51 protein-coding genes (2 of these 51 cut by a window edge) are annotated in these 57,671 nt (G+C 42.2%); 28 read left to right on the top strand and 23 right to left on the bottom strand.

The features are described from left to right. From lon to B9T19_RS01265, 5 genes are all read left to right on the top strand, one after another. Positions 1–1,434 carry the 3' portion of an endopeptidase La gene (lon, locus tag B9T19_RS01245; protein WP_094566798.1) on the top strand. 1,017 nt of this gene lie to the left of the window's left edge, so the window shows 1,434 of its 2,451 coding nt (coding positions 1,018–2,451); its start codon lies beyond the left edge, outside the window; the stop codon is at positions 1,432–1,434. A gap of 130 nt (positions 1,435–1,564) precedes the next feature. Next, complete coding sequence (locus B9T19_RS01250) at positions 1,565–1,843, top strand: HU family DNA-binding protein (RefSeq protein ID WP_094566799.1); 279 nt, start codon at positions 1,565–1,567, stop codon at positions 1,841–1,843. Positions 1,844–2,192: 349 nt separating this feature from the next. Beyond that, positions 2,193–2,768, top strand: coding sequence for a YecA family protein (locus B9T19_RS01255; protein WP_094566800.1), 576 nt, complete (start codon positions 2,193–2,195; stop codon positions 2,766–2,768). Between the two features lie 24 nt (positions 2,769–2,792). Continuing rightward, complete coding sequence (locus tag B9T19_RS01260; RefSeq protein WP_094566801.1) at positions 2,793–3,548, top strand: TatD family hydrolase; 756 nt, start codon at positions 2,793–2,795, stop codon at positions 3,546–3,548. Position 3,549: 1 nt separating this feature from the next. Next, positions 3,550–4,605 (top strand): nitronate monooxygenase family protein, encoded by a 1,056-nt coding sequence (locus B9T19_RS01265; protein WP_158214321.1) that lies wholly within the window; start codon positions 3,550–3,552, stop codon positions 4,603–4,605. An 88-nt stretch (positions 4,606–4,693) separates the two neighbouring features. Here the strand turns inward: B9T19_RS01265 and nth are convergent, their stop codons facing one another. Then, a complete protein-coding gene (gene nth / locus B9T19_RS01270) occupies positions 4,694–5,329 on the bottom strand; it encodes an endonuclease III (RefSeq protein WP_094567347.1) in 636 nt (211 codons plus the stop codon). A gap of 74 nt (positions 5,330–5,403) precedes the next feature. Beyond that, a complete protein-coding gene (locus B9T19_RS01275) occupies positions 5,404–6,051 on the bottom strand; it encodes an RnfABCDGE type electron transport complex subunit B (RefSeq protein WP_094566803.1) in 648 nt (215 codons plus the stop codon). Positions 6,052–6,522: 471 nt separating this feature from the next. On the opposite strand from B9T19_RS01275, the gene B9T19_RS01280 reads away from it, so the two are divergent. Together B9T19_RS01280 and B9T19_RS01290 are read left to right on the top strand one after the other, a co-directional pair. Beyond that, on the top strand, positions 6,523–7,605 hold the full coding sequence (locus B9T19_RS01280) for an AI-2E family transporter (RefSeq protein WP_094566804.1): 1,083 nt from the start codon (positions 6,523–6,525) through the stop codon (positions 7,603–7,605). A gap of 587 nt (positions 7,606–8,192) precedes the next feature. Further along, positions 8,193–9,251, top strand: a complete 1,059-nt coding sequence (locus tag B9T19_RS01290; protein WP_094566806.1) for a hypothetical protein — start codon at positions 8,193–8,195, stop codon at positions 9,249–9,251. 142 nt (positions 9,252–9,393) lie between these two features. On the opposite strand, the gene B9T19_RS01295 is transcribed toward B9T19_RS01290, so the two are convergent. The 12 genes from B9T19_RS01295 to B9T19_RS01350 form a co-directional block, all read right to left on the bottom strand. After that, the gene (locus B9T19_RS01295) at positions 9,394–9,960 is read right to left on the bottom strand and encodes a hypothetical protein (RefSeq protein WP_094566807.1); all 567 of its coding nucleotides are present in this window, start codon (positions 9,958–9,960) and stop codon (positions 9,394–9,396) included. Positions 9,961–10,289: 329 nt separating this feature from the next. Continuing rightward, a complete protein-coding gene (locus B9T19_RS01300; protein ID WP_094566808.1) occupies positions 10,290–10,715 on the bottom strand; it encodes a helix-hairpin-helix domain-containing protein in 426 nt (141 codons plus the stop codon). Positions 10,716–10,807: 92 nt separating this feature from the next. Beyond that, positions 10,808–11,590 (bottom strand): ScpA family protein, encoded by a 783-nt coding sequence (locus tag B9T19_RS01305; protein WP_229821577.1) that lies wholly within the window; start codon positions 11,588–11,590, stop codon positions 10,808–10,810. Positions 11,591–11,721: 131 nt separating this feature from the next. Then, positions 11,722–12,729 carry a tryptophan--tRNA ligase gene (gene trpS, locus B9T19_RS01310; RefSeq protein WP_094566810.1) on the bottom strand — a complete coding sequence of 336 codons (1,008 nt, stop codon included), beginning with the start codon at positions 12,727–12,729 and terminating at the stop codon, positions 11,722–11,724. A gap of 231 nt (positions 12,730–12,960) precedes the next feature. Further along, positions 12,961–13,818, bottom strand: a complete 858-nt coding sequence (truA, locus tag B9T19_RS01315; protein WP_233146758.1) for a tRNA pseudouridine(38-40) synthase TruA — start codon at positions 13,816–13,818, stop codon at positions 12,961–12,963. Positions 13,819–13,846: 28 nt separating this feature from the next. Further along, positions 13,847–14,683, bottom strand: a complete 837-nt coding sequence (locus B9T19_RS01320) for a MurR/RpiR family transcriptional regulator (protein WP_094566811.1) — start codon at positions 14,681–14,683, stop codon at positions 13,847–13,849. Between the two features lie 10 nt (positions 14,684–14,693). After that, positions 14,694–15,707: a glucokinase gene (locus B9T19_RS01325; RefSeq protein WP_094566812.1), complete on the bottom strand. Its 1,014-nt coding sequence runs from the start codon at positions 15,705–15,707 to the stop codon at positions 14,694–14,696. Beyond that, positions 15,694–16,317 carry a ribosome biogenesis GTP-binding protein YihA/YsxC gene (yihA, locus tag B9T19_RS01330; protein ID WP_233146759.1) on the bottom strand — a complete coding sequence of 208 codons (624 nt, stop codon included), beginning with the start codon at positions 16,315–16,317 and terminating at the stop codon, positions 15,694–15,696. Before yihA ends, B9T19_RS01325 begins: the two co-directional genes overlap by 14 nt. A gap of 487 nt (positions 16,318–16,804) precedes the next feature. Continuing rightward, positions 16,805–17,620, bottom strand: coding sequence for a symmetrical bis(5'-nucleosyl)-tetraphosphatase (locus B9T19_RS01335; protein WP_094566813.1), 816 nt, complete (start codon positions 17,618–17,620; stop codon positions 16,805–16,807). 97 nt (positions 17,621–17,717) lie between these two features. Then, positions 17,718–19,568 carry a lipopolysaccharide assembly protein LapB gene (locus B9T19_RS01340; protein WP_094566814.1) on the bottom strand — a complete coding sequence of 617 codons (1,851 nt, stop codon included), beginning with the start codon at positions 19,566–19,568 and terminating at the stop codon, positions 17,718–17,720. A 126-nt stretch (positions 19,569–19,694) separates the two neighbouring features. Further along, positions 19,695–20,855, bottom strand: coding sequence for an A/G-specific adenine glycosylase (gene mutY / locus B9T19_RS01345; RefSeq protein ID WP_094566815.1), 1,161 nt, complete (start codon positions 20,853–20,855; stop codon positions 19,695–19,697). A gap of 210 nt (positions 20,856–21,065) precedes the next feature. After that, positions 21,066–22,304: a uracil-xanthine permease family protein gene (locus B9T19_RS01350; RefSeq protein WP_094566816.1), complete on the bottom strand. Its 1,239-nt coding sequence runs from the start codon at positions 22,302–22,304 to the stop codon at positions 21,066–21,068. Between the two features lie 618 nt (positions 22,305–22,922). Here B9T19_RS01350 and purU point away from each other — a divergent pair. Further along, complete coding sequence (gene purU, locus B9T19_RS01355; RefSeq protein ID WP_094566817.1) at positions 22,923–23,771, top strand: formyltetrahydrofolate deformylase; 849 nt, start codon at positions 22,923–22,925, stop codon at positions 23,769–23,771. A gap of 54 nt (positions 23,772–23,825) precedes the next feature. On the opposite strand, the gene B9T19_RS01360 is transcribed toward purU, so the two are convergent. The 7 genes from B9T19_RS01360 to lepA form a co-directional block, all read right to left on the bottom strand. Then, positions 23,826–24,452, bottom strand: coding sequence for an aminotransferase class IV (locus B9T19_RS01360; protein WP_233146760.1), 627 nt, complete (start codon positions 24,450–24,452; stop codon positions 23,826–23,828). After that, entirely contained in the window at positions 24,406–25,566 is a 1,161-nt protein-coding gene (locus tag B9T19_RS01365) for an aminodeoxychorismate synthase component I (protein WP_094566819.1), read from the bottom strand. Before B9T19_RS01365 ends, B9T19_RS01360 begins: the two co-directional genes overlap by 47 nt. 78 nt (positions 25,567–25,644) lie before the next feature. After that, positions 25,645–26,604, bottom strand: coding sequence for a DMT family transporter (locus tag B9T19_RS01370; protein ID WP_094566820.1), 960 nt, complete (start codon positions 26,602–26,604; stop codon positions 25,645–25,647). A 130-nt stretch (positions 26,605–26,734) separates the two neighbouring features. After that, a complete protein-coding gene (gene era / locus B9T19_RS01375; protein ID WP_094566821.1) occupies positions 26,735–27,625 on the bottom strand; it encodes a GTPase Era in 891 nt (296 codons plus the stop codon). Between the two features lies 1 nt (position 27,626). Then, positions 27,627–28,295, bottom strand: a complete 669-nt coding sequence (rnc, locus tag B9T19_RS01380; protein ID WP_094566822.1) for a ribonuclease III — start codon at positions 28,293–28,295, stop codon at positions 27,627–27,629. Between the two features lies 1 nt (position 28,296). Beyond that, positions 28,297–29,124 carry a signal peptidase I gene (gene lepB, locus B9T19_RS01385; RefSeq protein WP_094566823.1) on the bottom strand — a complete coding sequence of 276 codons (828 nt, stop codon included), beginning with the start codon at positions 29,122–29,124 and terminating at the stop codon, positions 28,297–28,299. A gap of 7 nt (positions 29,125–29,131) precedes the next feature. After that, positions 29,132–30,925: a translation elongation factor 4 gene (gene lepA / locus B9T19_RS01390; protein WP_094566824.1), complete on the bottom strand. Its 1,794-nt coding sequence runs from the start codon at positions 30,923–30,925 to the stop codon at positions 29,132–29,134. 742 nt (positions 30,926–31,667) lie between these two features. Here lepA and B9T19_RS01395 point away from each other — a divergent pair. The 10 genes from B9T19_RS01395 to B9T19_RS01440 all read left to right on the top strand — a co-directional run bounded on the left by B9T19_RS01395 (position 31,668) and on the right by B9T19_RS01440 (position 45,047). After that, entirely contained in the window at positions 31,668–34,556 is a 2,889-nt protein-coding gene (locus B9T19_RS01395) for an insulinase family protein (protein ID WP_094566825.1), read from the top strand. Between the two features lie 325 nt (positions 34,557–34,881). Beyond that, positions 34,882–35,979, top strand: coding sequence for a M42 family metallopeptidase (locus B9T19_RS01400; protein WP_094566826.1), 1,098 nt, complete (start codon positions 34,882–34,884; stop codon positions 35,977–35,979). A gap of 105 nt (positions 35,980–36,084) precedes the next feature. Then, on the top strand, positions 36,085–37,434 hold the full coding sequence (locus B9T19_RS01405; protein ID WP_094566827.1) for a purine/pyrimidine permease: 1,350 nt from the start codon (positions 36,085–36,087) through the stop codon (positions 37,432–37,434). A gap of 307 nt (positions 37,435–37,741) precedes the next feature. Then, positions 37,742–38,659: an ACP S-malonyltransferase gene (locus B9T19_RS01410; protein ID WP_094566828.1), complete on the top strand. Its 918-nt coding sequence runs from the start codon at positions 37,742–37,744 to the stop codon at positions 38,657–38,659. Continuing rightward, positions 38,656–40,296 (top strand): malonate decarboxylase subunit alpha, encoded by a 1,641-nt coding sequence (mdcA, locus tag B9T19_RS01415; protein WP_094566829.1) that lies wholly within the window; start codon positions 38,656–38,658, stop codon positions 40,294–40,296. The genes B9T19_RS01410 and mdcA overlap by 4 nt, the downstream gene beginning before the upstream one ends. A gap of 267 nt (positions 40,297–40,563) precedes the next feature. Continuing rightward, positions 40,564–41,403, top strand: a complete 840-nt coding sequence (locus tag B9T19_RS01420) for a triphosphoribosyl-dephospho-CoA synthase (RefSeq protein WP_158214322.1) — start codon at positions 40,564–40,566, stop codon at positions 41,401–41,403. Then, positions 41,384–41,686, top strand: coding sequence for a malonate decarboxylase subunit delta (locus tag B9T19_RS01425; protein WP_094566831.1), 303 nt, complete (start codon positions 41,384–41,386; stop codon positions 41,684–41,686). Before B9T19_RS01420 ends, B9T19_RS01425 begins: the two co-directional genes overlap by 20 nt. Continuing rightward, a complete protein-coding gene (mdcD, locus tag B9T19_RS01430) occupies positions 41,676–43,358 on the top strand; it encodes a biotin-independent malonate decarboxylase subunit beta (RefSeq protein WP_094566832.1) in 1,683 nt (560 codons plus the stop codon). The genes B9T19_RS01425 and mdcD overlap by 11 nt, the downstream gene beginning before the upstream one ends. Positions 43,359–43,360: 2 nt before the next feature. Then, entirely contained in the window at positions 43,361–43,993 is a 633-nt protein-coding gene (locus tag B9T19_RS01435) for a malonate decarboxylase holo-ACP synthase (RefSeq protein ID WP_158214323.1), read from the top strand. Between the two features lie 364 nt (positions 43,994–44,357). Further along, on the top strand, positions 44,358–45,047 hold the full coding sequence (locus B9T19_RS01440; RefSeq protein WP_094566834.1) for a GntR family transcriptional regulator: 690 nt from the start codon (positions 44,358–44,360) through the stop codon (positions 45,045–45,047). Positions 45,048–45,260: 213 nt separating this feature from the next. On the opposite strand, the gene epsC is transcribed toward B9T19_RS01440, so the two are convergent. Further along, positions 45,261–46,118, bottom strand: a complete 858-nt coding sequence (gene epsC / locus B9T19_RS10885) for a serine O-acetyltransferase EpsC (RefSeq protein WP_094566835.1) — start codon at positions 46,116–46,118, stop codon at positions 45,261–45,263. A 6-nt stretch (positions 46,119–46,124) separates the two neighbouring features. Continuing rightward, a complete protein-coding gene (locus B9T19_RS01450; protein ID WP_094566836.1) occupies positions 46,125–46,934 on the bottom strand; it encodes an RNA methyltransferase in 810 nt (269 codons plus the stop codon). 419 nt (positions 46,935–47,353) lie between these two features. Between B9T19_RS01450 and B9T19_RS01455 the strand changes: the two genes are divergently transcribed. The 10 genes from B9T19_RS01455 to lpxD form a co-directional block, all read left to right on the top strand. Then, entirely contained in the window at positions 47,354–47,680 is a 327-nt protein-coding gene (locus B9T19_RS01455; RefSeq protein WP_094566837.1) for an accessory factor UbiK family protein, read from the top strand. Positions 47,681–47,932: 252 nt separating this feature from the next. Next, the gene (gene pyrH, locus B9T19_RS01460; RefSeq protein ID WP_094566838.1) at positions 47,933–48,664 is read left to right on the top strand and encodes a UMP kinase; all 732 of its coding nucleotides are present in this window, start codon (positions 47,933–47,935) and stop codon (positions 48,662–48,664) included. Positions 48,665–48,804: 140 nt separating this feature from the next. Then, on the top strand, positions 48,805–49,362 hold the full coding sequence (gene frr / locus B9T19_RS01465; RefSeq protein WP_094566839.1) for a ribosome recycling factor: 558 nt from the start codon (positions 48,805–48,807) through the stop codon (positions 49,360–49,362). 14 nt (positions 49,363–49,376) lie between these two features. Beyond that, on the top strand, positions 49,377–50,087 hold the full coding sequence (gene uppS, locus B9T19_RS01470) for a polyprenyl diphosphate synthase (RefSeq protein WP_198959025.1): 711 nt from the start codon (positions 49,377–49,379) through the stop codon (positions 50,085–50,087). 3 nt (positions 50,088–50,090) lie between these two features. Then, positions 50,091–50,972, top strand: coding sequence for a phosphatidate cytidylyltransferase (locus tag B9T19_RS01475; protein WP_094566840.1), 882 nt, complete (start codon positions 50,091–50,093; stop codon positions 50,970–50,972). Beyond that, positions 50,969–52,141 (top strand): 1-deoxy-D-xylulose-5-phosphate reductoisomerase, encoded by a 1,173-nt coding sequence (gene dxr / locus B9T19_RS01480; RefSeq protein ID WP_094566841.1) that lies wholly within the window; start codon positions 50,969–50,971, stop codon positions 52,139–52,141. The genes B9T19_RS01475 and dxr overlap by 4 nt, the downstream gene beginning before the upstream one ends. 39 nt (positions 52,142–52,180) lie before the next feature. Further along, positions 52,181–53,548 carry an RIP metalloprotease RseP gene (rseP, locus tag B9T19_RS01485; protein ID WP_158214324.1) on the top strand — a complete coding sequence of 456 codons (1,368 nt, stop codon included), beginning with the start codon at positions 52,181–52,183 and terminating at the stop codon, positions 53,546–53,548. Between the two features lie 92 nt (positions 53,549–53,640). Further along, positions 53,641–56,184: an outer membrane protein assembly factor BamA gene (bamA, locus tag B9T19_RS01490; RefSeq protein ID WP_094566843.1), complete on the top strand. Its 2,544-nt coding sequence runs from the start codon at positions 53,641–53,643 to the stop codon at positions 56,182–56,184. A gap of 17 nt (positions 56,185–56,201) precedes the next feature. Beyond that, positions 56,202–56,750, top strand: coding sequence for an OmpH family outer membrane protein (locus B9T19_RS01495; RefSeq protein WP_094566844.1), 549 nt, complete (start codon positions 56,202–56,204; stop codon positions 56,748–56,750). Further along, positions 56,751–57,671 carry the 5' portion of a UDP-3-O-(3-hydroxymyristoyl)glucosamine N-acyltransferase gene (gene lpxD / locus B9T19_RS01500; protein ID WP_094566845.1) on the top strand. 138 nt of this gene lie beyond the right edge of the window, so only the first 921 of its 1,059 coding nucleotides appear in the window; it begins with the start codon at positions 56,751–56,753; the stop codon falls past the right edge of the window.

The raw sequence follows: 57,671 nt of genomic DNA on the forward strand, positions 1-57,671 counted from the left end.
GTGAAAGATCATATTCTTGAGCACTTAGCAGTGATTAGTCATACCAAGTCGAAGAAGGGTGATATTCTCTGCTTTATTGGACCTCCTGGTGTGGGTAAGACCTCACTTGCTCGCTCAATTGCTGAAGCAACAGGGCGAGAGTTTGTGCGGATGAGTTTAGGGGGCGTAAGTGATGAGTCTGAAATTAGAGGACATCGCCGTACCTATATCGGCGCAATGCCGGGTAAGCTTGTACAACTTTTAGCAAAAGCGAAGACCAAAAATCCGCTTATTCTTCTCGATGAGTTAGATAAGACCGGACATAGCCATAAAGGTGATCCGGCAGCAGCACTTCTAGAGGTCTTAGATCCAGAACAAAATAGCACCTTTAATGATCATTATCTCGATGTTGATATCGATCTTTCGGAAGTGATGTTTATTGCAACCGCCAATAGTTATGATATTCCAGGGCCTCTACGTGATCGAATGGATATCATTGAACTTTCAAGTTATACCGAGCTTGAGAAGCTCACAATTGCGAAAGAGCACCTTATTCCAGATGCCTATAAGGAGAATGGATTAACGCGGGAAGAGATTAAGTTTACCGATGATGGGCTTCTTTTCCTTATCAATCACTACACAAAAGAGGCAGGGGTTCGAAATTTAACCCGTGAAATCAATACAATCTTCCGTAAATTTATTAAAGAGAGAATGCTCGATAAAGAGCGTGATCGTAAAGGGGAGATCGTTGATAAGGCGCGTATCAAATATTATCTTGGCGCTATCAAGTATCGTCATGGTATTAAAGAGGATGAGCATGAGGTTGGCTATGTCAATGGGTTAGCTTGGACACAAGTTGGTGGTGATCTTCTGGGGATTGAGGTACAGTTAGTGCCCGGTAAAGGGGAACTTATCGCAACAGGTAGTCTTGGTGATGTGATGAAAGAGTCAGTGAGAACCGCATTAACCGTGATTCGAGCTCGTAGTAGTTACTATGGTCTACCCGATGATTTTTATAAAAAATGGGATATTCATGTTCATGCTCCGGAGGGAGCGATTCCTAAAGATGGACCAAGTGCCGGTGCTGCAATTACGCTTGCCATTCTTTCTGCACTTTTAGGTGTACCGATTCGTTCCGATATTGCGATGACAGGGGAAATCACCCTCAGAGGTCATGTGTTAATTATTGGGGGATTAAAAGAAAAATTGATAGCGGCCGAGCGTGCGGGTATACGTACCGTCTTGATTCCAGAGGAGAATGTGAAGGATTTAGAGGAGGTTCCTCAATATATTCTTGATGCATTAGAGATTATTCCTGTAAAAACCTTCGATGAAGTGGTAGATTGTGCATTAACACAATCACTTACAAGACGAGATGAGTGGAAACGCTTTGATAGTTTTACAACGCTTCCTGAAGAGGTCGATGAGATCAAAAAAAGAGCGAAAACACATTGAATCACTTGACTTGCATCGATTGCGGACGTATAAATCTATACAGAATTAGCAAAGTTTGTTAATTTGAATAGACATAAGCACACTATGATCGTGCAAATTACATGTTTTTTTAATAGTAGGATATAATTTTATGAACAAAACTGAATTGATTGCTGCAGTAGCAGAAAAAACGGAAATGACGAAAGTAGCTTCTGCGAAAGCGGTTGAAGCAGTGATGGAAACCATTACTGAAGCGCTTGCAAATGGTGATAGTGTAACTTTAATTGGTTTCGGTACATTTACAGTACGTGATCGTGCTGCACGTGTTGGTCGTGACCCACGTAACCCTGAAAAAACAATTCAGATCAAAGCGTCACGCGTACCTGCGTTTAGAGCTGGTAAAGGTCTTCGCGAGTCAGTTAATAAGTAAGTATTCCTTATTTAACAGAGCATATTAAAAGGCTTTAGTACATTATGTGCTAAAGCCTTTTTGTATCTACTTTTTGTATCTATCTTAATCAGGCTATTCAATCGCGTTATAATAAGCGCTTTAATAGGCGCATCAGTAGGCGTTTTAATAACTATTTTAACTATTTTAGTGAATGTTGATGGAAACAGAAATTCTATATAGGGAAGAGAATAGCTATCTCGTAGAGAAGAAGGCTATAGAAGTAGATAGTAGATAGTAGAGACGTAGAGATGTAGGGTATTTCCCTCATCGTAACGGTAAAATAGTAGAGAAACAGCAGAAACAGCAGAAAAAAGAAAGGAAGCGATCGATGTCAGAAACACAAATCCCTCAAAGTGTGACCTACCAATTATTGCAAGAGCAATTTCCAGGTCTTAATCTTTCTGAAGCGCAGGGGCTCTTAATAGCCCTTCTATGTGGGCAGTCTCATGATTATTTTCATAATTGGCTAGTGGAGATTGAGCATATTCGTTTTGATGAAGCGGAGTTGAATCAAGAGATCTTAAAAATTCTCTATGAAAAGACGCTTGCAGAGTTAAATTCAGAAGATTTTAATCTCTCTCTTCTCTTACCGGAAGAGCCTTTAGAGCAACGTATTGAAGGATTTATCAAATGGTGCCATGGTTTTAGCTATGGCTTTGGCCTCTCTAATGAGCTCTATGAGGCGCTCGATGAAGATGGTCGTGATTGTATCCGTTATATTATTGAGTTCTCAGGATTAGAACGGGAACAGGTGGTCGATGAGTTGGCTGATGAGGAAGATTATCTCGCGCTAGAGGAGTTGATCGAATTTGTCAGAGTAGGTGCTTTGATGCTCTACTATCACCTTAAAGGCAGAGATAGAGAGGAAGTTGTTGCAGAAGAGGGAACACCTCAGGTTCACTAGGCTAACTTTGATAGGTAGAAGAAAATGATCGATACCCATATTCATCTCAATGATATAACGCCGAAAGAGGCGCTCGCTGAACATCTGCAACGAGCCCAGGATTTGGGTGTTCGGGGATGGATTATGCCGGCAACGACCATTGATTCATTTATCCCTATCGTGGAGATCTCTCAGCGTTATTCTCACTGTTATCCTGCTTTGGGGCTCCATCCGTGGTTTTTGCCGGAGCAGCTCGATTTCGCTATTTTATCGTTAAGGGAGGCGATCGAGCATTATTCACCTATCGCTATAGGGGAGTGCGGACTCGATTTCTCTCGTGAGGATCATCTAAAGCAGATAGCTCTCTTTGAAGCGCAGGTTGCACTTTCTGTAGAGTATCAACTCCCCTTAATTATCCACTCCTATAAAGCGGTAGATTCAGTATTGCAAATTTTGCGTCGCTATCCGCAGGCTCGAGGGGTGTTTCACGGTATCAACTGTAGTCTGCAGCAGTTAGAGCAGATCTTAGCACTCGGCTTCTATTTAGGATTTGGAGGGGCGGTCACCTATCCGCGCGCTAAAAGGTTGCAACGTTTATTACAAGCGACACCTATCGATCATCTTCTACTTGAGACAGATGCACCCTTTCAACCAGGAGCTTATCGGGAAAAGGGGGAGGCGCATCTGCCGGAAGATTTGGTGAAAATTGCCCACGCTATTGCACAACAAAGATCGCTTGAGAGGGGAGAACTTGCTAAGATAACAACACAGAATGCGATTCATTTATTTAATTGGAGATAAAATGACGATCAATAAACCTGCACGCTTATCTCAACAACTATCGATTGAGTATCCTATTATCCAGGTGCCACTCTACCATGGTGGATCAACAGAGCTTGTTGCTGAAGTCTCAAATAGTGGTGGTCTAGGCATGATTGCTGGTGGTTTTTTAACCCCCGAAGCCCTGCAACATGAGATCTCCTCTATTAAAGAGTTAACCGATCGCCCATTTGGTGTTAACTTAATGATCTCAAAGAGTCGTGATATTCCAGAATCGCTCTATGCGGATGCGATTTCACGGATGAAAGGGTTTGCAAGCGCAGAGCTTTTAGAGATGGAGAATCTCAATACTGATGCATGGGAACTCTCACCTTTAGATGATCTTTTAGAGGTTATTTTAGATGAGGAGGTGCCGGTCGTCAGTTTCACTTTTGGTATTCCCTCTAAAGAGACGATTGCACTCTTAAAAGAGGCTGGCGTTAAAATTATTGGTCATTCAACTCATATGGTTGAAGCGCTTTTATGGGAAGAGAGTGGTGTTGATGTCCATCTCTTACAAGGATCTGAATCGGGGGGAATGCGTCACACTTTTATTGGTGATGTCCGCACTCATGCTTTTAGTGCACAGGCATTAACAACTCAAGGGGCGCGTCTATTGGAAAAGCCTTTTGCGGTATCAGGCGGGATCTATAATAAATCACTCTTTGCTGCGGCAATTATTCAAGGGGCGGATGGTGTTGGGATTGGAACCGCATTTATGTTGACGCCAGAATCGGGATTAAGTGAGCAAGAAGCGGATCTTCTTCTCAAGAGTAATGAGTATGATTCTGTCTTAACAGAGCATTGGACGGGGGTATTAGGGCGCTGTTATAGCAATTTAGGAACGCAGCAGTTACGAAAAGTCCGTGGCAGAACACTCCCTTTCCCGGAGCAGCTCTTTTTGGTTCATGCAGCAACGATCGATGAGTTAGAGATAGGGGATCATCCTGTGGACTTTCAGCCTATTTGGGCGAGCGTTAATGCTCCTTTTTGTGAAAGAGTCTCTGTAAAGAGATTGATGGAGTCATTGGTGAGTTGATTGCTCTATCGTATTTAATCGAATTTAAGAAGGGCGAGAGGAATGATCTCGCCCTTATCTTTTTCTATTTCTATTTCTATTTTTGTTTCTACTCATCGGTCTTCTCTAAATATTGGCACTGGTGATAGACCAGACAAGATGCACAGCGAGGTTTGCGTGCAATACAGGTATAGCGCCCATGAAGAATAAGCCAGTGGTGGGCATCGAGAAGAAACTCTTTAGGAATCCTTTTGAGCAGTTTATCCTCCACCTCTCGAACATTTTTACCCGGTGCTAATCCTGTGCGATTTGAGAGGCGAAAGATATGGGTATCAACAGCCATTGTAGGCTGACGAAAGGCGGTATTGAGGATGACATTTGCTGTTTTTCGACCAACGCCGGGAAGCGCTTCTAAAGCGGCTCGCTCATTAGGAACCTCTCCTTGATATTTCGTTGCTAAAATACCACAAGTTTTATGTAAATTAGCTGCCTTAGAATTATAGAGACCTAACGTTCGAATATACTCCTTAATCTTCTCTTCACCTAAGTCATACATTGCTTGAGGCGTATTAGCTGCAGCAAAGAGCCCTTTTGTCGCTTTATTAACGCCCACATCGGTTGATTGAGCAGAGAGAAGCACAGCCACTAAAAGCTCAAAGGTGGAATGGTAGATCAATTCTGTCTTCGGTTCAGGGTTTTCATTTCGTAATATTGTGAAAAACTGGGTGATCTCTTCCCGATTCATGAGGCGCTGATACTCTTTATTCTTACTCATCATTACTCTCTTTTTCTGTTTCAATTCAATTTTTCAGTCGCTATTTAGCGCTCTTCATAACTCTTCTTTGCCAGAGCGATTAGATCGAGCATTTTTGCCTTAGGTGCCGGGTCAGCAAGCTCTTTTTCTTGAGGAGGCTGTGTATCTGTAATATTGGTTCGTGCTGCTTCTCGTGCTTTTTTTGCGCGATACCTTTGACGTGACTTTTCAGCACGCTGTTTTTCCCAAGCGGAGAGTCCTATCGGAGAAGCTGCTAACTGCGGGTCTAGAGGCTCAATCACGATACAGTTGAGGGGGCAGGGGGGAATACAGAGCTCACATCCAGTACACTCTTCGGTGATAATAGTATGCATCAAGCGACGTGCGCCGACAATTGCATCAACGGGACAAGCTAAAATGCACTTCATGCAGCCGATACAGTAGGGCTCTTCTATACGAACAACTTGAGGGGGCTTATAGTGACCTAACGACTCATTTAAGGGGAGTATTGGGCGTGTTAGGAGCTCACTCAATGCAGCAATAACCCGATCGCCTCCGGGAGGGCAGCGATTAATAGGTGCATCATCACGGACAATAGCCTCTGCATAGGCAAAGCAACCTTGGTATTGGCACTGTTCACATTGTGTTTGTGGTAAAAGGGCATCTACCGCATCGATTAAAAGATCTTGATTCTGTTGCGTTCTCTGTTGCATTCTATCTAGTCTATCTGTTGATCTATTGATTGTTAAGGGTGGGTAAGTCGTATGATTGATCAATCGCTGGATGAGGCGATTGGCGTCTCGGCTCACTATTTTTATCGTGAAATGCTCATGGCATACTCATGGCATACTCATGACATACCTATGAAATATTCCATAAAAGCTCGAAGTTCATAATCATAGGAGATTGGTGTAACTTTCGCAATTCTCTTCCATTTTTAATCGGTGATTTGTAAGATGCTTTGTCATTTACTTAAGTGTTATTAAGGCATACTTGAGCAGTTGATGCTCTTAATGATTTGTATTCTATTTTTTCTCTCTATCTCTTAAATAGGTCGGCTTTTAGGGTAAAGTTGCGTAGAATAGAGAGCATCATTGGGGAGTTGATGGTTATTATTAATATCCCGATAATAGATCTTACCTAGTATATTTTAGAAATATTGATAGAAATCGATAGGAGTCTGCATGCAATTTGACCGGGTTAATCGTCTTATATTTTTTTGGATCGGAGTAATAATAACACTCTACCTCATTCATCGTTTAGCCGCTGTTTTAATCCCTTTCTTAATTGCGTTTGGTTTAGCCTATTTAGGTAATCCTTTAGTGGAAAAGATTCAATCGAAAAGGATTCCAAGAGTTTTAGCGGTCACAATTGTCTTTGCCGGGTTATTACTTCTATTGGTGCTACTTTTAACCGTCGTCATTCCACAGCTTCTCAATCAGATTTTAGTATTTGTTGATAAAGTTCCCACCTATTATCTCTGGGTGCAGGATAATATCTTTCCCCGTTTAGAGAAACTACTCTCTCTAGAGAGTCTTAAAGAGAATCAATATGAAGCGCGACAAGCATTGACAAAATCACTCAATTATCTTGGAGAGCTTACCTCAAAAATAGCCCCTTCTATTAGTGCGATCATTATGGGAATCATCGGCTTTTTAGTAAGCCTCTTCCTTATTCCAATGATCACTTTCTATGTTATGCGAGATTGGACCACTATCACTGAAAGATTTGAGACACTGATCCCAAGAACAATCTTTCCTCAAGCGATGCGTTTTTTCCATGAGGCTAACTATATGTTGAGTGGTTTTTTACGCGGCCAACTCACCGTAATGTTCTGTTTGGCATGTATTTATGGGATTGGATTGAGTATCGTCGGGGTGGAATATAGCTTGGTGATTGGGATGATTGCTGGCTTAATCAGCTTTATTCCCTACTTTGGAGCAACCTCAGGTGTCATTATGGGGTTAACGGTTGCTTGGTTTCAATATGGTACTTTGACCCATCTCTTCTTTGTTGGGATCGTCTTTGCAATCGGTCAATTGATGGAGAGTTTTGTTTTAACGCCGATCTTAATTGGGGATAAATTAGGTATGCATCCTATAGCGGTTGTTTTCGCTTTAATGGCGGGAGGAACGCTCTTTGGTTTTACCGGGGTATTATTAGCATTACCCGCTTGTGCCGTTTTAATGGTTGCACTCCGTTTTCTCTATCATCGTTATCTTCAGAGCGAATTTTATAATGGTAAAAAAGAGGAACCGAAGGCGTAATGATATCCTTCATACACTCCATATATTTTTCATATATACCATATATGTACCACATATGTACCACATATATACTCTATATATTTTTGATCTATTTTTATATAATTTGAGTATTTATTTTACAATAAATAGATTTAGTATGTAACGTGTTATATGTTGATTCTATCATCAGAGAGCGCCCTATTTTTGAGGCGCTCTTATTATGGGCGATCCGGGATGATATTATCATCGAAGTGATGATGATAACTCTGTTATCGAGATTGATGCGATTGATAGAAGAAGAGATTGAGAAACAATCCGAAAATATCGATCCGCTAAAAATGTTAGTTGAAAATATTAGTTTAAATGCAAATTAAAAAGCACAAACTTAAAAGTAATTTAAGTAATTTAAGTAATTTAAGTAATTTAGGTGATTCAAAATAATTTGAAAATCTTAAATCGGCTAAATGGGTTAACTTTTTGATTTGAAAGATAAAAATCGCTCCCTTAATTCAAACAATTCCTTATTTCAATAATATTTTCTAAATAAAAAATAGTTAGGAAAAGAGAAGATAGGAGAGCGAAATAGAACCATTACATGAGGAGGGGTTATGTTTCAAGTACTGCGTATTGCGAGTGCATTCGTAGGAATTATTGTCGGGGCAGGGTTTGCCTCGGGACAAGAGATTCTACAATATTTTACAAGTTTCGGTTATATGGGGATTGTCGGAGCATTTGTTGCGACGGTTCTCTTTGCCTATATGGGAATGATGTTGACCCGTATCGGGAGCATTATGAAGGTTCATTCCCATAGTGAAGCGATCTACACCTTAAGTGGACGGGTTTTGGGCTCGGTCGTTGATGCTATTTTGGTCTTAACACTCTTTGGTGTCGGCGTTGTGATGGTTGCAGGCGCGGGAAGTTTAGGAACACAGTTTTTAGGACTCTCTCCTTTTATCGGTAGCTTAGTGATGACGGTATTAATTGTAGCAACGGTACTGATGCCGATTCATCGTGTTATCTCGCTCATCGGTAGTATCACTCCTTTCTTGATTGTGGCATTAGTGGTGATCTGTACCTATAGCCTCTTCACTTATAGCCAAGATCTAGCTGTTTTAGAACCTATCGCTACAAGTATTGAGACCTCATTACCAAACTGGTTTGTTTCTGCCGTTAACTATGTCTCATTTAATATTGCGGTAGGTGCTGGAATGGCGCTCGTTATGGGCGGAAGTGAGCCGAATGTTAAGATTGCAACATGGGGCGGTTTTTTAGGCGGAATTGGCGTCGGGCTCTTAATTCTCTTAGCCCATTTAGCTATCTTCCTTAAAGTGGATATTGTAGGCGATTATCCTTTACCACTATTGAAAATCATTCAAGATATCTCGCCCGTCTTAGGGGGCTTTATGGCGATTGTTCTTTTTGGGATGATCTACAACACCGGTGTTGCGATGTACTACGCATTTGTAGCGCGCTTTACAATAATGCAGACGAAAAAGTCCTATATCTTCGCTATTATAACGGGCGCTGTTGGCTATGTTGCAAGCTTCGTTGGTTTTACCGATCTGATCGCTTACTTCTATCCTTTGATCGGTTATTTAGGACTCTTCTTAATTGCGATCTTAATCTATGCGCCTTTCAAATTACGGAAGATGGCAGAGAAGCAGTAGTAGTTTGCTAGCGTTGCTATTGCAGGATTTTTGAGTGCTTTGAGGATCTTTAAAAATCTCTTAAAGTTGTTGAAAATAGCAAACAATATTCAATAATCAATAATTAACAATCAATTGAAATGAAAAATTTAGGGTAGTCTGCTTAGCAGCTACCCTTTTCATTGGTGAGGCGAAAATAGCCATAGACATTGATAATGAAGGAGGGGAGATTTTGGTGATTTCGGGCTTTATTTTGGTAACAGATATTGATTCTTCCATTCGGCAATGAGCGAGCCATACCGTAACCATATTCTCTGCGGGCATTGATATTGAGCCCACCACCAATATTCACCGTTGTAGTAATCATCAGTTGTTGCTGACTCTTCTTTGCAAGAGGGTAGTAGTGCAAAATAGTCTCTTCTGTCGGGATGAATTGTTGTTGATCATCGTAGAAGAGGAGCCAACCTGGCCAGATTCGTTCCTCTTCTCCGAGGCAATGGAGGCCATCACGACTACCACAAAGTGTTAGCGACCGCTCCTCTAACGAGGCCAAATTTTTGGCCATCTGTAGATCCTGTTTTAGATGAAATGTTGCAATCTCAAGCAGAATCGACTCATGAAGTGAGCGGTAGAGTGGGATAAGGGCAAAGCTGGTCAGCGCGATAAGTAGAAGGAGAAGAATCATCTCTAGGAGTGTCATACCTCGTTCATGATTTGGTGTATAGATCATCTTTTTCTTTACCTTACTGTTTCTCTCTTTCTCAAGGAAATAGGAAGTTGGGGAGAATAAAAATAAAAGAACTCGAAAGAATGTAGACGAGTCTAGAAGAGAACAAAAGAATAATGGGGTAGAGAGATGGGGAAGCGGGGGGGGGAGATAAAAATAGAAATCTTAGAAAGATTAGAAGTATTAGAAAGATTAGAGGAATTAGAGTTGTTAGAAGGAGATGAAAGGAGCAGCCCTCTCCTTGAAGGCTGCTCGGGAGGAGATAGTTGAGTTAGGGAGAGCATTGAGAGTTATGAGCGAGGAGATATCTCTCCCTTATCTCCTCTGATCCTCTACTTCTCAGTAGTAGAATTTTGTTGTGGGTTATTCGATTGCGCATTATCTGCGACTCTCTCTGTCGGCGCCTTATCTGTAGTTGCGTCACTCGTTGTATTGTCTGTAACATTTGTGGCGCTTGTAACATCACTAATCATCTCATCAATAATGATATTATCGCGATTGGCTTCTAATGTTTTTTCGCCAATACCTTTGACAGCAAGAAGATCTTCCACACGTTTAAAGGGGCCATTCTGTTCACGATATTCAACAATCGCGGTTGCCTTAACGGGCCCTATATTCGTTAAGTTCTCCATAATGGTATCGACATCAGCGCTATTGATATTGATAGGTGCTGAATGGGCAAGTGATAGGAGAAGTGCTGATATGAGCAATGAGATAGAGAACACTACTCGTTTATAAATTGAGGTTACCTTATTCATTATAAAAACTCCTTATTTCAAATGGTTAGGAAGATAAACCTTCTAAAAATAAGCAACTTTAACTGTAGGTAACTCTTTGAATAGATGGGAAACTACTCTGTAGCGAGGGCGATTAAGATATCGCTATAAGCCTCTTCTTGGGTGAGAAGAATCTGCTGTTTTCGCGCTAATTCAAGGAGTGAGAGAAAGGAGATTGTAATGCCATAGCGACCTTCAGCAGGATCGATGAGTTCCGTAAATGCAATCGGTTTTTCCGGCGTTAGACGGGTAATAATCTGATCAATACGATCATTAATAGAGATCTTTTCCGATTTAATCTGATGCTTTTGGTGAAGATTAGCTCTTGCAATAATTTTTTCTAATGCTTTAAGAAGTTGCGAGAGTTCAATTGTGGGTTCTGGTGTTTCCACAACAATATTAGGGGTATCTGGGGAGATAGGAAAAATATCTCGGTAGAAGATCTCTCGCTCTGAAAGTTGGATTGCGACCTCTTTATATTGCGCATAGATCTGTAGACGACGAATAAGCTCTTGACGTGGATCGATCTCTTCTTCGCTCTCATCTACTTCAGGTGTTGGAAGTAGAATGCGAGATTTAATCTCCGCTAACCAGGCAGCCATAACAAGATATTCAGATGCAAGTTCAAAGCGTTCTTCTTCTAGATAATCGATATAGGACATATATTGCGTTGTAATATCGCTAATAGGTATATCGAGGATATCGAAGTTGTTTTTTCGGATAATATGGAGCAGTAGATCGAGCGGACCCTCAAATTGATCGAGCCAAATTTCAAAAGCATCTGGGGGGATAAAGAGATCTACCGGAGGATTGAGTTGTTCTCCTTTAAAGATCGCAATATTGTCATGTTCACTCATATCTATTGAGCATCCTTTATCTCTCTTTTATTGTTGCTATTTATTTTATTATTAACTAAATATTTTATTACTTATCGTGAAAAATCAGGAGTAGTGATGAGCTACTCCTTACATTATTTCTGCCGAAAGGGTTAGATAAAATTTCTCAGACCAACAGCATCTTTTAGTTTTAGTAACATCTCTCTTGCCGGGATACGTGCTTTTTCGGCCCCTTTTTGTAGAGTCTCTTCAATAATACGAGGATTTGCCATCAGCTCATAGTAACGTTCTCTTGCTTCTTTGATCTGATCATTGATGAGATTAAAGAGCGCTTTTTTCGCATCCCCCCAACCCATCCCATCAATGAGAGCTGCACGAAAAGCCGCAGTCTCTTCAGCACTACCAAAGGCTTTGTAGATATCGTATAGATGCGCACTATCAGGGTCTTTGGGCTCACCAGGTTCTAAAGAGTTTGTCACAATGCGATTGATCGATTTTTGTAGCTTCTTCTCAGGCAAGAAGAGAGGGATTGTATTGTTGTAGGATTTACTCATCTTGCGACCATCAAGACCGGGTAAAATCGCAGTTTCATCATCGATTACTTCTTGTGGCATAACAAAGAACTCAGATTGGTAGATATGGTTGAAGCGCTGTGCAATTTCACGAGCAATCTCAACATGTTGACGCTGATCGCTACCGACAGGAACGAGGTCTGCATTAAATGTTAAGATATCGGCAGCCATTAGAACGGGGTAGGAGAAGAGCCCCATGGTAACTCCACGATCAGGATCATTCTCCTGTGCGATGTTATCATCAACCGCTGCTTTATAGGCATGAGCACGATTCATTGTCCCTTTTGCCGTAACACAGTTAAGAAGCCAGGTAATTTGCGGAATCTCTTCAATATCTGATTGGCGATAAAAAATCGCTTTATCGGTATCTAGTCCAAGGGCCATCCAGGTAGCGGCAATTTCAAGGCGAGATTGATTGACCAATTCGGGATCTTGGCATTTGATTAAAGAGTGAAGGTCAGCTAGGAAGAAGTAAGCACTGTCATGAGTTTTACTCAACTCAATTGCAGGGCGAATTGCGCCGGCATAATTTCCCAAATGGGGGGTTCCTGTTGTACTAATTCCTGTTAAAACTGTCTTCTGTTTCATTTTAATTCCTTTATTGCAAATTAGAATCAGCAATTGGGATCAGAGAAGATCTCTCTATTGCTTTAATAAGGTCTTTTATTAATAAGGTCTTTCAATGATACTCTATTTTCATTCTTAAATAGATAATCTTAAATAGAGCATCTTAAATGGTGTAGCTAATTATGCGACTAAAATTGCGCTAGTCATATCTCGATATTGAGAAGATCATCCTCAAAACTCAGGCTGAAGTCTCTACTCTCTTATGGTGAGCATTAATTGAGGATTGATCGCTTCAGGATATTCCACCTGGTAGAGATGTAGTCCTTGAGGAGGAACGGTGATACCGCCTTGAGTTCTATCGAGACTCTCTAATACCCTTTGAGGATAGATTATCTCCTCTTTACCTAAGCCTACTTCGAGCAGGGTACCTACAATATTTCTGACCATGTTGTGTAAAAAGGCATTTGCTTTTAATTCAATCTCAATAAGCGGCCCATTCTGTTGGAAGGTGATGTGGTGGATATTTCGAAAAGGGGTTGTTGCTTGGCACTCTGAGGAGCGGAAAGCAGAGAAGTCATGCTCCCCAATAAGGGCTTGTGCTGCGCGTTCCATCTTGATGATATCGAGCGGATGGTAACACCAGAGACTTTGAGTTCTTAGCAGAGGGCTTCGATAGGGATGATTGTAGATAAAGTAGCGATAGGTACGGCTAACGGCGCTAAATCGAGCATGAAATTGGGAAGAGACCTCGGTAATATCGCGGATGGCACAATCAGCCGGAAGATTAGAGTTAATGCCTAACATCCAGGCGCGCTTTTCACGAACGGCATTGCTATCGAAATGGACGATCTGATTAATACCATGGACGCCAGCATCGGTTCGTCCGGCACAGACAAGTTTAATCTCCTCATTTGCTACAAAGCTAACGGCCTCTTCTAAGACCGCCTCAACTGAACGAACCGGCGGATTGAGCTGTTTTTGCCATCCCTTGAAGTTCGTTCCATCATACTCAATTAGGAGTGCATAGCGATGTTGGGGCGCAGACATTTCTTGGGGGCCTTTCTCGTCGATCATCTTATTGTCACAAATGGTTTTTATAGAATTTTGCATCTTTTAGTCGGCTCTCATTTGATCTGACTTACTCTTTTGTGCGTTTGGAGTCGATGATTTTAAGGGAGTTCTCCATTGCGATTCTAAACTCAGGGCCTTTTTTAAGGGCTAAAGTCACTAGAAGGATATCGACAATAGCAAGATCAGCAAGACGAGAGATCATCGGCATATATTCTGAAGTATCCTCTTTTGTTCCAGACTCTAAAACAACGGTAGCATGGTAGCTTAAGGGGGAATTTTTAGGGGCAAAGGCGATCACTTTCGCACCATTTGAGAGAGCAAGATCAGCAGAGTCGATAACATCTTGACTCTTTCCGGTATGGGAGACGGCGATCAAGACATCTTTCGGTGTTAAAAGGCTTGCCGCTAAGCTATGAACATGGTGATCTGTATAGGCAGAGACGGGGATTCCGACTCGTAATAACTTCTGTTGAATATCATTAGCCACAACGCCAGAGACACCATGACCAATACACATGACCTGATTAGCCTGCTCAAGTAGTCCGATTGCTTGATCGAGATCTTCCTCTTTGAGAAAGTTTTTCATATTGAGAAGTGCAGCGCTCGATTGATCGATCAATTTGATAATAATGCTTGCGGTAGAATCGTGAGGGGAGATACTGCCGTGAACAAAGGGAACGCCCGATCGTAAACTCTTAGCGAGGAGCTGTTTAAAGGTGTGGAAGCCTTCATAGTTTAGAGCGTGGCAGAAGCGCATAATGGTGGGTTCTGAGACTCCAGCTTTTTCAGCTAATGCACTAATGGAGAGATCAACAGCTTCATTTGGATGAGCTAAGACCCAATCAGCAACTTTTGCTTCAGACTTCCGAAGATGATGATAGTTATTTTGGATATGAGATAACATAAGCTCCTCACTATTGATAATGGTTAGATAAGATCTGTTTTAATCCGATCAAAGTAGCATAAGGGTGAGTGATGAGATAGGTCGGGACCTCGGTCAAGATCTCATCAATATGACTCCTATTGCAGAAGGCTTCTCGAAAGGGAGAGGTGAGAAGAAAGGGTTGAAAGCGAGGGGCAAACCCGCCGGCAATATAGAGTCCGCCTAATGCACCGCTAGTTAAAACGGTATTTGCCGCAACATTTCCCAACATCGCGCAGTAGCGAGAGAGAACCTCGATAGCAAAGGGGCTCTTCTTCTCTAAAGCTGTTTCAAGAAGACTTTTCGCAGATGAAAAATCGACCGGAGTCTGACCCTGAATTTTAGCCATTGCCATGATAAGGCGTGGAATTCCTCTTTGACACCCTAAGAGATCTTCTACTGTTACCGGGCGATGGAGCATCTGCTCAACGAGCTTAACAATGGCAATCTCTTCTTGATCTTGAGGTGGATAGAGGGCTTGCCCGCCCTCTGCCGCAACGGTAAAACTCCCCTTTTGTGAAGGGATTAATAGGGCAGAGCCAAATCCGGTGCCGGAGCCAATGACTGCTTTAGGAAGCATCGTGTTAGAGCGGATCGATTTTGAGCACTGCTCATTTGCTACCCGCTCCTCTTGGAGGTGATCGATCTTAACAACTTCTCGCTCTGTTAGATGATCAAGTGATGCGGCTAATGCGGCAAAGTCATTGAAGGGTTCAACCTTTACAGCGAGCCTGTTGGCCATCTCTTTGAGACTAAAGCGCCAATGATTATTACTCAGAGAGATCTGATCCCCTTTAATCGGTGCTGCGATCGCCATCAGTAATTGATGGGGTGCCGGCGGTGTTACATCCCTTAAGTATTGTTCAATTAGTTCAGTAGGGGAGGGAAAATCAGAAGAGAGATATTTACGAATATGGCTGATCGCTCCCTCTGAGTCGATATAGGCGATACGTGTAAACGTTGCGCCCATGTCAGTAATCAGTGTTGAAACATCACTCTGCTTCATGATGATTGATCCATGCTCCAAGATATTGTAACGCTTCGTTGAGTCCTATCTCAGGTTTTGTTGAGGAGAAGAGCTGTACTGTAATAGGCATGGTAAATTCATTTTCAACAACTTTACGAACGTGATGAAGCGCTTTACTCGCCTCATTTTTACTCAATTTATCTGCTTTAGTTAAGAGAATATGGGTGGGTAACTCTTGATATTCACACCAATGGAGCATCTGTTTATCAAGCTCTGTTAGTGGATGGCGGGAATCCATCAACATAATCAGCGCATCGAGCTGTTTTCGCTCTTCAAAGTAGCCTTGTAATATCTTTTGCCAATGTTCACGCATCGGTAATGGTACTTTGGCATAACCATAGCCGGGAAGGTCTACGAGATAGAGATCATCTAAGACTTCAAAATAGTTAATCAGTTGTGTTCGTCCAGGGGTTTTACTGGTTCTTGCTAATGTTTTCTGCCCGGTAATCAGATTGAGGGCGCTCGATTTTCCTGCATTTGAGCGACCAGCGAAAGCGATCTCAGCACGGCTATCAGGAAGTTGATTTAAACCATTTGCGCTCGTTTTAAAAGTGGTTTTTCTTAATAAGGAGCGAATATCTTGCGTCATGTAACCTTCCTCTCTGTCCGTGGATTGTGTAACGCAATATTCTACCCTTTATTGGGGGAAAATGCACCTTAGAGAAGAGAGGCGCTCTGCTCGATATTAAGATGTTTTTAGATCGGTTTTTGTTTTTATCTCTTCTCTTCTTGTCTCGATTTTCGCCTCTATTTCTACCCCCTATCTCTACCCCTATTTCTTCCTCTATTTCTATCTCTATTTTTTAGTGATCTATCTGATGATCATTCAAGTTGCTATCTAAATTTTGTGGAAATGATTTATCGGAATGCGTTATCGAAATGATTATTTGAATCTATTCGATATTTAATCCATTTGATATTTTATTAGTCATTTTTGACCTTAAGCTATTTTATTGCAAAACAACATTTGATAACTACACCTCACACAACTGCATCACACAACAGCATCATACAACTGTATCACACAACTACACTGCCAAAATGATTGAAGGATAGAGTATGGGAGAGGAGGCTCTTTAGAAAGAGAAGGAGGTCACCTCAAAAGGTCTTTGATCAACTCTTATTAAAGAGAGTTCTCCTTCCCAAACACAACCAGAATCGATCCCATAGGCCCTATTTTCGAAATGGCGGCCGAGACTTGCCCAATGACCAAAAATAATGAGGTTATCTTCCTGTTTAGGCCGTTCAAATTTGAACCAAGGGAGCATCACTTTTTCATCATATTGATCAAGTTTGTTAGCAAAATCGAGACTTAAATCTAAATTGAGATAACGCATTCTTGTTAGGTAATTGATAATGGCACGAATTCTATCAAATCCTTGAAGTGTTGGAGACCATGCATTAGGTGTGTTGCCAAACATCGATTGAATAAATTGCTGATATCTCTCTTGATCGCTACTTTGTAGATAAGCTTGCGCTTCTTTGCTCAATCTTAATGCCTCTTCAATACTCCAAAATGGAGGAATTCCGGCATGGGCAATCGCGATCTTAAATTGAGGGAGGTAGCGCATAAGGGGTTGATGGCGTAGATATTCGCGGATCTCATCGGCCAGCGAACTTTCGAGCAGCTCTTGATAGGTATCACCTCTTTTGAGGCGTGTATAGCCTTCTGCATAGACGAGATAAGAGAGATCATGATTTCCCAATACGGGAAAAATTGAATCTTGATGCGCTAAGAGATACTCCATAACAGCAAGTGATTTAGGGCCTCTATTGATAAGATCTCCTACAAGATAGAGACGATCCTCTTGATGCTTGAAATTGATCTTTGTTAAGAGGGCTTGAAATTCATCAAAGCAGCCATGAATATCGCCCATCACATAGGTTGCCATCTATTACTCCTTTTCAATCATACTTCTTTTCAATCATTTATCGGTATCTTCTTCTCTGATCTTGATTGACGGCTCAATCTATCGAGTGACAATCTATCTAGTGAAGCTGCGCGCCTTCATAAGGGGCATACTCCATTATCTTCAACAATCCCTCTACCTCTGCTTCAAAGGCCCAAGGATAGTGAACAATATCGGAGGGTGAGATCTCTTCGCGATCAACAGTTCGAAGGTAATCAAGGGTGTAAGCTTCATTCTCATTCTCTAAGAGAGAGATGGCAAAGTTATAGTAGGGAATCGCTTTTTCATACTCTTCAGTAGAGACAAAGAGATAGATCAGATCTAAAATCGCCGGCAAAGAGTAGTAGTGTGGCATAAAGCGATTTTTAGTAATACTGTAGTTGATGTTGCCCAGCGCGCTGCTGTAGTAGTGGAGCGCCTCTTCATGATTTCCAAGTTGAAGGTTGACCCATCCTAACATCGATTGTGTTCTCCCAAGATTGTAGTAATCTGGCGGTGACACAGCTTCATGAGACTCAAGTTTAAAGAGAAGAATCTCTTCCGCTTTTTCGAGTTCTGCAAATTTAAGGTAGAAACTAGCATAATTTTCAAGCGCAAGAATGGTACGAATATCATTGGTGGTAAGATGCTGTAGGTCGAGCGCAAGCGCCGCCTTATAATTTGCATCTGCTTTTTCAAAATCATTTACAGTCTCATAATAGACTGCTAGATTACGGAGTACTTCAGTATATTGAGGTGTAAAGGTATGATTTTCCAAGATGCTTTTTGCTTGAGAGAGAAGATCATAGATCAGTAGTCTTTCTGTTGCCATATCGAAGGTCCAGACAAGCTTTACTAAGATATCGGCGATCTCCATATCATAGCCTGAAAATGTCTTATAGAGATCAAGCGCATGAGTATATTGAAAACGGGCAAGAAAAGGATTCTCTTCAATATCGGCCAATTTCACCAATGCTTTAGCATAGAAGGGGGAGTCTTTCTTTTTAGCTCCTAACTTGATCGCTTGCAGATAGTATTGACGCGCTTTGTCATTATCACTTGTTAAGAGAAAGTAATCACCGGTAATAATCAGTTGTTCAATCTGCTTTTCAAGAGGCAAGTTATTAAAGTCAGCGATAAGCGCTTCCTCTTCTAAAATCTCTAACGGATCTGGAAGATAAGGGTAGATCAGAGGTTCTGATTCTGTCTCCTCATCAAGATCGGCACCATAAGTATGAATATTGTCGTAATATTCTTCTAAAAACTCAGTTGTCAGTTCACCTGTGATCTCCTCGGTAAATTCAATACCTTCCGCCTCTTCCTCAAGCGGATCTTCGAGAAGATCTTCTGTATTATCGTCTCCTCTCTCTTCACTGGTCTCCTCTTCGATAAGATCTTCCTCTTCAAGAAGACTCAAAGAGTGGTCGATACGATCGGCAATGCGAATCATGGAGAGATCATTTTGATGGAGATGTTCTTCATAAGGGCGAGCGATAGGCTCCTCTACAATTTCACTTTTCCGATGGGGAAAAAGGGTAAAGAGGAGATAATCCTCAATGGCACTATCATGACGAATAGCACCTTTCTGTTCAGTCTCATATTGATCGATAATAGAGGTGATCTCATCGTGAAGCTCTGCCGGCGGTGCGGTTGGGATTATTTCGATCTGTGCCTCTATCAATTCTTCTTGAGGTGCTGCCATCAATTTTTGGTAGAGCACCGACTTTGCTGCACCAATTAGAAGCGGGTAGCCATTTTTAGGATAGGAGGAGATCTTTTTATAAGAATTGATCACCGCAGAGAGTACAGCGGGAGATTGGAGCTCTTTTGCTTGAATCGCTCTTGCAAGCGAGGTGAGAATCATTGTGATAAGAATCAAGCTTACTATGAGAAGATAGCAACGAAAAAGAGAGAACATAGTGATCACTCGTTGTAATAGAAATCTATTCATTCAAGTCTCGATAGTAGCTAGTAAGAGGGCTCTGTAAGTGGGTGAGCATTTTATATGCTAGATGAGCTAGTATACTACAGATTTTTAGCGCAATAAAATAGCGAAATAACCGATTGATTATCAAGGTCATGATCCGCTATTGCGCTCTTTTAAATATTGAGTTAGCAGATCTGCTACCGGTTTTGGTTTAGGGAGAAGAAGCAGTTCATCACGAGGAATAAGGAAGAGGTTTTGGGGTAATGTCTTCTCTAGCTCGGGGCATAGTTCGATGAGAGAGGAGAGAGGCGCTCTAAAGATTGAAGCTTCCAATGTATAGTGGGTAAATTGATGTCGAAATTGGGTGAAACTCTCTCGATTTTTGATCGATTCAAGAGTGATATTGGCTAAGATCGGGCTATTTTTACTGCGAGAATTACGCCCTTTAATGATGAGCTCTGGCAGTGAGTAGAGGCCACCCCAGATCCCTTTCTCTGGTCTCTTTTCTAATAAGAGATAATTTTGCTCCTCAAAAATCAGCATTGCTACCGATTCTACCGGCATACTCTTTTTGAGTGCTTTTGCCGGGATCTCTAATACCTTCTCATGTTGAAAAGCACTACACGCCTCTTGCATAAAACAGCGCCCACAGTTCGGCTTAAGCTTACAGAGCGTTGCGCCAAAATCCATAATCGCTTGAGTGTAATCAGCTGAGTTTTGTCGGCAGAGAAAGAGATTGCTGATCGGTATAAGGCGTTTATCGAGCTCTTTGCGTGGTGCAGTCATGCCGACAATGCGAGAGAGAACGCGCCTGACATTTCCATCTAAAATGGCATAGGGGAGATTAAATCCTTGCGCTAGAATGGCATTTGCGGTTGTATCGCCAATCCCTTTGAGAGAGCGAATAGCATCAAAATCAGGGGGAATAACACCTTGAAATTGAGAGACAAGTTGTCGGCTTGCAGCATGGAGATTGCGGGCGCGAGTATAGTAGCCCAATCCTTGCCACAATTTGAGAACTTGATCTTCAGAGGCTTCGGCTAATGCTTCTGGCGTCGGAAAGGCGGCCATAAATCTTTCAAAATAGGGCAAAACAGTGATCACTTGTGTCTGCTGCAACATAATCTCAGAGATCCAGATGCGGTAGAGATTGATCTTTTCACTCAGATGGGGTTGAGGCTTCCAGGGGAGATCGTGGCGACCTTCACGTTCGAACCACTCAAGGAGATAGGTTTGAAAGCGAGACACTTTCTCTTCGGTGATGGGATCGAGTAAGGTGTTATCTTGAATAAGAGTTTTAATATCTGTCATTTCGCTACTATTTTCTAGAAATGGTACTAGGAATTGAATGGTGCTAGGCGTGGTGAAGAGTCTATTTTGAGTAAGTTTTCAACGATCTTTAAAGAGAAGTGAAAAGCGGGAGATTATCTCTCCCGCCAATCAATTTTGATGCTAAGTTTTGATGTTATAAATAGATTGATTATCTATTATTTATCAATCACTTAACAGTTAGGGGCTGATTTAAAGATCAACCTCAATCTCTTCGCTCTTCTCATCTTTAGGGTGAGGGAGAATAGCATTAAGAACAATGGCTAAAACAGAGGCTAAACCGACGCCGGCAAAGGGGAAACTGCCGATCTCAATGGTGTATCCGCCCACACCCGTAATTAATGTCGTACTGATAATGACTAAGTTACGGGGGATAGTGATATCAACTTTTGCATCGATAAGCGCTTTAAGACCAAGACTTGCGATTGTTCCAAAGAGAAGAATCATAATGCCACCCATAACAGGGAGCGGGATCGAGTTTAAAAAGGCATTAAATTTACCAAAGAAGGCCATGAAGATTGCGAAGATCGCGGCATAGGTCATAATCAATGGGTTATCATTTTTAGTTAACATTACCGCGCCCGTTACCTCACCATAAGTAGTCACTGGCGGGCCACCAATTAAGCCGGCAACACAGACACCTAAACCATCTCCTGCGAGCGTCTTATCTAACCCCGGGTTAGAGGCATAATCTTTACCTGTTACTTTACCGATCGCCATAATACCGCCGATATGCTCAATCGCCGGTGCAATAGCGACAGGAAGCATAAAGAGTGCAGCCATCCAGTTAACTTCAGGTGAAACAAATTGAGGAACTTTAAACCAAGGTGCTTCAACAACCTTTTCAAATTCAACTAATCCTAGTGTAGCAGCAACCGAATAACCAACAGCAATACCGATCAAAATAGGGACTAGTCTTAAGAAGCGTTTACCAAAAATTGTCACCAATACTGTCACAGCGAAGGTAATGGCTGAGACAATGATGGAGAGTTTGTAGTCGATCACTTGCTCACCATTCGATTTCCCCATTGCCATCTGTGTCGCAACGGCAGCTACGGAGAGCCCAATCACGATAATGACAGGACCGATCACAACTGGCGGAATCAATTTATGGACGCTATCGATCCCCTTTATGCGAATGGCAAAAGCGAAGACAAAATACATAAAGCCTGCGGCGAAGAGGCCAAAGAAGGTTGCTCCTGGTCCCCAAGTAGTCATCGAGAAGATGATCGGGGCGATAAAAGCAAAAGAGGAGCCGAGAAAAATCGGTACCTTCCAACCGGTAACGATCTGAAAGAGAATGGTGCCAATGCCGGCACCGAGAAGCGCCATAGAAGGGTTAAGTCCTGTTAAAAGGGGGACGAGCACCATTGCACCGAAGGCTACAAAGAGAATCTGTAGACCTGCAACGGCGTTATGAATAGCCTGCATAGAGTAGATACCTCATTAAGAATAGATATTAAAGGATCGATAGGGTGCATCGGGGGATGCGTCAATAGAAAATTGTTTTTTTGATTATAGCAGGTTATTGCATGAGATCATCTTTGAGATCTATTCAGACTAAGGTGGTTTCGAATCATTTTTTCCAAAGTGTAGATTATTGACTCTAGGTAGGAGGATAAAATCTATACAATTCTGTATATCTCTAAAAGTTGTAGATGTAATCATTATTTGAGATACTTCTCTCTCTTGGGATTGATCTAACTTGATTAATCATTAGTTGCCCAATTGAGATAAGATTCTTTGAGCTCTTAGTCATGTAAACTACTGGCTAGAACTCTGTATAAAAGACTCTATAGGGTTATAGAGGGGCTATATAGAGGTTTATATCAAAGAGAAGATCAACGATTCTGTAAACTTCAATGACATATTTAATTCTTAAGATTTAATTCTTAATGTTTAAATCTTGAGAATTAAGACTTAACTTAAGTTGTAATTTTTAATTTTTAATTTTTAAATCACAAGGTTAAGTTACAAGTTTAAATTATAAGTTTAAGTTATAAACTTAAACGACTATATCAATCATTATATTAGGGAGGAGAAATAGGAATGAATAGATATCGATTGGTGATGTCTTGCCCCGATGGTGTTGGAATTGTCTCGGCTGTGAGCGGCTTTTTAGCGGAGAATGGCGGCTGGATTATGGAAGCGAATCACCATTCAGATTTGGAAACAGGTATGTTCTTTATGCGGCATGTGATTAAAGCGGAGAGCCTGCCTTTTGGAGTTGAGGAGTTTGAGCGACGCTTCACCCCTATTGCAGAGAAATTTCAGCTCAACTGGCGTATTGTTGATACTTCTAAGCGCCATAAAGTGATGCTGATGGCAAGTAAAGAAGCACACTGTTTAGTCGATATCTTATCGCGTTGGCATGCCGACGAACTCGATTGCGAAATTGTGGGGGTGATCTCTAACCATAATGATCTAGCGAGCTTAGTGGAGTGGTATGGAATCCCTTATCACCATGTACCGGTCGATCCGCAGAATAAGGAACCAAGTTTTGCTAAGGTTAATCAATTGATTGAAGATTCGGAAGCAGATACGATTGTTTTAGCACGCTATATGCAGATTATTCCACCGGAATTATGTCAGAAGTATCAACATCGAATTATCAATATTCATCACAGTTTTCTCCCCTCTTTTATCGGGGCTAAGCCATATCATCAAGCGGCCAAAAGGGGTGTGAAATTGATCGGTGCAACGTGCCACTATGTGACTGAAGATCTCGATGCCGGCCCCATTATTGAGCAAGATGTGATCCGCGTTTCACATGAAGATAGTGTCAAAGATATGGTGCGTTTAGGAAAGGATATAGAGAAGGTCGTCCTTGCTCGAGGTTTGCGCTACCATCTTGAAGATCGTGTCATTGTTCAAGGTAATACGACAGTTATTTTTTAATGAAAAGGAGGGATTCTCCCCCTCCTTCTCTCTACGCACTATTCTACAACGGCACTATTCCACAATATTTTTAGTAGAGAATTCTATCTCCCCAAAATCGATCATGGCATTGAAGAGTCTAATTTTACTAAATTGTTTTAACTCTTCGCGATGAATTTGCCGAGGTATTAAGATGCCGTGATGCAGAAGCGCCGCTCTTTTAGTGCCCTCAAGAAGCGGAGATGCCGGCGTATACCAATGCTCTCCTTCGAGGAGCGCGATATTGGCAATTGAGGTATCGGTTAGAAAGCCATCGCGAGTCATTAAAATATCATCACAACGTTTCTTCTGTTGAAAGAGTGTATTAATAACGGGACGCTTCTCATATTTATAGCGGTAGTCGAGCGCTGTTTCAATCAGTTTAAGTGAATTGACAGGTCGCATCTCATAGGGGAGAAATTCAATTGTTGAGATCTCCTCTTCATAGATTACTCGTACTCGATAGAGTCCTTTTTTAGGAATATTATCAAGTTGCATCAATGCTTGAGGCAGTGAGAGAGGGGGCGCATCGGGATAGAAATGTTCCCGAGTTCTATCCATTCTCTTTTGATGATAGGAGAGGGCAAAAAAGTAACCATCTTCCAACTTAATTGTCTCAAGAAATGGGGAGGTAGATTTTTTCGATAAGCTCATGGTATTCATTCTCTACATTGCTCATAGCGGTAATGCCACCACCACTTTTAAAGGTGTAGTGGTAGAGGGGGGAAACAGTCTGATCCGATATATTATCAGCCATATCATCAGCCACATCATCAATCACATTATCAATCGTATTATTAATCATATCGTCAGTTGCATCGTTGTTCTGGTGAGTCTGCTCCTCAAGATAGCGAATGAGAACGGTGCTATCAAGATTTTCTCCATCAAAAATAGCGGCGACACCGGAGTAGAAATGGCGTGAATATGACTCGATTTGAGTCAGGATTTCGGTCGCTTTATCACGAGGAGATCCTGTGATGGAGCCTGCCGGTAGAAGTTGGTAGAAGAGATCTCCTAGTGACTCTCTATAATTTTGGGGGAGATCTCCTTCAATCATAGAGCTACTTTGGAGAATCTCCCCATCACCCCGAGAGATACGATCAATGTAACGAAAGCGGGTAATGCGAGCATTGTTAGCGACGAGAGAGATATCTCTAATAGCCTCTTGTGCAACAGTTTCATGTTCATCAATCTCTTTGGGATCTTCCATCAATCTCTCTAATGCATTAGGAATCGCGGCATTGATTGTGCCTTTCATCGGATAGGTGGCGATGACATTATCCTTAATTGTAATAAAAGTCTCTGGTGAAAAGGAGCAAAACTCTCCTTTTAGCCAGAGTCGATATTTCGCTTGAGTACGTTGAAAGATCTCAGGAAGAGTGAGATTACACTTCACTAAGGTTGGAAAAGTAAGGTTGGCGAGGGAGATCTCCCCATTTTTGAGCGCCATCATTAATTGTGTAAAAGAGGATTGATAGCGAGCAAAGGGGATCGGTTCTGGTTGCCAAATTACCGGCATACTCTCATCTAGAAATGCTTTTTTGGAAGCAGGAGAGCGCCTCTCTTCAGCTTTTTTATGATCGACCCACTCTGTAAACTTCTCAATGTTATTCTGTTTGCCATTAAAGTCGAAAGCGATCTCTGAGGGATCTATTTCGGAGAGAGGCAAAACAATATTTGTTTGAGTATCAAAACTCGCAATGAGAAGAAAGGGGCTCTTTTCAGAGGCGAGTTGATTGATGGTTTTGATGGCAGTTGGTCGATCTAGAAAATTCATAAATATGTGACCTTAAGGATGATTGATGAAAATTAAAGGTAATATCGAAGGCTGATAAAGTTGATAAAGCTTGTTAACTCATTTTAATGAGGATGATTTTTGTCGTTTTTCCGGACTCCTAATTTCAAAGTAGCTAATTGCGAGTAGAGAGCTCACCATAATCAGTGCGCCTAACCAAAATTGTAGTGTGACAGCCCAGCCAAAGATGATAAACCCTAAAAAGGTATTGAGTGGCAATTTAAAGTAATCGAAAGGCTGAATAAAGATCACATCGGCATGAGAATAAGCCTTTGCGACACTATATTGGGCAATCGCTGTTAGAAAGCCTAAGAGTAGCAGTGCAAGTAGAAGCTCCCTATCAGGAACGAAGAGCTGATCTGGAAGGTGGCTAAAATTGTCAGTTAATGCGATAAAAAGATTGATCGGCACCATTAAGATATAGAGATAGCTCACCATTGTTAGGGGGTGATCTTTATCGGAGAGATGCTTCATCAAGAGCGCATGCAGTGCCCAAAAGAGTGCCGCAAGTAGGGGGTAGATAGCAGCACTATTAAAGTTTTGTTGATTGGGGGCCAAAATAATAATGGCACCCATAAATCCTAAAATTGTGGCGATAACGCGTGGTGCTGTTAATCGTTCTCGTAAAAAGAGAAAAGCGCCGAGGCTTGCGAAGAGAGGGGAGGTCATTAGGAGCGCGACGCCCTCACCGATTGGAAATTGAATCGCAAGAGCATAGACCCAAAATTGAATTCCGATGACTGCCACTAAAATACGCCAAAAATGGGTCATAAAGTGTTGTGTATAGAGAATTCTCTTCAATCCTAATCGTAGGATAAAGGGGGCCATAAAGAGAAGGGCAAAGAGGTATTGGTAGAAGGCTATCCAGCTAGAGGTGATACGGTAATGCTCAGTTATTAGAGGCGTAATCACATTGATGCCGGCAAAGGCGATCCCTGCTAGTAGCATCCATATCGCGCCATGCAGTGAATACTCTTTACTCTCAGTATAACGTTTTAGCAGATATTGAAATCGATTCATAGAGAAGTTTTTAGGGCTGGCTTAGAGAAAGTTTTAGAGAAAGCTTTAGATAATATCGCGGAGAGATAAGGTCATGAACGGAAAAGATCTTCCAAAGGAAGATCTTTTGCTGTTTCAAAAAGGGTTTAATTTAGAGAAGATCTTTATAGCCAAGGGCATTGAGTGCCTTCTCATCATCAGACCATCCTTCTCTCACCTTCACAAAGGCGCGTAGAAAGACTTTAGCATCAAAGAGACGCTCTAAATCGATTCTCGCCTGTGTGCTCGCCTCTTTTAAGGTTGCGCCCCCTTTACCGATAACAATCCCTTTTTGGCTCTCTCTCTCTACAGAGATAGCCGCTAAGATGCGGTAGAGGTTTCCTTCAATCTTAAACTCCTCAATCTCAACAGCGATTGTGTAGGGGAGCTCTTGGTTGAGTCTACGCGTCAATTTCTCTCTTAAAACTTCTGCCGCTAAAAATGCGCTTGAGACCGTCGTAATCTCATCTTCACTATAAGGGAAAGGCTGTTCAGGAAGATATTTTTTAATCACGTCGAGCAGAACATCCGCAGATTTTGCCTGTTTTGCACTAAGGGGCACAATATCTGAGAAGGGGAAGCGCTCACTCATTTCAGCAATAAAGGGGAAGAGCTCCTCTTTGTTTTGTAGCTTATCAATTTTATTGATCACTAGGATAACAGGTGTTTCAATCCCTTTGAGCTTGCTCAATACCTTCTCATCATCTTTATTAAAGCGAAGCGCTTCGACAATGAAGATAATAACATCACCTGTTGTAATGGTACTCATCGCGGTTCTGTTGAGCTGCTTATTGAGTGCCGACTGCATATTGGTATGAATTCCCGGGGTATCTAGAAAGATAATTTGTGTATCTTCATCGGTATAGATGCCAGTAATTGCGTGACGGGTTGTTTGTGGTTTATTGGAGGTGATACTAATTTTCTGCCCCAAGATACCATTCATTAAGGTTGATTTTCCTACATTAGGGCGGCCAACAATGGATGCAAATCCTGCTTTTGTCATCTTAAATTTTCTCCAACATTAATTCAGCGGCACGTTGTTCCGCACGTTTTTTGGTTGTCCCTTCTGCAATGGTTTTATGATTCTCAAAGGTGCAGAGGACTTTAAAGACCTTCTCATGATCACGGCCTGAGATATCGATCACCTCATAGATGGGGATCTCTCTATTGAGGGCCTGAAGTTTCTCTTGGAGACGGCTCTTAGGGCTCTTGAAGATCTCGCCTAGATCCTTCTTCGCTTTTTCGGTAATCGATTGGAAGTAGGGCTCATAGAGCGAAAGAATAACAAGACGAGTGGTCTCAAAGTCGGAATCGAGAAAGAGTGCACCAAAGAGGGCTTCTAAGCAGTCTGAGAGAGTACTAGGTCTAAATTCGCCTTCATTATTCTTCTCGCCGAGACTCAAGATAAGGAACTTATTGAGCTCTAGTCTTAGGGCGATCTCTGCTAAAGTATCCTCTTTAACGAGATGGGCGCGTAACTGACTAAGCTCTCCTTCATTCGCCTCTGGCAACTTATGGTAGAGTGCTTCGGCAATAATAAAGTTAAGGCAGCCATCGCCTAAATACTCAAGACGTTCATTATTGTTTTGAGAATAGGAACGATGAACAAAGGCTCGTTTTAAGAGCCGTTTATCCATAAAGGTGTAATTTAGTTTCTGCTCAAGTTTGTGCATATTAGTCTATTGTTGTAAAGATATGATCACAATCTTTAAAAGAGGTGACACAGTTATAGTTCATCCAGATAAAGCGCGCTTTACCCAATATTTTTTGATCATCCACGAGCTCCCAGAAGCGACCATCGTAACTATTGTCTCGATTATCTCCCATCATTAGGAACTTTCCTTCTGGAATTGTGAGCGGGAACTTATGGTAGAGTCCTACACCACGATCCGCAGGGGTGATTACTTTAGAGGTTTGAATGATCTGCTCTTTGTAGAGATCAGATCCTGGCTCGCCAACTGGAAAGCGCTCAAGTACAAAGAGGTCATCTTCTTCAGGAGCTCTTGCCGGTCCAATGACTTGATACTCTAAAGGCTCGCCATTGATCGTAAACTGTTTGTTCTTATAATCGACAACATCTCCCGGCACCGCGACAACTCGCTTGATGTAGTTAACCTTCTCATCTTTGGGGAATTTAAAGATCGCAACGTCCCCTCTCTCAATCCCTTCGCCGGGTTTTGAGAAGAGCCTTGTATTGAGGATCGGTAGACGAACACCATAGGACCACTTGTCTGCGACAATCATATCGCCGGCATAGAGTGTTGGTTGCATCGATCCTGAAGGAATGACGTAAGGCTCTATAATAAAGGAGCGTAACACCCCAACAAAGAGGACAACGGGAAAGAGAAATTTAGCCCAATCAACGATCTTAGGCTCTTTTTTACCTAACTTTCGTCTCTTCTTATAGTAGAGCGAATCGAGCAACCAGATTAGACCGGTTACCGGAATGGCTAAAATAATAAGAATTGAGAGGTAGTGGGTAAAATCTGCAAATAGTGACATAGTTTATCTACTCTTCATTAACTTTAAGGACAGCAAGGAAGGCCTCTTGTGGAATCTCCACGCTGCCAACCTGCTTCATCCGTTTCTTACCTTCTTTCTGTTTCTCAAGAAGTTTACGTTTACGGCTCACATCGCCCCCATAACATTTAGCAGTCACATCTTTACGGAGGGCTCTGACGTTTGTTCTTGCGATAATATTAGCGCCAATAGCGGCTTGAATCGCAATCTCAAATTGTTGTCTTGGGATCAATTCACGCATCTTCTCAACAAGCTTACGACCTTGATATTGAGCATTATCTTTATGTGTGATGAGTGAGAGCGCATCAACACGATCACCATTAATTAAGACATCCACCTTCACGAGATCAGAAGCCTCAAAACGGAGGAATTTATAATCGAATGAAGCATAACCGCGCGAGACCGATTTGAGGCGATCGAAGAAATCTAAGACCACTTCACTCATCGGAATCTCATAGCGAAGTTGTACCTGATTACCGGCATAGACCATATCAATTTGAACGCCGCGCTTTTCGATACAGAGCTTCATAATATTGCCAATATAATCTTGTGGAGTGAGGATATTGGCTTCAATAATCGGTTCTCTAATCTCTTTGATCTGGGTCGTTTTAGGCAATCCATCTGGATTATCGACATAGATGATCTCCCCGTCATTCTTCTCAACCTCATAGATAACGGTAGGGGCAGTTGTGATGAGATCTAAGTTATATTCCCGCTCAAGACGCTCTTGGATAATCTCCATATGGAGCATTCCGAGGAATCCACAGCGGAAGCCAAAACCTAAGGCTTGTGATGTTTCTGGTTCAAAGTGGAGTGAAGCATCATTCAGACGTAGCTTTTTGAGTGCTTCTCGCAGATCTTCATATTCTTCAGATTCAACAGGGAAGAGACCGGCAAATACACGGGGCTGAACCATCTCAAATCCTGGAACAGCCTCTTTAGCGGGATTTCTTTCAAGCGTGATGGTATCACCGACCGGAGCACCATCGATATCTTTAATGCCGGCGATGACAAAACCCACTTCCCCAGCGGAGAGTTGCTCTTTATCAACACGGTTAGGGGTAAATACGCCAACATGAGTCACTTCATGAGATTCTTTTGTACTCATGATTTTGATCTTATCATTTTTGCGTAAAACGCCATCAAAGATTCGAACGAGGGAGACAACTCCAACATATTGGTCATACCATGAATCGATGATGAGTGCTTTAAGCGGCGCATTAACATCTCCAACCGGCGCGGGGATGCGTTTGATCATATCTTCTAACACATCTCTAACACCAATTCCTGATTTTGCTGAACAGCGAACCGCATCGAGTGCTTCAATGGCAATGATATCTTCTATCTCCATTGCAACACGATCAGGATCAGCGGCCGGAAGATCGATCTTATTAAGGACAGGAATAACCTCTAAACCTTGATCAATAGCGGTATAACAGTTAGCAACCGATTGCGCTTCAACACCTTGCGCGGCATCAACAACTAAGAGCGCGCCTTCACAAGCATAGAGTGAGCGGGAGACCTCATAGGAGAAGTCAACGTGTCCCGGCGTGTCGATAAAATTGAGATGATACACTTCACCATCGTCAGCTTTATAGTCGAGAGAAACACAGTGTGCTTTAATCGTAATGCCCCGTTCTTTCTCAAGATCCATAGAGTCTAAGACCCGATCTTGCATCTCGCGTTCAGTAAGACCCTCACAGATACGGATAAACTGGTCAGCTAAAGAGGATTTGCCATGGTCAATATGGGCAATGATTGAAAAGTTTCTAATGTTCTTCATCGATTCTATCTATATAAAAAGGTGAATTGTATATACTTCAAAGGAGCTCTATCTTAGCAAATAAAGCACTAGGAGATATATTTAATATTTTGTCTCGCGGTGATCTTCTCTCTTAACGGTTACTGAGCGTTACTGAGATCTTTATCAGAAATCACTTAGAGCGATTGATAAGTTACTTAGGGCTATATCATCTATCTTATCTATCTAATCCATCTTATTTATTCTATACCTATCTTATTTGCTCTTTATATTTACTTTATATTTGCTTTAATCTGCTGATTATACCGAAAACTCCCCATTTGTAATAGGTTATCGTAATTGGCCCACATGGTAGTGCGCTTTAGGTGTGCAAGGGGCAAGGTTATTGGGATATCTGGCTATTTTATCTATTCATTACCGATTAAATGGGGATATATGTTGATGGAAGGCTACCTTGAAACCTCGATTATTGTTATGATGAAACGATTGAGATTTCTGAAAGAGAACCTATTTGTAGATCTAATTATAGATCTGTTTATAGATCTATTTGCAGATCTCTTCGAAGATCTATTGAGAGGTCTTATTGAAAGATCTCTTTAATGATTCAGCGAGAGATTTAGTTAAAAAGTTAGTAATAGAGTTAGTTGTAAAGTTAGTTATAAATTTAGTTAATGATTGAGTTGGAGGTTTAGATAAGCATCTAAGCTTCAACTGCTATATGACAGCTATATTTAAATATCGACATAAGTATAAGAGAGGATTAATGACTCAACAGACATTTACCAAGGTGAAAGAGACTTTCATCCCATCCCTAAACATTACGCTTCAAGAGTATGAACATAATGTGACAAAGGCAAAGCATATCCACTTAGCGAATGATGATAGCAATAATGTGTTTTTAGTAGGTTTTCTGACAGTTCCGGAAGACTCTACGGGAGTCGCTCATATTTTAGAGCACACTGCACTTTGTGGATCCGAAAACTATCCTGTTCGCGATCCCTTTTTTATGATGATTCGCCGTTCACTCAATACTTTTATGAACGCCTTTACCTCATCAGATTGGACCGCTTATCCCTTTGCGAGTCAAAATAGGAAGGATTTTTACAATCTCCTTGATGTCTATCTAGATGCCGCTTTTTTCCCACAGTTGGAGTATCTTGACTTTTTACAAGAGGGGCATCGCCTTGAGTTTAGTGAGATCGATAATCCTGAAAGTGAGCTTGTCTATAAAGGGGTTGTCTTTAATGAGATGAAGGGAGCGATGAGTTCAATTGGCTCTATCCTCTATCAAGAGTTAACAAAAGCACTCTTCCCAACAACAACGTATCATAACAACTCTGGGGGAGATCCTGAGGATATTCCTAATCTCACCCATGAAGCGTTAGTCAATTTCCATAAAAAACATTACCATCCTTCAAATAGTGTCTTTATGACCTACGGTAATATGGATCCTTTAGAGCACCAAGCTGTATTTGAAGAGAAGGTCTTATCGAAATTTGATTATCAAGATTTTGATTTTAGTGTAAAAGATGAGAAGCGTTACACTGAACCTCAAAAATTTACGGCAACCTATCCATTGCCGGCAGATGAGCCGCTTGAGAAGCAGAGCCATGTTATTAACTCTTGGTTGCTCAATCCTATTATGGAATCAGATGAGCTGATGCGAGCAAGGATCTTAAGTAGCGTTTTAGTAGATAATGCTAGCTCTCCACTTCGTTTAGCATTAGAGACTTCAGATCTCGGAACGGCTCCTTCTATCTTTTGTGGGCTTGAAGAGGGAACGCGTGAAGCATTCTTCTCATGTGGTTTAGAGGGTGCAAATGGAGAAGATAGCGAGAAGATTAATCAGCTCATCGTCGATACTTTGATCCGTGTGCGGGATGAAGGGGTGCCTCAAGAGAGTATCGAGGCCGCGCTTCATCAGCTAGAGCTCGCTTCCCGTGAGATCTCAGGTGATCGCTACCCTTATGGTCTGCGTCTTATTGTCGATACCTTAACTCCTGTTCTTCATGGTGGAGAGGCTTATGATGCACTCTCTTTTGATGAATCGTTGAAGAAGATGCGCCAAGAGATCCAAGATCGTGACTTTATCCCTAATTTAATTGATCGACTTCTGTTAAATAATCCTCACCGAGTGATGTTGACGGTTAATCCAAGCCATACCTTAGCCGATGAACGTGTTGCAAAGGAGAAGGCAAGATTAGCGGAAATTCAGCAGAATTTAACAGAAGAGGATAAGGCGAAGATTATTCGTGAGGCGGAAGCATTGCAAGCGCGTCAATCACAAGTAGATGATGACTCTATCTTACCGATGGTTACACGGGAAGATATTCCGAAACAACTCACATTCCCAGAGCTTAACTACCAAGAAGGGCTAGTTCTTGGTTCACCGACAACAAATGGTATGACCTATCAATCGATTGTGGTTGATCTTCCCCAATTAACGGAAGAAGAGATGGTTATTTTGCCATTTTTAGATGCTTTTATCACAGAGATGGGTGCCGGCTCTCGTTCATATCTTGAGCAGCAAGCAAGAATCTCTGCGGTAACAGGTGGGGTGAGTGCGCGAACGATGTACCAACCTTATCAAGATGATATTCGGGGGTATTGGGTACTTTCAGGTAAAGCGCTATTAGAGAATAGTGATCAGCTAGGCTTGCTCTTAAGAGATATCTTCTTCGATGCACGCTTTGATGAAGTAAAACGCATGCAGGAGATTATGGCGCAGATTAAAGTGGGTCGTGAGCAGGGAATTGTTAGCAATGGTCATAGTTATGCGATGGGTGTTGCGAGTCAAAATATCTCTCTGATCTCCCAATTAGAGCAGCGTCTATCAGGAATGCAATCGATTAAAGATTTTCGTGAAATCGAGAAGCGAATGAAGGATGATACCGAGTGCCGCACCTTTGGTGAGAAGCTCTCTAAGCTCTTAACAAAGTTACAACAGAGCCCTTATGAAGTTATTGTTCTCAATGATTCTGAGGAGATTGCTAAAGTTGGGCAAGATTTTGCCGCAGTTATGGCGCATACCGTTACAGAAGATGTGACTCGCTTTAGCGCACCATTTACAGAGCAGGCAGAAGAGAAGATCCATCTTGGATGGGCGATCAATGCTCCTGTCTTCTACTGTGCAAAAAGCTATAAAACAGTGACACGAGATCATCAAGATTCACCCGTATTTCAAGTGTTGACTGGTTTTTTACGCAATGGTTATCTCCATCGAGCGATTCGCGAACAGGGGGGTGCTTATGGCGGCGGTGCAAATTATAACGCCTCATCGGGTGCCTTTAATTTCTTTAGTTATCGCGATCCTCGCCTTGAAGAGACATTAGCCGATTTTGATGCCTCCATTGTGTGGTTATTGGAGAATGATCATGATGAGCAGCAACTTGAAGAGGCTATTTTAGGCGTTATCAGCGCTATTGATCGTCCTAAAGCACCGGCAAGTGAGTTTGGTGATCGTTACTTTATGGCGAAATATGATCGTACCCCTGAGGATTTAGAGCAATATCGAGCGGCAGTACTCAATGTAACGATAGATGACCTTAAACGTGTTGCGCGTGAGTATCTAGCAAATCCCGATACGCATACTGCCGTATTAGGTCCTAAAGCAGCGCTAGAATCAGCAGGGTTTGAGGTTAAGCAACTCTAATTCCCGAAGGTTTTACGACTGCTGATAGAGCAATATCTAGATCGACTAGTGCCATCTGAGTACCATCTAGTATTATCTAGTGCGCTTGAACACTAGTCTCTATAGTAGAGAATAAGCACTCCAAAGTTAAAAGCTATGGGGTGCTTTTTTTAGGCAATTTGCCAATTTTTGATTGCTAATACTTGAATTTGATTTTTGTCAATTAATAATCATTTAGCCAATTCGTTCCCCCAATGGGGATCTTTTATTTCCTATTTTTTAAATGTCGACACAATTGTCGACAATATCAAATTAAACAGATATTATTTTAAAAGAGGTGAATAAGATGGCAAATCTTAAAGAGAATATTAAATCTTTATTGAAAGACCTTACCCACATTAATGCAGGAGTTGGACAGGAGCAGCCGGTCATCTCCTACATTATGTCAGCGCTGAAAGGTGAAGTGGATGAGTTGAAAGTGGATCATAATGGGAATGTCCATGCCATTAAGCGAGGTCATAAAGAGGGGTTAACCATGATGGTGGCAGCTCATACCGATGAGATAGGTCTTATTGTGAAAAATATTTTGCCAAATGGTTTCCTCTTAATTGAAAAATTAGGTGGTGTGCCTGATAACATGCTATTAGGGCGTAAAGTCTATGTGGGCAAAAACAATCTTCCGGGAGTTATTGGGACTAAACCGGGTCATTTACAGACAGCAGAAGAGGCGAAAAGGGTAAAAACTGTCGCTGAGTGTTATGTCGATATGGCGCTTCCTTCGCGAGAGGCGGTAGAAGCACATGGCGTCTCTGTTGGGGATCAAGTAATTATCTCAGGAGAGTTTACTGAGATGGTTGATCCTGACTATATCTCAATGAAAGCAATTGATGACCGCTTAGGCTGTTCGATTCTTATTGAGCTCTTAAAGAATCTCTCAAAACAGGATTTTGCCGGAACGCTTCATGGTGTCTTTACTGTGCAGGAGGAGGTTGGTCTCTATGGTGCGCAGAAAGTAGGCGATGGTTATACACCTGATTATGCGATTGTATTAGATACTATTCCGGCGGGAGATACCCCTGATGTGAATACTGAAAGAGATCTCCCTGTTCGCTTAGGGGCAGGTCCGGCACTTCCTTTAGCAGATGCGGTGATGCCTATTTTCTTTAGTATGGTGCATCCCGCGGTACGTCGTGCTATTGAGAAGCAGGCGACAACACAAAATATTCATCTACAGAAGCTAACCCTTTTAGGGGGTGGATATACAACGGATTCAGCAAAGCTCTCTCATGCAGGAGGGGGTATTCCCTGTGCGACACTTGCCATTCCTCGTCGTTACTCTCATTCCCCCATTGAGTTGACGAATCTTAATGATAGTGTCGATGTTTATAATATTCTCCAAGGCCTTATTCGAGATAATGAGAATATGAATACCGCTTTTATTTAGTGAGATTACTGTTGCTGATAAGCTCCACTGCATAGCGGTGGAGCACTCTTTGGGATTAATAAAGGTGCGATTTTTCAATAGCGCATCTTCTATCGAGGTGATTGTATGAGAATTCCTTTAGCATCGTTCCAATGGATGTTATTTATCTTGATGGGAAGTATCGTGATTCCTGTCGCAGTGGGCTCTACTTACGGTTTAACGGGAGATATTTTAGTCACCTTTGTTTCGAGGACACTTTTTGTATTAGGTATCGCTGGAATTATCCAGATCTTCTGGGGGCATAGAATGCCGATTATAGAGGGACCTGCCGGTGTTTGGTGGGCGGTCTTTGTCCTCTATTTAGGGATTGGGGTTGCAATGTTTGGCCCGAATAATGAGGATAATATCGAGACATTACGGGTATTAGGATTCTGTTTTATCTTAAGTGGCGTAGTCTTTATACTCTTTGCTTATCTCGGCCTGATTGAGAAGATCGCTAAACTCTTTACGCCTACTGTTATTGGTATCTATCTCTTCTTGATGGTAGTGCAACTCTCCGGCACCTTTATTAAAGGAATGATGGGGGTTAATGGGGATGGAGATACTGTTGATTTAGTGGTGATGCTTCTCTCGATTATCACGGTTGCTTCAGCTTTTTATGTTAAGCATTTTAAGTCTATCGCGGCATATAGTACTTTAGTCTCTATTGCTGTTGGCTGGACACTCTTTATTCTCTTTGGAAAAGGAAATTCGATTGTTCCGACAGAGAGTTACTTTCAGTTGCCGGAGCTATTCCCTTTTGGTGCCCCTCGTATTGAGCTGGGAATGATCGTTAATGTTGTCCTATTAACTATTTTATTGATTACCAATTTGATGGCGAGTGTTAGAGCGGTACAAGTGACATTAGAGAGCTTTAATATTGAGACAGAAGGGCGGTTAAAACAGACTGGGGTTGTTTCTGGACTTATTCATATTATGGCTGGGGCTTTTGGGGCTATTGGACCCGTTCCTATTTCAGGATCTGCCGCGTTTATTGCCCAAACCAAGATTACAGAAAAACTCCCTTTTATTATTGGGAATCTTCTAATCATCGCAATTAGTCTTTCACCTAAAGTGACAGCGCTATTTGCCGCTCTTCCAACAGCTGTCGGCTTTGCCGCTCTTGTACCGACTTTTGGTTTTGGCACCATTATTATCGCTAAGAATCAATTAGCTTTAGCGGAAGATTCAGATATCCGTAATTTTGTGGCAGCTTCCGCTTGGTTTATTGGTGTTGGAATTATGTTTATGCCAAGCACTGCGTTTGCCAATCTTTCGCCACTTACTGTCTCAATATTGAGTAATGGGTTAATTGTAGGAACGGCCTTTGCCATTATTGTCGAGCGCTTCTTGCTCCATCAAGCGGCAAAAAATTCTAAAGAAGCAGAAGGATCTCTTAATAAGGGAAAAAGGAGAGAGGAGTCGCGATCTCGTTAAAAAGTGAGTTTAAGAGTGTGTTATTAGAGAAGAAAGCGTGATTTGATGGGTGTAAATGATAAATATTAATGAGATAATCGGGTTAATAAACTTATGTGGTTTTCGATTTTTATATTTTCATGTTTTTTATAAATCATTGTTCAGTTAATTGTTTAATCAGATTGCAATTAGGCTTTCAACTATCTGATTTATTAGTAGATTAATCCATTGCTGAGTGTATTTAATCATCTTATAAAGCGTGGATTTCTATTTTTTCAATGGATATTGAACGCTGATTTTATTCAAGCTATTGCAAAGGGAGATTACTTTGAATAATCGTACCATTTGGCTCGCTCCTGGTCAGGGATCACAAAATTTAGCAATGTTAGAGAATGTTGATCCTCTCTATTTTCAGCAGGTTAAGGCTGAGACAGGAAAGGATTTTCAACAGCGGCCGCCTGATTATCAGCAGACAGTGGATATTCAGCTAGCACTACTGATAACAGAGCTAAGTGCGGCCGATCAATTGAGGGATGCTGGAATTGCTATCGATATGGTTGCCGGTCACTCTTTAGGGGCTTTTAGCGCCGCTGTGATTGCAGGAGTTTTGAGTGCATCTGATGCAATAAAGCTTGTATATCGACGCGCTTCATTAATGCAATCTCTCTACCCTTCAGGGTATGGAATGGGGGTGATTACAGGCTTAACCCAGCAGGAATTGGCAACCTTAATTGAGCTGCAATTTAATATGGAGAATCCTGTCTATCTCTCTAATCAAAATGAAGAGTTACAGATGACTATCTCAGGGAGCTGGAAGGGGATTGATGCGCTGATTACTGTTGCAAAAGCGCATGGAGCGGGGCTTGCTAAACGTCTAGCGGTGCCGACGCCATCTCATTCAATTTTGATGAAGCCGGTTGCAGAAGCATTAGAGCAGTTAGCTACAGAGATTGAGTTTCATGCGCCTCTTGTCCCCTATTTAGGGAATTGTACAGGGCGATTGTTGAGTGATGCTGATGAGATTGCAGAGGACCTTATCCACAATGTAGTTCATCCAGTGCGTTGGCTCGATATGATGCAAGTAGCTGTTGAGAATGGGATGCTGCACTTTATCGAGCTTCCTCCGGGTTCAACTTTAACGAATCTTGTAAGGCAACGCTATCCTGATCAGCTTACATATAGTGTTGATCAATATGGCATATCAGATACCATCTTTTTATATAAGAAACGGAGTAGTGAAGTATGACTAATGAAAAACAGTGGGATCTTAAGCGACAAAAAAAAGTGGCGAAAATGGCCAAAATTGCCCCAATGATGCAGGGGAAATATGTCGATAGTAGCAATATTGTCGCAGCATTAGAGGCACTTATTTCGCCGGGTGATCGTGTCGTTTTAGAAGGGGATAATCAAAAGCAAGCCTCTTTTCTTTCACAAAAGCTGTTAGAGGTGGATATAGATCGCGTTAATCAGCTTCATATGATTATGCCGAGTATCTCTCGACCAGAGCATTTAACGATTTTTGAGAAGGGAATTGCAAAGAGGCTCGACTTCTCTTACGCCGGCGCACAAAGTTTACGAATTGCTCAGATGATCGAGGATCAAGTTGTACAGTTAGGAGATATCCATACTTATCTTGAACTCTATGGTCGCCTCTTTATCGACCTTATCCCTAATGTTGTTTTAGTCGCTGCAGATAAGGCTGATGATGCGGGAAATCTCTATACGGGCTTTAATACCGAAGAGACCCCTACTATTGTTGAAGCGGCAGCCTTTAAAGATGGAATTGTGATTGTCCAGGTCAATGAGAAGGTTGATCAGTTGCCACGAATCGATATACCGGCCTCTTGGGTAGATGCGATTGTTGTTGCAGATGAGCCTTATATCTTAGAGCCACTCTTTACGCGCGATCCGAAAGCGATTACGGAGATTCAAATCTTGATGGCAATGATGGCGATTCGGGGGATTTATGAGAAGCATCAAGTGCAATCATTAAATCATGGAATCGGCTTTAATACCGCTGCGATTGAGCTTCTTTTACCTACTTATGGAGAGAAGTTGGGTTTGAAGGGAAAAATCGCTAAACATTGGGCGTTAAATCCCCATCCTACGATGATCCCCGCGATTGAGTCTGGCTGGGTTGAGAGTATTCATAGTTTTGGTGGAGAGGTGGGAATGGAGCGTTATATTCGTGCTCGTCCCGACATCTTTTTCACAGGGAGAGATGGTTCAATGCGTTCAAATCGAGCGATGTGCCAAGTTGCTGGGCAGTATGCCGTTGATATGTTTATAGGCTCCTCCCTACAGATCGACCGAGAGGGAAACTCTTCAACAGTGACTTTAGGTCGCCTCTCCGGATTTGGCGGTGCGCCGAATATGGGGCACAATCCGGGCGGAAGACGCCACTCAACAGCAGCTTGGCTTGATTTAGCAGGGAAGGAAGAGCTGGCAAAAGGGCGAAAAATTGTTGTGCAGATGGTAGAGACTTATGGGGCGAATAAGAAGCCCGTTATCGTCGATCGCTTAGATGCGATAGAGGTGAAGAAGCAGGCAAATTTACCGATCGTTCCCATCATGATCTATGGTGATGATACAACTCATTTGGTGACGGAGGAGGGTGTTGCTTATCTCTATAAAGCTGAAGGGTTAGAGGAGAGAAGAGCTGCTATCGCCGCTATAGCAGGAGTTACTCCAGTTGGTGATACCGTTACAGAGGAGCAGGTTCGATCATTGCGCGATCGAGAAATTATTGCACTCCCAGAAGATCTGCAAGTGGCAAGAACTGAAGCGAAACGATCACTACTTGCGGCCTACTCAATTGAAGATCTGGTCACATGGTCTGGTGGACTCTACGAGCCTCCAAAACAATTTAGAAGTTGGTCATAAGATAGGGGGGGCTATTTCGTTAAGCTCTGTAGTTGAAGTGAGATTTTATGTGAAGAAAAGCATTGAAGCATTGAAGTATTGAAGTATTGAAGTATTGAAGTACTGAAGCACGAAAGTATGAAAGTGTGAAAGTATGAAAAAGAGCATAAAAATCATGGAAGGAATAGAGAAAGAAATAGAGAAAGCAGTATGGAAATCGACCAGTATGAAAAGTAGTGTAGATAATAGAGTGAAGCGTAGATGAAATGGATAGAGGTTACTAGATCGTTGAAGGAAAACTCGCTAGCTCACCATCTGGCTATGCAGGCGGTCTCAGCCCTTATCTTTGAGGTCTCCTTAAGTCCGAAGCCAGGATTGGTGGATCGCTGGAGTTCAAATGCACATGATGATATGGATTGGCAGCTTTTAGTGTTGTCTGCAGAGAGTCTCTATCCCACTTTTTATCAGATTGCTCACCGTGCTTTCAATGCCTCTATTGGACAAGCTTTGAGGGAAGATATCGCCGAGATCGGTCGCCAAGGAGAAGAGGTGATGTTAGCGGTTACCCAAGGGGTCAATACTCATCGCGGGGCGATCTGGATCTTAGGGCTCTTCATTGCAGTCTTAGCGAGTCATCGCTGTACGCTCACCTTTGTTGAATTATTGGAAGAGGTTGCTCTACTAGCTTCCTTTCCTGATGAGCGTTATCGAAGCAAAGTGTTAACAAATGGAGTTATCGCGAAGCAGAGATACGGAATTCGGGGAGCCTTAGAGGAGGCGCAAGCAGGATTCCCCTCACTTAGTAGTGTGATAGCGATGCCGACGCGATGGCGCAATGAGCAGAGAAGCGAGCTCTACTGGCTAGAGCGACTTTTACAATTGATTTCAGTTGTTGAAGATAGTTGTATCGTCTCTCGTAGTGATCTTGCGACCTTACACAATGTTCAAAATCGGGCAATTAAGATTTTAACCTTGGGGCTCGATCAGCCCGCTGGTCTCTCTTCTTATGCTGATTTTTGTCACTATTGTTGTGATTATTCTCTCTCTCCGGGTGGAAGTGCGGATCTATTAGCTGCAATTATATTTTTAGAAAAATTAGGAGTTATTGATGGAACAGTTGCGTTTTAAATATAAGGGGCATGAGCTTATTGAGCGACGAGCCCATATCGGTGTTGTCGGTTCTGGTGATCTTGAGGTGATTTTTGAGCCGATTAAAGGGGAGTATGCTGAAATTTCTGTAATTACGGGAAGTGATGGTTTTGAAACGGTATGGGATAAGGTCTTAACACGTTTCTTTACCCGATACCCGCTCTTAGCCAAAGTGACTATTCACGATTTTGGAGCTACGCCTGGCGTTGTGGGTCTTCGATTGGCACAAGCATTAGAGGAGCTGAAGAAAGATGAGAAATAGTTTTGTTGAATTAAATGGTAGAGAGCGAGCAATTGCACTCTTAGATGCGGGAAGTGCAACAGAATTTTTAGATCCCTATGATGGGATAATGAGCCCCTATTTATTGCCTCAGGGGATTGTTCCTCAAAGTGATGATGGCGTGATCTTAATGCGAGGACAATTACAGGGAAGGGAAGCGCTAGTGATCTCTTTAGAGGGGCACTTTCAAGGCGGTGGAATAGGCGAAGTTGGGGGAGCGAAGATCTCTGCTGCATTGGAGAAGGTCCTGAACGAGAATCGAGCAGGTAAAAAGATTTATCCGATCTTAATCTTAGATACCGGTGGCGTTCGTCTTCAGGAGGCAAACTATGGGCTTCTTTCGATCTCTGAGATTCAAAATATGATCGTCGCTCTTCGCGAATATGTTTCTGTGATTGGGCTTGTACCGGGGTTAGTGGGTTCTTTTGGGGGGATGTCGATCACTTCAGCGCTCACATCTTATCTAATCGCGACAAATCGAGCGCGTGTCGGGCTTAATGGGCCGGAGGTTATTGAGCAGGAAGCGGGCGTTCGTGAGTTTGATTCGAGCGATCAAGCGCTTATTTGGGATACCATTGGTGTTAATCAGAAGGCGAAGACAGGATTGGTTGATGAAGTTGTTACCGATGATGTAGCGACCATTATTGCCACGATTGAAAAGGTGATCGAGAATCCTCCGACAGAGTATCGCTCTCGTCAATTAGATCGTTTCTTAAAGATTTTGGAAGAGGTCGATTTCTCGCACCCCTTGACGCCAGAGGCATATGCAAAACAGTATCAGAAATCGATTCAGGAGATCAAAACCTATCGATTTCCATTAGTTACAGAAGGCGCTAGTGCAGAGAGCGATAGTCGAGGTTACCATTGGTTTTCACAATTAACAGGAATTAAAAATCCCCATTCTGAAATCCCTTCTGTTTTGGCAGCAGATGTTGTTCAGAATGGGCAGATGCGTCGATATTTAGCGATTGTTCCTAATCGTGAGAATCGATTCTATCGTGTGCGTAATGGTGAGGTAGGATTGCAGGAGGGTTTTGTGCTTGCAAAACAGATCTGGGAGGTGATTGAGGCGGATCGAGAATCAGAAAATAAGCGTCCGATCATTATGGTGATAGATGTGCCGAGTCAAGCTTATGGTTATAAAGAGGAGCTAATTGGAATTCATCTCGCATTAGCCGCAAGTGTTGATGCTTATGCAACAGCAAGACAGCTAGGACATCCGGTGATTGGAGTGATTGTTGGAAATGCTATTTCAGGCGCTTTTTTAGCACATGGTTTACAATCGAATCGTTTGATTGCACTTGATGATCCAAAGATTAATGTTCAGGCGATGTCGAAGGCATCAGCCGCGAGGGTCACAATGCGGACCATCGAGGAGATTGATGCTGCTGCCGCAAAAGTGCCGGCAATTGCCTATGATATTGAGAGTTTCCAGAAGCTTGGGGCGCTCTATCAACTTCTTGAGGTCTCCCATGCTGATCAACCGACAGAGGTAGATGTTGCCCTTTTATTGAAGGCAATAACAGAGTCAATCGCAAGTTTATCACCAGATGAGCGGGATTTGAGCTTCCGCTATAAAAATAGAGAGGCAACCTCATTTGGACGGGTGGAAACTAATCGCGTTAGAGCACGACTAGAGGAAGTATGGCGATAAGTATGGCAATAATTAAACCACATGATATTGTTGAGATTAAGAAGGGCGTATCGATTGATACGCTCTTTTTTCCCGAGTGGGCGATTAAGCGGTGGGAGGAGACGCCTTACCATGTTGTACGACGGGGCATAGTAGCTCAAGGTGAGATTGCCATCGGAATAAGGGGGGAGACACGGGGAGAGCGACATGGTACAACTATTTTAGAGCAGTGGGTTCGGTCAATCATTACTCCTGAAAGTTTGGCGCAAGAAGCAGTTTGGCAAAATTGGGCTCGCCATAATCAGTTTCCAGAGATTCTCTCTTCATTGATGACATTAAGCACACTCTTCTCTTCAATCAGATGGGGCGTGGGGGGGAGTTTGGGGTATGAGTTAGCTACGGGATTACCGACGCTTTCTGAAAAGAGTGATATCGATATTATTCTCTATCCTGAAGCTCCTTTTTCCATAAAGGTTGCTCGCGAATGGTTATGGGCTATTAAATCTCTGCCGCAGCGTGTCGATATTCAAGTGGAAGGATCACAGGGGGCGTTTCATCTTGAGGAGTATGCGCGAGCGAGAGATGCTACGGCAACTGTTTTAATCAAAAGCGCTACGGGGTATCGTTTAAGTACTAATGTTTGGGCAAACGTTTGATGAAGAGATTGTGAAATAGGTTTTAAAAGAGCAGGTAATATCACCGTTGAAATGAGAGGCAGCTGAGATAAGAGCGGATATCGCAACTGATATCGAAGCTAATAATTGCATTAGTGTTGTAGTTAGTATGGTAAGTAATATGGTAAGTAGTGCTCAATTCTTGATGATTGTTGATGGATTTTGAATGAATTATTAGATGGAGATTGTTGCAGTAATTTTTAGAGTCGCTACTATATTTCGTTATCTTTTAATGGATCGATCAGGTTGACTATGCTTTTCAGATGCCAGCGAGATGAAAGATGCGATTCCCCGATCTATTTCATAACTTTTAATCTACTTATAACAGAGATGGTAACGATATTTTATGGAGCTAAAGCGCGCGCAGACACTGCCGAATACAATTAAAGAGGTCATTATTCAAGATATCATTAGAGGGGAGATTCAACCTCGCGATAAGATCCTTGAAGAGAAGTATGCGAAGAAAACAGGAGCAAGTCGAGCCTCTGTACGCGAAGCAATATTTATCTTGGTGAGTGAAGGAATCGCTACAAAAATTGAGAATAAGGGGACCTTTCTCAATAGCTTTACACTTGAAGAGCACATTGATCTCTATCATCTACGTTTTTTCTTGGAGAATCAGGCGTTAAGTAAGGTCTGTAAAATTGAGGATCTCTCCCCACTGATAGAGCATCTAGAGGAGCTTTCACTGCAGATGCGCGTTAACATGCAGGCGATTATGGATAAGGGGGGATCGCGCGAAGAGATGGCGCATATTGGGTTGCTCAACTATCAATTCCATTATGCATTAGTTCAATTCTCCGGCAGTCGTGTCCTTATTGAGCGCTATCCTTCATTTTTTGTGAGTTTAGCCTTTATACAAAATGAGCTCTATCTCCATCAGCGAGCAGAAGTTTATAAACCATTAATAGAACATGATGCTCTGATTGATGCTTTACGGAATCGTGATTTTGATCAATTCTCAACAATTTTGGCAGAGCATCATCAAGATGTATTGCGTCTGTTAGAGAGAGGCGCCGAGAAGGTCTTTCTTTAAAATGATTAGAGAGGCAGCTTACATAGCTAAGTAGTGATATATAGCCATAGAAGAGAAAGCCGAAGAGAAAGTTGAAGAGAAGAGAGAAAAGGGGGAGATTGCGAATCGGCATCTCCCCCTTATGATTTTCTTAACATGTAACATCGAATGTTTTGTATCTGATGCCTAATCGATATCTAGCTCAATTGCTTTCTAGTTTTTGTTATCACGCTTTTATTGATTAAGTGGCTGATCTTCTCTTTTATCATCTTGCTTAGTATGAGAGTTTTTCTCTTTTTTATCACTCTGATCTTCTTGAGAGGCATCTTCTTCCTCTTTCTCTTGGTGGATATGAAGACCATCATCATCAAAAGAACAATCTTGGATCGTTGGCCATTCTACATTGAGCTTAATATTTTGTGCTTTAAGTTCCGTTTGCATTTGGCAGAGTGCTTTATCAAGCTTCTCAATATGGTTGAGGAGAAGGTTGATAGCATTTGCTTCAGGATCTTCAATATCATGACTCATCCCATAAGCATTAAAGAGCTTATTAGCGATCTCTTTCTTAAGATTTGGACGATCCGGTTTGGAAAGGCGAGCAGGGATGCCGACAGCTGTTGTATTATCGGGGACAGCTTTAATAACGACGGAGTTAGCACCGACGCTTGCATTATTTCCTAATGTAATAGGACCTAATATCTTTGCCCCCGCTCCTATCACAACATTATTACCTAAGGTTGGATGGCGCTTCCCTTTTTCAAGGCTTGTTCCGCCAAGAGTGACACCATGATAGAGCGTACAATCATCCCCAATTTCTGCCGTCTCACCAATGACAACCCCCATTCCATGATCGATAAAGAGGCGGTCACCAATTTTTGCCCCAGGATGGATCTCAATACCGGTTAAGAAGCGATTCCATGTGGAGATCCAGCGGGCTACTGTTTTAAAACGTCTACGCCAGAGGGCATGTGCAATCCGATGAATCCAGACAGCCCAAAGACCGGGGTAGGCGAGGAGAATCTCTAGAGAGGTTCTCGCTGCCGGATCAAATTTTTTAATATTGTTAATATCATCTTTTACTCTTTTTATCATAAATCTCTACTCCTCTTTTTCAGCTTCTTCGTCTGTTTTGGGATCTACTTTGGGGTCTACTTTTTTCGTTTGTTTCTCTAAAGCATTTAGGGTTCCACGTAAGATATTGATCTCTTCTTGCGTTAAAGCCGCCTTTTTATAGAGTTTTCGTACCTTGCGCATGAGATGCTTAGGATTGTTGGGGTCAAGAAAGTCACTTTCGATCATCACTCGTTCTAGGTGGGAGAAGAGCCCTTCTAATGCTTCGTGAGTTGCAGGAAGCTCACCGGCATAGTGCGGGGCTTTAATGATCGCTTTTGCTTTCTCTTGTGAGAGTAGTCGGCGCAAATCATAAGCAATAATCTGGATTGCTTGAGAGATGTTGAGAGAGTTGTAATTATTTTCTGTCGGGATATAGAAGAGTTTATCGCAGATATCGACCTCTTCATTAGTTAATCCCGTTCTCTCTGTACCAAAGAGGATTGCAATCTTTGCATCAGGTATTTGTGAGAGAATTGAGCGGATCTCTTCAATACCCTCTTCAATAGGGAGCTCTGGCTTACCGATATGGCGACTTCTAGCGCTAGTGCCGAAGATATATTGACAATCGGCAACCGCCTCAGAGAGTGTCTCAGTGACAATGGCATTTTCTAAGACATCAAGAGCACCACTTGCTAGGGCAGTGGCCTCTTTACTTGGGAATTTATGAGGATTCACTAACGTTAAGTTATATAATCCCATCACCCGCATCGCTCGTGCTGCCGCGCCGATATTTCCGGGATGTGTCGTATTAACCATAACAATTTTAATAGCTTGCAGTGGGGATTCATTGTGCATGAGTTGGCTCGCTTTTATGCTTTTAATGATATATTGACGCCCTAAGTAGGGAGTGGGGATCTAATCGCTGTTAAAATAGAGCGGAAACTCTCTTTATTCCCCTTCATTATTCCCCTTCAAGTTGCTCATTATATTTATTGGTTAAAAAGCATCAGTAAAGTATGCATCAGTAAAATAGAAAAGCAGAAGAGGGGATCTTTGAAGGAGGTATTCGCTCTATTAAAATTATTTATTTTATTTATCCTACACTCTCTGATTTTAATGAAGAGAGCTAGAATGATCTAAGATCAATCTTCAATTCGGATCATGACCTCGAATCATGAACTCGATTAAACGCCGATTTCAAACGCCGATTGAATTTCGAACTCATTTTAATATGGGTTAGGATTATAGCAACTATTAACATAAGAGAGGACAAGATGCCTAAAAACTTTATACAAGATATCGCCGGACGCCTTCATGATGCGCTCCCTGATGGGGTAAAAAATGCCGGTGGCGAAGTGGAGAAATTAGTCAAAGAGGGGGTTGATTCAGCCTTGAGTAATTTTAAATTTGTTCGCTATGAAGAGTTTGAGATTCAAGAGAAGGTTCTATTGAAGACAAGAGAGAAAGTGGAGTTGTTGACGCAGCGCGTGGCAGAGCTAGAAGCGAAACTTGATCAGCTTTTGTTAGATAAAGAACAGGCTGAAAGTGATGATGCTTCCATCTTATTAGCGGACTCTTCAGGGGAGTTGCCAGAAGATTAATTGGAAATCGATAAGGGGAAATAAGCGATCTCTCCATTGTGATAAATGGAGGTGGGAAAAGGGTTAAACGCGGGATGAAAGAGCGATCAATAGCTCATTGGTAAAAAATAAAGTAGAGATTAAAAGCAGATTGAGCGAAGGAAGATAAAGCAGGATTTAGAAGCTGTGGTGCTATTCAATCGATGCTAAATGAAGTACTATATTCACAAATTTTGTTGAGTCTCAAATCTAATATAAAGGAAGTGTATAGTTATGAGTCAAGCCCCTAAATATAAGCGCATTTTATTGAAGCTCAGTGGCGAGGCATTAATGGGTGACGCCGATTATGGTATCGATCCGGTTACTATCGGACGTATTGCCGATGAGATCAAGGCATTAAACCGTATTGGTGTTGAGGTCGGAGTTGTAATCGGTGGTGGGAATATCTTTCGTGGGGCAGGATTAGCAGAAGCGGGGATGGATCGTGTTGCTGGTGACCATATGGGGATGTTGGCAACTGTGATGAACTCATTAGCGCTTCAAGATGCACTGGAATCTCGGGATGTTTACGTTCGTGTGATGAGCGCTATTCGTATCAATGAAGTGTGTGAAGATTATCTTCGTCGCCGTGCTGTCCGTCACCTTGAGAAAAAGAGAGTGACTATATTTGCCGCAGGTACCGGTAATCCGTTCTTTACAACAGACTCTGCCGCAGCACTTCGTGCGATTGAGATCAATGCTGAAATTATGTTGAAAGCGACAAAAGTAGATGGCGTCTATACCGCAGATCCGATGAAAGATCCTACCGCAACACGATATGACCATATTACTTTTACCGATGCACTCACTCAAAATTTAGGTGTTATGGATGCCACAGCCCTCGTGATGTGCCGTGAAAATAATCTCCCCATTAAGGTCTTTAATATCTTTAATGAAGGCGATCTAATGCGTATTGTAAAGGGTGAGCCGGTAGGAACTTTAGTATCAGAGACCGCTCCTGAATAGGAGTATGGTAAAATTATTCTAGTTTTTTAATAATCTTAAATAGTTTTAAAGTGTGAGATGCTACTGGCTCAGTAGCCCGTAGGCATCTCCTTTTTTAGAAAAATTGAACAACAGTTGAATAAAAATTGGAGAAAATTTAAATGACGCAAAATATCATCAAAGATGCAAAGACTCGTATGGATAAATCAGTTGATGCACTCGCTAGCGCCCTTGGGAAGATTCGTACAGGACGTGCTCATATCTCAATTTTAGATCATATTGAAGTTGAATATTACGGCTCTATGGTGCCATTAAGTCAGGTTGCTAACTTAACAGTGCAAGACTCCCGAACTTTAGGTGTTGCACCATGGGAAAAACAGATGGTTGGCCCTATCGAAAAAGCGATTATCAATAGTGATTTAGGATTGAATCCTGCAACGACAGGTACTTTAATTAGAATCCCACTTCCACCATTAACAGAAGAGCGCCGTAAAGAGTTAGTGAAGTTAGTCGGCGGTGAAGCAGAACAAGCGAAAGTAGCAGTGCGTAATATTCGTCGTGATGCTAATAACCAGATCTCTGCTTTAGAGAAAGAGGGTGAGATTTCAGAAGATGTACAGCGCCGTACGGAAGATGAGATCCAGAAGTTAACTGACGCTACGATCAAAAAAATTGATGAAGTACTCGCAGCGAAAGAAGAAGAGTTAATGGAAATTTAAGCTAAGGGTTAAATGTGAGCGAAGGTAAAGAGCGCTGTCAACATGTTGCCATCATTATGGATGGCAATGGCCGTTGGGCTGAAAGAAATCGTTTAGCACGAGCATTAGGGCATCGAGCCGGTGTAAAAGCCGTTAAACGGAGCGTTGAGTGTGCAATTAAAAATGGTATTAAAGTCTTAACCGTTTATGCATTTTCAACGGAGAATTGGAAGAGACCCCAAGAGGAGGTCTCTTACTTAATGGATCTCTTTTACCAAACATTAGAGGGGCAACTCAAAGCACTTCATCGTGCGGGGGTTCGCCTCTCTTTTATTGGTGATCTCTCCCCGCTCTCTGTAAAGTTGCAGGAGAAGTTATTTGCTGCGGTAGAACTTACTCAAGAGAATGATGTGCTAGATTTTGTAGTTGCGATCAATTATGGCGGCCGGCAAGAGATCGTCAATGCTTGTAAGAATTTGGCTGAAGAGGTGGTTGCTGGAGATCTTGAGATCGATGAGATTACAGAGTCTCGATTTGAGAAAGCGCTAACAATGAGTGACCTTCCTCCTGTTGATCTCTTGATCCGTACAAGTGGAGAGCAGCGAATTAGCAACTTCTTAATTTGGCAGTTAGCTTATGCCGAACTCTACTTTATCGATTGCCATTGGCCCGATTTTGGTGAGAAAGAATTTGAGGCCGCTTTGGCTGAATTTTATCGTCGTGAACGACGATTTGGTGGGAGATAAATTATGAAGCAACGCATTATTACCGGCATTATTTTAGGGGTTGCGGCACTACTTGCCATCCTTTTTTTACCAACCTCTCTCTTCTCTCTCCTACTCTTTTTGATCTCGGTTATTGGGCTTTTTGAGTGGAGTAATCTCTTAAAGCTCTCAGGGATGCAGAAGAGAGTCTATATTGGTGTCGGTTCTATTACACTCCTACTCGTTGTTGGTGCGCTTTTATTGGGCAATCGCGAGACAGATCAGATTGTTGGTGGACTTGCGCTCTTTGTGCGCAGTAACCCACTTCTCTTTGGGCTTTTACTGCTGATGTCCCTCTTTTGGCTCATGATGCCTTTTATTCTCTCCATCTATGCGAGAAGGCCGCTCTCCTTTCTAACTAATAGAGAGTTTCTCTTCGTCGTCAGTATCCTTTCACTAGCTGCATTAATGATCACTTTAACGGTATTGCAGCAAGGGCTTATTCTGCTCCTCTACCTTATTTTATTGGTGATTATTGCCGATAGTGGTGCCTATTTTGTTGGGCGGAAATTTGGTAAGAGAAAGTTGGCCGTCACCATTAGTCCAGGGAAGAGTGTTGAAGGTGCTATTGGCGGGATTGTTCTTGCAGGGCTCTTCTCTTTAGCGGCAATTCTCTACTTTACAAGTGATGAAACTGCGATCTTTATCGCTCAAGAACGAATGATGTTAATTCTTAATTTTGTCTCTTTGAGTCTTTTGGTAGTGATTATCTCTATCTCTGGCGATCTCTTTGAGAGTGTGGTGAAGCGTCATGCTGGAATGAAGGATAGCGGTAATATTTTGCCCGGCCATGGCGGGGTATTAGATCGTATTGATGCTTTAACGGCAGCTGCGCCGCTCTTCTTTGTAGGGTTAAGTTTTATATGAAAAAACAGATCTCTATTTTAGGTGCAACAGGTTCGATTGGTGATTCAACACTTAAGGTGATTCGCAACAATCGGGCGCTCTATCAAGTTCACTCTCTGGTTGCGAATCAGAGTGTTGATAAGATGATGCAACTCTGTCAGGAGTTTGAGCCTAAGTATGCAGTTTTAGAGAATGAATCTGCAGCTAACAGCCTTAAAAAATTGGTAGAAGCCGCTAACTTACCAACGGTGGTGTTAGGGGGTGAGGCAGCTATTATTGAGCTTGTAACAGAGAGGGAAATAGATCTTGTTGTCGCGGCGATTGTGGGGGCAAAAGGGTTTCTCTCTAGTCTGTCAGCCGCTAGAGCAGGTAAGACCATTCTATTGGCGAATAAAGAGACGCTTGTTTTAGGGGGCGCACTCTTTATGGCGGAAGCGAAAGCCCATGGCGCGACGATTTTGCCAATCGATAGTGAGCATAATGCGCTCTTTCAATCCCTTCCTAAAAGAGGTGGTGAGTTGAGTTATGAAGGTGTTAAACGTCTAATTCTAACTGCTTCCGGAGGGCCTTTCAGAGGTTATCAGCGACAAGATCTAGAGAAGGTAACATTAGAAGATGCTCTCAAGCACCCTAATTGGTCTATGGGGGCAAAGGTGACGATCGATTCGGCAACCTTGATGAATAAGGGGCTTGAATTGATCGAAGCACATTTTCTCTTCTCTATGCCGGTAGAGAAGTTGAGTGTTGTGGTTCATCCTCAAAGTATGATCCACTCATTGGTTGAGTATATAGATGGCTCTTTGATCTCTCAGATGGGTGCTGCTGATATGGCAATTCCTATCGCCCATGCATTAGCATATCCGCAACGAGTTGTATCGGGGGCATCCTATCTCGATTTGACAAAGATGTCGGCATTAACTTTTGAAGAGCCTGATCTTGTCACTTTTCCTGCACTTCGCCTTGCGCAGGAGTCTCTTATTGCCGGCACACCCTACTTAGTGGCACTCAATGCCGCTAATGAAATTTTTGTGTCGGCATTTTTAGCACAAAAAATCACCTTTGTTGAGATAGCGGATAAGGTGGCTGAAGTTTTAGATCGAGTGGTGATGTCAGCTAATGCATTACAGACAGAGGAGGCTCTTTTAGAGTATGATCAAGAGATTCGTCAGATGGCTAAGGCACTCTGTTAAGTTGTAAAATTTTACTAAAAAGGCTGATCTTAAATGTCGATGTTGTTTAACTCTATCTTTGGTTTTTTAATTCTGATGGGTGTTTTGGTGACACTCCATGAGTTTGGCCATTTCTATGCAGCAAGAAAGTTAGGGTTTAAAGTCTTAACCTTTAGTATCGGTTTTGGGAAGAAGGTTTGGAGCCGCCGAGGCAAAGATGGTGTGGAGTATCGTATCGGCCTTATCCCGCTAGGTGGATATGTTGCGATGCTAGATGATCGCGTTCATAAAGTCGATCCGGCGGATCAGAGTAAGACTTTCAATGCGCAACCTATTTGGAAGCGTGCAGTTGTGATTGCTGCAGGCCCTTTAGTCAACCTTCTCTTTGCGATTATTCTTCTTTTTGGCCTCTATCTCTATGGAATGCCAGCATTTAAAGCAAAAATTGATACCCCTCCGGTTCAATCTGTCTTTGCTGAGGCGGGATTTGAGCGAGGAGATGAGATTATTGCGGTTGAAGGCGCTTCCGTTAGAACCTTTGAAGAGATGATGATGCGTTTTGTAGAACATCTTAATGATGGTAAAGCAGATGTTGATGTTTTACGAAATGGACGTCTAGAGCAGATAGAGATTAGAATGGATGAGCCCTTAAGGCTTAATGCGAATCAATATATCGATCAGCAATTAGGGATTAATCTCTACATGCCGAGAGTGCCGGCAAAAATTGGTGTTCTGACAGATGGTGGTGCAGGTAAGCTTGCAGGATTACAACTCGATGATGAGATTCTTAAAATTGGTAACCACCGTATCGATTCTTGGCAAGACCTTCTTTTAACAATGGCACAGTTAGAAGCTGCGTCAGATAATAAAGTTTTGCTACCGGTTGAGGTTTTGCGTAAAGGGCAGATTATTGAGGTGCCGGTTGAGTTGAACCGTAATGAAAGTGGTCGGTTTATGTTAGGAGTCGGTATTACGCAGCTCTCGCCGGAGGTTGCCGCTGAATTTGAGCAGATGCAGACATTGCAAAAGTATCCTCTTTTTGAGGCTTTTCAATATGCTATTGCTGATACTTATCAAAATTCTCTTATGATTTTTAAATTTATCGGTAGAATGATAACAGGTGATATTCACCCTAATGTGATGGCAGGCCCTGTAACGATTGCAGATGTTGCCGGCAAGAAGCTTGATGCAGGCTGGGTCTATTTTATTCAATTGATGGCGCTCTTTAGTGTCAATCTCGGAATTTTAAACTTACTACCGATCCCGGTTCTAGATGGCGGACGGTTAGTCGGTTTAGGAATTGAGGCGACGGTAGGTCGGGATAGAATCCCGCAAACACTCTCGATGCGAGTGATGCAGATCGGTGCTCTCTTCCTATTTCTATTTATGGCTTTTGTGATCTTTTATGATATTAGCAAGTGGTTCTAAATAGATAATTAATTGGAATTTTTGAAGTTATTCGGTATATTAACGCAGTTTATAGATGCATTTCTATGCCCTAATTATTAGAGAAAAATATAATGGCTATTGTCGATATAAAGAGAGTTTTTTTAGCTACGAGCTTAATGCTTGGGGCCGCAACTTTTGCCCAAAAGTATGAAGTGAAAGATATTCGCGTAGAAGGATTAGAGCAGGTTAACCCGGGTGTTGTCTTTACCACTTTAGGTCTCAATCCAGATGCCCCAGTTCAGAAGGGGAATGTTAAAGATATCGTCGAGAAGCTTCATGCTACGGGACTTTTTAAAAATGTCACAGTGAAAACGCCCAATGGAAGAATTTTGGGGCGTACAAGGCCAAAATCGATCACAGTAGCAGTTCCGGTGCAAAAACAACCATCGACAGTGCGTGGTGCCGGCCCATTTGGCAATATCCGTACAGAGCCCGCTGAACCTGAAATTGAATATATTTATGAAGAGATTCCCTGTACGTTTGATGATCCCCGCTGTCAGCCAGTGGAATCCACTGTACGCTCTAATCTTATCGTTGAGGTAGAAGAGTATCCTGTTCTTTCTCGAGTCACCTTTAAAGGTAATCGTGATCTTAAAGATCCGCAGCTCAATCAGATTATTTCTGCAGCAAACCTTAAGGTAGGAGAGAGCCTTAAAGACTCTTCATTAGAAAATGCGAAAAACAATCTTCTTAAAGCTTATGAAACCCGTGGTAAATATGCGGTAAGAATTGAGCCAAAGGTGATTGAATTGCCACGCAACCGAGCTGAGATTCAATTTGAGATCTCAGAAGGGCGAACAGGGCAGATTAAGAAAATTAATTTCACGGGTAATGAGAATGTCTCTGACAGTAAATTATTACGTCAGATGCGTGTTCGTGAATCGGGCTTTAGAACGATCTTCTCCTCCGGCGATCGTTACGACCCTTATACTATTCAAGATGAACTCGATCAAGTTCAACAATATTATCGTAATAATGGTTATCTCAAGGCTGAGATCAACTACTCAAGTGCGACCATTAGCCCGAATCAGGATACGGTCTATCTTGATATCGATATTCATGAAGGGAAGCAATACCACTTTGGCGACTTCACCGTTGTTGGAAACTATCCGAGCGTTGATAAAGAGGAGCTGCTCTCTTTAATTGATATTAAACCGGGTTCACTCTATCGAGCTAAAACAGTTGAAGCAGCAGTTAAAACGTTGCAAGATCGATTAGGAAATGAGGGGTATGCTCAAGCGCGAGTCAACGCAATTCCTCGAATCAATGAAGAGACCGATACCGTTAGCTTCTCCTTTGCGATCGACCAAGGTGAACGTTACTACGTCAATCGCATCAATATTGAAGGTAATGAGCGAACGCAAGATGAGGTATTCCGTAGAGAGTTACGACAAATGGAGGGTGGTCCATTTGTAACAAGTGATATCGAGCGCTCACGGGTTCGTATTCAGCGTCTTGCACATGTGGAAGATGTTGAGGTCTTAACTGAGCCAGTCGAAGAGGGTGTGGTAGATCTTACCTACCGTGTTAAAGAACGTAGTGCCGGATCGATCACTTTCGGTTTAAGTTATGGTATGGATAGTAAGTTTGGTATTAATGCCGGTTTCAATCAACCAAACTTTATGGGAACAGGGCATGAGCTTAATGTTCAGGCTGAGACCAATAAGAGCGGTAGTTACTACGGCATCGATTATATGAATCCCTATTTTACGAAAGATGGATTAAGTGCAGGTGTCTCCTTAAGTTATAGTAAGCAGAAACATGACTATGACGATAGTGGTAACTATATTGCCGATGGACTCTCTCTAATGTTCAATTTCGGTTACCCGCTCTCTGAATATACTGCGATTCGTGCCGGAATTGGTTATGAGCAGTTAAAGCTTCGTACAACTCATGCGTCTCCTAATAAGATTGTTGAAGAGATTGCAAAACTAGATTGTGGAATGGCTTGTGTTAATAGCCATACTGAAGGGCGTCTCTATAAGGCCAAACTGAATCTCTATCGAGCGAATGTTGGAATCTATCGCGATACTCGAAATAGAACGATCTTCTCATCAGAGGGATCTCTCAATAGTGCAACGATTACGGGAACATTGCCGGGATCAGACTCTAAATTCTACAAATTACTCTTAAAACATCAGAGCTACTATCCATTGAGTGAGAATGAGGATTATGTATTCTCTCTCCGTGGCGATATCATGATGGGTTGGGGTTACGGGAATGATGGTGATACTTCACTTCCATTCTTTGAAAACTTCTATGCCGGTGGTTTAGGATCGGTTCGTGGTTATCGCGGAAGTTCAATCGGGCCAAAATATGAAAATGGCGACTCGATGGGAGGTTCATTGCGCTATAACGCGACAGCAGAATTGATTATGAAGGTTCCTGGATTCCAAGATAATAATGATGTTCGTTGGAGTCTCTTTGTAGATGCCGGGAATGTCACCTCAAAACCGAGTAAGCCAGAATTTGGAGATGTGAGTTATTCAGCGGGTGCGAGCTTTGTCTGGTTATCCCCACTTGGTCCACTTGCATTCTCCTATGCGAAACCATTTAAAACTCGTGAAGGTGATAGAGAGCAGAAATTCCAGTTCTCAATTGGTATCCCTTACTAAGTAGTGGTGAAAAGATAATGTTTAAAGGCATTTTAAGAAAGGGAGCAGCAGTACTATTAACTGCTGCTTTCATTGTTTTTACTCCTATCTCCTTGGCAAAAGAGCTGAAGATAGGCGTGGTTGATATTAATCTCTTACTAGAGAAATATATTGAACAGAAGGATATCTATTCACTTCTGAATGAGGAGTTCTTTGCAAGAGATCAATATCTTCTCAATAAGCGTGATCAGATTGAAAGTCTGCGCCGGGAATTGATGAATGGTAATAATGAAGCCTCAGTTGCGCGTGAGTTAGAGCGCCATATTGTCAATCTTGAACGAGAGTTTGTCAGACTCAGTAATGATACGCGTCAGGAGTTCAATCTTCGTAAAAATGAGGAGCTCTATAAGCTACAAAGAGAGATCAATAACGCAATATTAGAATATGCGCAAGATCACGATTATGATCTGATTTTAGAGTCAGGATTACTCTTTTCTAAAGAGTCACTCTATTTAACAGAGCCGATCTTCCAAACATTAGTGAAGGAAGAGTCGCAAGAGAAAACGGAAGAGAAAAGCGAGAAGTAGATGACATTACAACAGATTTTTGATTACCTTATCTCAAAAGGTGAAGTGGTTGAGCTCCATGGTGATGGTGCAATTAATATTTTAGGGCTCTCCACAATCCAGCATGGAAAACCTAATACGCTCTCTTTTTTCCATAATCCCCGCTATCGTCAATATCTAGAGAGCACGGAAGCTTCTGCTATCTTAGTTGATGCTCGTAATTTTGAGCATGTTACTCAGCCGGCAATTATCTGTCAAAATACCCATGCCGCATGGGCCTATGTGACTCAGCTTTTTCAGGAAGATTATCGTAATTTTTCAGGAATCGATCCCACTGCGAGAATCGCGCCGACCGCAAAAATTGGTGAAAATGTGACGATCGGTGCTTATAGTGTGATTGGGGAGAATGTGATCATTGGCGATAATAGTTATATCGATGCCCACTGTATGATTGAGCGAGATGTGACGCTTGGTGAATCTTGCTACCTCTTTTCTAGCGTTACGGTTCGCTATGAGTGTCAGTTAGGGGATCGAGTTGTTCTGCATCCTAATGCCGTGATCGGTGCTGAAGGTTTCGGTTTTGCCCGAACGAAAGCAGGTTATATTAAGGTTGCACAATTAGGGCGCGTGATCTTAGCGGATGATGTTGATATTGGTGCCGGCAGTTGTATCGATCGCGGTGCGATAGAAGATACGATTATTGGTCGAGGAACGAAGATCGATAACCATGTGCAGTTAGGGCATAACTGTATTGTTGGAGAAAATACTGTTATCGCAGGTTATACCGGTATTGCCGGCTCTACAGATATTGGAAACAATGTTGTTATTGGTGGCGGCGTTGGTATGAATGGTCATATGAAGATTGAGGATAATGTGGTTGTTACCGGTGGAACGCAGGTGAGTCAGCCACTTAAGTCAGGAAAGATCTACTCCTCCATTCCT

The sequence above is a fragment of the Ignatzschineria sp. F8392 genome, assembly GCF_002252045.1.
Taxonomy (GTDB): domain Bacteria; phylum Pseudomonadota; class Gammaproteobacteria; order Cardiobacteriales; family Wohlfahrtiimonadaceae; genus Ignatzschineria.

Excerpts from the sequence above, each read along its gene's own strand:
- B9T19_RS01250 (WP_094566799.1), top strand. The coding sequence starts at position 1,565 with ATGAACAAAACTGAATTGATTGCTGCAGTAGCAGAAAAAACGGAAATG.
- B9T19_RS01255 (WP_094566800.1), top strand. The coding sequence starts at position 2,193 with ATGTCAGAAACACAAATCCCTCAAAGTGTGACCTACCAATTATTGCAA.
- B9T19_RS01260 (WP_094566801.1), top strand. The coding sequence starts at position 2,793 with ATGATCGATACCCATATTCATCTCAATGATATAACGCCGAAAGAGGCG.
- B9T19_RS01265 (WP_158214321.1), top strand. The coding sequence starts at position 3,550 with ATGACGATCAATAAACCTGCACGCTTATCTCAACAACTATCGATTGAG.
- nth (WP_094567347.1), bottom strand. The coding sequence starts at position 5,329 with ATGAATCGGGAAGAGATCACCCAGTTTTTCACAATATTACGAAATGAA.
- B9T19_RS01275 (WP_094566803.1), bottom strand. The coding sequence starts at position 6,051 with ATGCAACAGAGAACGCAACAGAATCAAGATCTTTTAATCGATGCGGTA.
- B9T19_RS01280 (WP_094566804.1), top strand. The coding sequence starts at position 6,523 with ATGCAATTTGACCGGGTTAATCGTCTTATATTTTTTTGGATCGGAGTA.
- B9T19_RS01290 (WP_094566806.1), top strand. The coding sequence starts at position 8,193 with ATGTTTCAAGTACTGCGTATTGCGAGTGCATTCGTAGGAATTATTGTC.
- B9T19_RS01295 (WP_094566807.1), bottom strand. The coding sequence starts at position 9,960 with ATGATCTATACACCAAATCATGAACGAGGTATGACACTCCTAGAGATG.
- B9T19_RS01300 (WP_094566808.1), bottom strand. The coding sequence starts at position 10,715 with ATGAATAAGGTAACCTCAATTTATAAACGAGTAGTGTTCTCTATCTCA.
- B9T19_RS01305 (WP_229821577.1), bottom strand. The coding sequence starts at position 11,590 with ATGAGTGAACATGACAATATTGCGATCTTTAAAGGAGAACAACTCAAT.
- trpS (WP_094566810.1), bottom strand. The coding sequence starts at position 12,729 with ATGAAACAGAAGACAGTTTTAACAGGAATTAGTACAACAGGAACCCCC.
- truA (WP_233146758.1), bottom strand. The coding sequence starts at position 13,818 with ATGCAAAATTCTATAAAAACCATTTGTGACAATAAGATGATCGACGAG.
- B9T19_RS01320 (WP_094566811.1), bottom strand. The coding sequence starts at position 14,683 with ATGTTATCTCATATCCAAAATAACTATCATCATCTTCGGAAGTCTGAA.
- B9T19_RS01325 (WP_094566812.1), bottom strand. The coding sequence starts at position 15,707 with ATGAAGCAGAGTGATGTTTCAACACTGATTACTGACATGGGCGCAACG.
- yihA (WP_233146759.1), bottom strand. The coding sequence starts at position 16,317 with ATGACGCAAGATATTCGCTCCTTATTAAGAAAAACCACTTTTAAAACG.
- B9T19_RS01335 (WP_094566813.1), bottom strand. The coding sequence starts at position 17,620 with ATGGCAACCTATGTGATGGGCGATATTCATGGCTGCTTTGATGAATTT.
- B9T19_RS01340 (WP_094566814.1), bottom strand. The coding sequence starts at position 19,568 with ATGAATAGATTTCTATTACAACGAGTGATCACTATGTTCTCTCTTTTT.
- mutY (WP_094566815.1), bottom strand. The coding sequence starts at position 20,855 with ATGACAGATATTAAAACTCTTATTCAAGATAACACCTTACTCGATCCC.
- B9T19_RS01350 (WP_094566816.1), bottom strand. The coding sequence starts at position 22,304 with ATGCAGGCTATTCATAACGCCGTTGCAGGTCTACAGATTCTCTTTGTA.
- purU (WP_094566817.1), top strand. The coding sequence starts at position 22,923 with ATGAATAGATATCGATTGGTGATGTCTTGCCCCGATGGTGTTGGAATT.
- B9T19_RS01360 (WP_233146760.1), bottom strand. The coding sequence starts at position 24,452 with ATGAATACCATGAGCTTATCGAAAAAATCTACCTCCCCATTTCTTGAG.
- B9T19_RS01365 (WP_094566819.1), bottom strand. The coding sequence starts at position 25,566 with ATGAATTTTCTAGATCGACCAACTGCCATCAAAACCATCAATCAACTC.
- B9T19_RS01370 (WP_094566820.1), bottom strand. The coding sequence starts at position 26,604 with ATGAATCGATTTCAATATCTGCTAAAACGTTATACTGAGAGTAAAGAG.
- era (WP_094566821.1), bottom strand. The coding sequence starts at position 27,625 with ATGACAAAAGCAGGATTTGCATCCATTGTTGGCCGCCCTAATGTAGGA.
- rnc (WP_094566822.1), bottom strand. The coding sequence starts at position 28,295 with ATGCACAAACTTGAGCAGAAACTAAATTACACCTTTATGGATAAACGG.
- lepB (WP_094566823.1), bottom strand. The coding sequence starts at position 29,124 with ATGTCACTATTTGCAGATTTTACCCACTACCTCTCAATTCTTATTATT.
- lepA (WP_094566824.1), bottom strand. The coding sequence starts at position 30,925 with ATGAAGAACATTAGAAACTTTTCAATCATTGCCCATATTGACCATGGC.
- B9T19_RS01395 (WP_094566825.1), top strand. The coding sequence starts at position 31,668 with ATGACTCAACAGACATTTACCAAGGTGAAAGAGACTTTCATCCCATCC.
- B9T19_RS01400 (WP_094566826.1), top strand. The coding sequence starts at position 34,882 with ATGGCAAATCTTAAAGAGAATATTAAATCTTTATTGAAAGACCTTACC.
- B9T19_RS01405 (WP_094566827.1), top strand. The coding sequence starts at position 36,085 with ATGAGAATTCCTTTAGCATCGTTCCAATGGATGTTATTTATCTTGATG.
- mdcA (WP_094566829.1), top strand. The coding sequence starts at position 38,656 with ATGACTAATGAAAAACAGTGGGATCTTAAGCGACAAAAAAAAGTGGCG.
- B9T19_RS01425 (WP_094566831.1), top strand. The coding sequence starts at position 41,384 with ATGGAACAGTTGCGTTTTAAATATAAGGGGCATGAGCTTATTGAGCGA.
- mdcD (WP_094566832.1), top strand. The coding sequence starts at position 41,676 with ATGAGAAATAGTTTTGTTGAATTAAATGGTAGAGAGCGAGCAATTGCA.
- B9T19_RS01435 (WP_158214323.1), top strand. The coding sequence starts at position 43,361 with ATGGCAATAATTAAACCACATGATATTGTTGAGATTAAGAAGGGCGTA.
- B9T19_RS01440 (WP_094566834.1), top strand. The coding sequence starts at position 44,358 with ATGGAGCTAAAGCGCGCGCAGACACTGCCGAATACAATTAAAGAGGTC.
- epsC (WP_094566835.1), bottom strand. The coding sequence starts at position 46,118 with ATGATAAAAAGAGTAAAAGATGATATTAACAATATTAAAAAATTTGAT.
- B9T19_RS01450 (WP_094566836.1), bottom strand. The coding sequence starts at position 46,934 with ATGCACAATGAATCCCCACTGCAAGCTATTAAAATTGTTATGGTTAAT.
- B9T19_RS01455 (WP_094566837.1), top strand. The coding sequence starts at position 47,354 with ATGCCTAAAAACTTTATACAAGATATCGCCGGACGCCTTCATGATGCG.
- pyrH (WP_094566838.1), top strand. The coding sequence starts at position 47,933 with ATGAGTCAAGCCCCTAAATATAAGCGCATTTTATTGAAGCTCAGTGGC.
- frr (WP_094566839.1), top strand. The coding sequence starts at position 48,805 with ATGACGCAAAATATCATCAAAGATGCAAAGACTCGTATGGATAAATCA.
- B9T19_RS01475 (WP_094566840.1), top strand. The coding sequence starts at position 50,091 with ATGAAGCAACGCATTATTACCGGCATTATTTTAGGGGTTGCGGCACTA.
- dxr (WP_094566841.1), top strand. The coding sequence starts at position 50,969 with ATGAAAAAACAGATCTCTATTTTAGGTGCAACAGGTTCGATTGGTGAT.
- rseP (WP_158214324.1), top strand. The coding sequence starts at position 52,181 with ATGTTGTTTAACTCTATCTTTGGTTTTTTAATTCTGATGGGTGTTTTG.
- bamA (WP_094566843.1), top strand. The coding sequence starts at position 53,641 with ATGGCTATTGTCGATATAAAGAGAGTTTTTTTAGCTACGAGCTTAATG.
- B9T19_RS01495 (WP_094566844.1), top strand. The coding sequence starts at position 56,202 with ATGTTTAAAGGCATTTTAAGAAAGGGAGCAGCAGTACTATTAACTGCT.